Source organism: Leucobacter faecis (assembly GCF_054456635.2).
This window is the reverse complement of the sequence record NZ_JBTJEP020000002.1, coordinates 57,672-113,217: the sequence shown is the minus strand read 5'-3', so window position 1 is coordinate 113,217 and position 55,546 is coordinate 57,672. Positions and strand designations below refer to the sequence as shown.

57 protein-coding genes (2 of these 57 only partly in view) are annotated in these 55,546 nt (G+C 65.9%); 37 read left to right on the top strand and 20 right to left on the bottom strand.

What is annotated here, in order from left to right; translation table 11 throughout:
- From ACXR2T_RS02225 to ACXR2T_RS02210, 4 genes are all read left to right on the top strand, one after another.
- A protein-coding gene (locus tag ACXR2T_RS02225) for a glycoside hydrolase family 65 protein (RefSeq protein WP_458838273.1) crosses the window boundary here: on the top strand, positions 1–2,220 show its 3' portion. The gene continues 321 nt to the left of window position 1, outside the view; only the last 2,220 of its 2,541 coding nucleotides appear in the window; its start codon lies beyond the left edge, outside the window; it ends in the stop codon at positions 2,218–2,220.
- 78 nt (positions 2,221–2,298) lie between these two features.
- Complete coding sequence (fdxA, locus tag ACXR2T_RS02220) at positions 2,299–2,619, top strand: ferredoxin (RefSeq protein WP_458814891.1); 321 nt, start codon at positions 2,299–2,301, stop codon at positions 2,617–2,619.
- Between the two features lie 215 nt (positions 2,620–2,834).
- On the top strand, positions 2,835–4,133 hold the full coding sequence (locus tag ACXR2T_RS02215; RefSeq protein WP_458814889.1) for a citrate synthase: 1,299 nt from the start codon (positions 2,835–2,837) through the stop codon (positions 4,131–4,133).
- Positions 4,134–4,272: 139 nt separating this feature from the next.
- A complete protein-coding gene (locus tag ACXR2T_RS02210) occupies positions 4,273–4,443 on the top strand; it encodes a DUF3117 domain-containing protein (protein WP_083879225.1) in 171 nt (56 codons plus the stop codon).
- Positions 4,444–4,523: 80 nt separating this feature from the next.
- Here the strand turns inward: ACXR2T_RS02210 and ACXR2T_RS02205 are convergent, their stop codons facing one another.
- Positions 4,524–5,156 (bottom strand): O-methyltransferase, encoded by a 633-nt coding sequence (locus ACXR2T_RS02205; protein ID WP_458838274.1) that lies wholly within the window; start codon positions 5,154–5,156, stop codon positions 4,524–4,526.
- Positions 5,157–5,279: 123 nt separating this feature from the next.
- Between ACXR2T_RS02205 and ACXR2T_RS02200 the strand changes: the two genes are divergently transcribed.
- A complete protein-coding gene (locus tag ACXR2T_RS02200) occupies positions 5,280–5,645 on the top strand; it encodes a twin-arginine translocase TatA/TatE family subunit (RefSeq protein WP_458814952.1) in 366 nt (121 codons plus the stop codon).
- Positions 5,646–5,680: 35 nt separating this feature from the next.
- On the opposite strand, the gene ACXR2T_RS02195 is transcribed toward ACXR2T_RS02200, so the two are convergent.
- Genes ACXR2T_RS02195 through ACXR2T_RS02185 form a run of 3 tightly spaced genes read right to left on the bottom strand, consistent with a single transcriptional unit; the run spans position 5,681 to position 8,623 of the window.
- Positions 5,681–6,832: an Mrp/NBP35 family ATP-binding protein gene (locus ACXR2T_RS02195; protein WP_458814885.1), complete on the bottom strand. Its 1,152-nt coding sequence runs from the start codon at positions 6,830–6,832 to the stop codon at positions 5,681–5,683.
- A complete protein-coding gene (locus tag ACXR2T_RS02190) occupies positions 6,816–7,358 on the bottom strand; it encodes a DUF1003 domain-containing protein (RefSeq protein WP_458838276.1) in 543 nt (180 codons plus the stop codon). The genes ACXR2T_RS02195 and ACXR2T_RS02190 overlap by 17 nt, the downstream gene beginning before the upstream one ends.
- Positions 7,355–8,623, bottom strand: a complete 1,269-nt coding sequence (locus tag ACXR2T_RS02185) for a magnesium transporter MgtE N-terminal domain-containing protein (RefSeq protein WP_458814881.1) — start codon at positions 8,621–8,623, stop codon at positions 7,355–7,357. Before ACXR2T_RS02185 ends, ACXR2T_RS02190 begins: the two co-directional genes overlap by 4 nt.
- 109 nt (positions 8,624–8,732) lie before the next feature.
- Between ACXR2T_RS02185 and ACXR2T_RS02180 the strand changes: the two genes are divergently transcribed.
- Together ACXR2T_RS02180 and ACXR2T_RS02175 are read left to right on the top strand one after the other, a co-directional pair.
- Positions 8,733–9,884 carry a YncE family protein gene (locus ACXR2T_RS02180; RefSeq protein ID WP_458838277.1) on the top strand — a complete coding sequence of 384 codons (1,152 nt, stop codon included), beginning with the start codon at positions 8,733–8,735 and terminating at the stop codon, positions 9,882–9,884.
- Between the two features lie 51 nt (positions 9,885–9,935).
- Positions 9,936–10,451, top strand: a complete 516-nt coding sequence (locus ACXR2T_RS02175) for a YflT domain-containing protein (protein ID WP_458838278.1) — start codon at positions 9,936–9,938, stop codon at positions 10,449–10,451.
- Positions 10,452–10,571: 120 nt separating this feature from the next.
- Here the strand turns inward: ACXR2T_RS02175 and hrpA are convergent, their stop codons facing one another.
- Positions 10,572–14,543, bottom strand: a complete 3,972-nt coding sequence (hrpA, locus tag ACXR2T_RS02170; RefSeq protein ID WP_458838279.1) for an ATP-dependent RNA helicase HrpA — start codon at positions 14,541–14,543, stop codon at positions 10,572–10,574.
- 78 nt (positions 14,544–14,621) lie between these two features.
- On the opposite strand from hrpA, the gene ACXR2T_RS02165 reads away from it, so the two are divergent.
- Together ACXR2T_RS02165 and argG are read left to right on the top strand one after the other, a co-directional pair.
- The gene (locus ACXR2T_RS02165) at positions 14,622–15,458 is read left to right on the top strand and encodes an aldo/keto reductase (RefSeq protein WP_458838280.1); all 837 of its coding nucleotides are present in this window, start codon (positions 14,622–14,624) and stop codon (positions 15,456–15,458) included.
- Between the two features lie 93 nt (positions 15,459–15,551).
- Positions 15,552–16,973, top strand: coding sequence for an argininosuccinate synthase (gene argG, locus ACXR2T_RS02160; RefSeq protein ID WP_458815249.1), 1,422 nt, complete (start codon positions 15,552–15,554; stop codon positions 16,971–16,973).
- Positions 16,974–17,049: 76 nt separating this feature from the next.
- Here the strand turns inward: argG and ACXR2T_RS02155 are convergent, their stop codons facing one another.
- Positions 17,050–17,298, bottom strand: a complete 249-nt coding sequence (locus tag ACXR2T_RS02155; protein WP_026139613.1) for a WhiB family transcriptional regulator — start codon at positions 17,296–17,298, stop codon at positions 17,050–17,052.
- 192 nt (positions 17,299–17,490) lie between these two features.
- On the opposite strand from ACXR2T_RS02155, the gene ACXR2T_RS02150 reads away from it, so the two are divergent.
- Entirely contained in the window at positions 17,491–17,895 is a 405-nt protein-coding gene (locus tag ACXR2T_RS02150) for a hypothetical protein (RefSeq protein ID WP_458838281.1), read from the top strand.
- 70 nt (positions 17,896–17,965) lie between these two features.
- Here the strand turns inward: ACXR2T_RS02150 and bcp are convergent, their stop codons facing one another.
- The 3 genes from bcp to aroA are packed head-to-tail and all read right to left on the bottom strand — an operon-like array spanning position 17,966 to position 20,922.
- Positions 17,966–18,445 carry a thioredoxin-dependent thiol peroxidase gene (bcp, locus tag ACXR2T_RS02145; protein WP_458838282.1) on the bottom strand — a complete coding sequence of 160 codons (480 nt, stop codon included), beginning with the start codon at positions 18,443–18,445 and terminating at the stop codon, positions 17,966–17,968.
- A gap of 18 nt (positions 18,446–18,463) precedes the next feature.
- A complete protein-coding gene (gene rsgA, locus ACXR2T_RS02140) occupies positions 18,464–19,513 on the bottom strand; it encodes a ribosome small subunit-dependent GTPase A (protein WP_458815242.1) in 1,050 nt (349 codons plus the stop codon).
- Positions 19,510–20,922, bottom strand: coding sequence for a 3-phosphoshikimate 1-carboxyvinyltransferase (gene aroA / locus ACXR2T_RS02135; RefSeq protein ID WP_458838283.1), 1,413 nt, complete (start codon positions 20,920–20,922; stop codon positions 19,510–19,512). The genes rsgA and aroA overlap by 4 nt, the downstream gene beginning before the upstream one ends.
- A gap of 63 nt (positions 20,923–20,985) precedes the next feature.
- Here aroA and ACXR2T_RS02130 point away from each other — a divergent pair, with 63 nt between their 5' ends.
- Both ACXR2T_RS02130 and ACXR2T_RS02125 read left to right on the top strand, forming a co-directional pair.
- The gene (locus ACXR2T_RS02130) at positions 20,986–21,591 is read left to right on the top strand and encodes a sigma-70 family RNA polymerase sigma factor (RefSeq protein ID WP_458815238.1); all 606 of its coding nucleotides are present in this window, start codon (positions 20,986–20,988) and stop codon (positions 21,589–21,591) included.
- Positions 21,588–21,836 (top strand): anti-sigma factor family protein, encoded by a 249-nt coding sequence (locus ACXR2T_RS02125; RefSeq protein WP_458815236.1) that lies wholly within the window; start codon positions 21,588–21,590, stop codon positions 21,834–21,836. Before ACXR2T_RS02130 ends, ACXR2T_RS02125 begins: the two co-directional genes overlap by 4 nt.
- On the opposite strand, the gene ACXR2T_RS02120 is transcribed toward ACXR2T_RS02125, so the two are convergent.
- The 5 genes from ACXR2T_RS02120 to ACXR2T_RS02100 form a co-directional block, all read right to left on the bottom strand.
- A complete protein-coding gene (locus tag ACXR2T_RS02120) occupies positions 21,826–22,542 on the bottom strand; it encodes a tyrosine-protein phosphatase (RefSeq protein ID WP_458815234.1) in 717 nt (238 codons plus the stop codon). The two genes, ACXR2T_RS02125 and ACXR2T_RS02120, sit on opposite strands and share 11 nt — an antisense overlap.
- 66 nt (positions 22,543–22,608) lie before the next feature.
- Positions 22,609–23,610: an alpha/beta fold hydrolase gene (locus ACXR2T_RS02115; RefSeq protein WP_458838284.1), complete on the bottom strand. Its 1,002-nt coding sequence runs from the start codon at positions 23,608–23,610 to the stop codon at positions 22,609–22,611.
- Positions 23,611–23,641: 31 nt separating this feature from the next.
- On the bottom strand, positions 23,642–23,998 hold the full coding sequence (locus tag ACXR2T_RS02110; protein WP_458838285.1) for a Fe-S oxidoreductase: 357 nt from the start codon (positions 23,996–23,998) through the stop codon (positions 23,642–23,644).
- Positions 23,995–24,864 (bottom strand): arginase family protein, encoded by an 870-nt coding sequence (locus tag ACXR2T_RS02105; RefSeq protein ID WP_458838286.1) that lies wholly within the window; start codon positions 24,862–24,864, stop codon positions 23,995–23,997. The genes ACXR2T_RS02110 and ACXR2T_RS02105 overlap by 4 nt, the downstream gene beginning before the upstream one ends.
- 66 nt (positions 24,865–24,930) lie before the next feature.
- Positions 24,931–25,767 carry a DUF3097 family protein gene (locus ACXR2T_RS02100; RefSeq protein ID WP_458838287.1) on the bottom strand — a complete coding sequence of 279 codons (837 nt, stop codon included), beginning with the start codon at positions 25,765–25,767 and terminating at the stop codon, positions 24,931–24,933.
- 67 nt (positions 25,768–25,834) lie between these two features.
- Between ACXR2T_RS02100 and ACXR2T_RS02095 the strand changes: the two genes are divergently transcribed.
- The 3 genes from ACXR2T_RS02095 (at position 25,835) to ACXR2T_RS02085 (ending at position 29,512) form a co-directional block, all read left to right on the top strand.
- Positions 25,835–27,193 (top strand): MFS transporter, encoded by a 1,359-nt coding sequence (locus tag ACXR2T_RS02095; RefSeq protein ID WP_458838288.1) that lies wholly within the window; start codon positions 25,835–25,837, stop codon positions 27,191–27,193.
- Between the two features lie 83 nt (positions 27,194–27,276).
- Complete coding sequence (locus ACXR2T_RS02090) at positions 27,277–28,509, top strand: enoyl-CoA hydratase/isomerase family protein (RefSeq protein ID WP_458838289.1); 1,233 nt, start codon at positions 27,277–27,279, stop codon at positions 28,507–28,509.
- 211 nt (positions 28,510–28,720) lie between these two features.
- Complete coding sequence (locus tag ACXR2T_RS02085) at positions 28,721–29,512, top strand: DNA-methyltransferase (RefSeq protein ID WP_458815380.1); 792 nt, start codon at positions 28,721–28,723, stop codon at positions 29,510–29,512.
- A gap of 107 nt (positions 29,513–29,619) precedes the next feature.
- Here ACXR2T_RS02085 and pdxS read toward each other — a convergent pair whose 3' ends face one another.
- On the bottom strand, positions 29,620–30,537 hold the full coding sequence (pdxS, locus tag ACXR2T_RS02080; RefSeq protein WP_458838290.1) for a pyridoxal 5'-phosphate synthase lyase subunit PdxS: 918 nt from the start codon (positions 30,535–30,537) through the stop codon (positions 29,620–29,622).
- Positions 30,538–30,590: 53 nt separating this feature from the next.
- On the opposite strand from pdxS, the gene pdxR reads away from it, so the two are divergent.
- On the top strand, positions 30,591–32,042 hold the full coding sequence (gene pdxR, locus ACXR2T_RS02075; RefSeq protein ID WP_458838291.1) for a MocR-like pyridoxine biosynthesis transcription factor PdxR: 1,452 nt from the start codon (positions 30,591–30,593) through the stop codon (positions 32,040–32,042).
- Between the two features lie 15 nt (positions 32,043–32,057).
- On the opposite strand, the gene ACXR2T_RS02070 is transcribed toward pdxR, so the two are convergent.
- Positions 32,058–32,441 (bottom strand): DUF488 domain-containing protein, encoded by a 384-nt coding sequence (locus tag ACXR2T_RS02070; RefSeq protein ID WP_458838292.1) that lies wholly within the window; start codon positions 32,439–32,441, stop codon positions 32,058–32,060.
- A gap of 140 nt (positions 32,442–32,581) precedes the next feature.
- On the opposite strand from ACXR2T_RS02070, the gene ACXR2T_RS02065 reads away from it, so the two are divergent.
- From ACXR2T_RS02065 to ACXR2T_RS02025, 9 genes are read left to right on the top strand one after another with little or no spacing between them, the layout of a single operon-like run.
- Positions 32,582–33,763, top strand: coding sequence for an acyl-CoA dehydrogenase family protein (locus tag ACXR2T_RS02065; RefSeq protein ID WP_458815214.1), 1,182 nt, complete (start codon positions 32,582–32,584; stop codon positions 33,761–33,763).
- Positions 33,760–34,890: an acyl-CoA dehydrogenase family protein gene (locus ACXR2T_RS02060; protein WP_458815212.1), complete on the top strand. Its 1,131-nt coding sequence runs from the start codon at positions 33,760–33,762 to the stop codon at positions 34,888–34,890. The genes ACXR2T_RS02065 and ACXR2T_RS02060 overlap by 4 nt, the downstream gene beginning before the upstream one ends.
- Complete coding sequence (locus ACXR2T_RS02055) at positions 34,887–36,377, top strand: MFS transporter (RefSeq protein WP_458815210.1); 1,491 nt, start codon at positions 34,887–34,889, stop codon at positions 36,375–36,377. Before ACXR2T_RS02060 ends, ACXR2T_RS02055 begins: the two co-directional genes overlap by 4 nt.
- On the top strand, positions 36,374–38,056 hold the full coding sequence (locus ACXR2T_RS02050) for an AMP-binding protein (protein ID WP_458838293.1): 1,683 nt from the start codon (positions 36,374–36,376) through the stop codon (positions 38,054–38,056). Before ACXR2T_RS02055 ends, ACXR2T_RS02050 begins: the two co-directional genes overlap by 4 nt.
- Positions 38,053–38,574, top strand: coding sequence for an FAS1-like dehydratase domain-containing protein (locus ACXR2T_RS02045; protein WP_458838294.1), 522 nt, complete (start codon positions 38,053–38,055; stop codon positions 38,572–38,574). The genes ACXR2T_RS02050 and ACXR2T_RS02045 overlap by 4 nt, the downstream gene beginning before the upstream one ends.
- Positions 38,571–39,023, top strand: a complete 453-nt coding sequence (locus ACXR2T_RS02040) for a Zn-ribbon domain-containing OB-fold protein (protein WP_458815204.1) — start codon at positions 38,571–38,573, stop codon at positions 39,021–39,023. The genes ACXR2T_RS02045 and ACXR2T_RS02040 overlap by 4 nt, the downstream gene beginning before the upstream one ends.
- Positions 39,020–39,523, top strand: coding sequence for a hotdog family protein (locus tag ACXR2T_RS02035; RefSeq protein WP_458838295.1), 504 nt, complete (start codon positions 39,020–39,022; stop codon positions 39,521–39,523). Before ACXR2T_RS02040 ends, ACXR2T_RS02035 begins: the two co-directional genes overlap by 4 nt.
- On the top strand, positions 39,520–40,698 hold the full coding sequence (locus ACXR2T_RS02030; RefSeq protein WP_458815200.1) for a lipid-transfer protein: 1,179 nt from the start codon (positions 39,520–39,522) through the stop codon (positions 40,696–40,698). The genes ACXR2T_RS02035 and ACXR2T_RS02030 overlap by 4 nt, the downstream gene beginning before the upstream one ends.
- 18 nt (positions 40,699–40,716) lie before the next feature.
- Positions 40,717–41,289 carry a PaaI family thioesterase gene (locus ACXR2T_RS02025; protein ID WP_458815198.1) on the top strand — a complete coding sequence of 191 codons (573 nt, stop codon included), beginning with the start codon at positions 40,717–40,719 and terminating at the stop codon, positions 41,287–41,289.
- Positions 41,290–41,320: 31 nt separating this feature from the next.
- Here the strand turns inward: ACXR2T_RS02025 and ACXR2T_RS02020 are convergent, their stop codons facing one another.
- A complete protein-coding gene (locus ACXR2T_RS02020; RefSeq protein WP_458815196.1) occupies positions 41,321–41,893 on the bottom strand; it encodes a TetR/AcrR family transcriptional regulator in 573 nt (190 codons plus the stop codon).
- 98 nt (positions 41,894–41,991) lie between these two features.
- Here ACXR2T_RS02020 and ACXR2T_RS02015 point away from each other — a divergent pair, with 98 nt between their 5' ends.
- The 4 genes from ACXR2T_RS02015 to ACXR2T_RS02000 all read left to right on the top strand — a co-directional run bounded on the left by ACXR2T_RS02015 (position 41,992) and on the right by ACXR2T_RS02000 (position 45,916).
- Entirely contained in the window at positions 41,992–42,768 is a 777-nt protein-coding gene (locus tag ACXR2T_RS02015) for an electron transfer flavoprotein subunit beta/FixA family protein (RefSeq protein WP_458815194.1), read from the top strand.
- An 8-nt stretch (positions 42,769–42,776) separates the two neighbouring features.
- A complete protein-coding gene (locus ACXR2T_RS02010; RefSeq protein ID WP_458815192.1) occupies positions 42,777–43,757 on the top strand; it encodes an electron transfer flavoprotein subunit alpha/FixB family protein in 981 nt (326 codons plus the stop codon).
- A gap of 254 nt (positions 43,758–44,011) precedes the next feature.
- Positions 44,012–45,145, top strand: coding sequence for a cytochrome b/b6 domain-containing protein (locus tag ACXR2T_RS02005; RefSeq protein WP_458838296.1), 1,134 nt, complete (start codon positions 44,012–44,014; stop codon positions 45,143–45,145).
- A 96-nt stretch (positions 45,146–45,241) separates the two neighbouring features.
- A complete protein-coding gene (locus ACXR2T_RS02000; RefSeq protein ID WP_458815188.1) occupies positions 45,242–45,916 on the top strand; it encodes a metal-dependent transcriptional regulator in 675 nt (224 codons plus the stop codon).
- A 4-nt stretch (positions 45,917–45,920) separates the two neighbouring features.
- On the opposite strand, the gene ACXR2T_RS01995 is transcribed toward ACXR2T_RS02000, so the two are convergent.
- Both ACXR2T_RS01995 and ACXR2T_RS01990 read right to left on the bottom strand, forming a co-directional pair.
- Positions 45,921–46,304 (bottom strand): DMT family transporter, encoded by a 384-nt coding sequence (locus ACXR2T_RS01995; protein ID WP_458815186.1) that lies wholly within the window; start codon positions 46,302–46,304, stop codon positions 45,921–45,923.
- Positions 46,305–46,311: 7 nt separating this feature from the next.
- Positions 46,312–46,626, bottom strand: a complete 315-nt coding sequence (locus ACXR2T_RS01990; RefSeq protein WP_458838327.1) for a DMT family transporter — start codon at positions 46,624–46,626, stop codon at positions 46,312–46,314.
- A 181-nt stretch (positions 46,627–46,807) separates the two neighbouring features.
- Here ACXR2T_RS01990 and ACXR2T_RS01985 point away from each other — a divergent pair, with 181 nt between their 5' ends.
- On the top strand, positions 46,808–47,488 hold the full coding sequence (locus ACXR2T_RS01985) for an asparagine synthase (RefSeq protein ID WP_458838297.1): 681 nt from the start codon (positions 46,808–46,810) through the stop codon (positions 47,486–47,488).
- A gap of 27 nt (positions 47,489–47,515) precedes the next feature.
- Here the strand turns inward: ACXR2T_RS01985 and ACXR2T_RS01980 are convergent, their stop codons facing one another.
- Positions 47,516–47,839, bottom strand: a complete 324-nt coding sequence (locus tag ACXR2T_RS01980; RefSeq protein WP_458838298.1) for a GNAT family N-acetyltransferase — start codon at positions 47,837–47,839, stop codon at positions 47,516–47,518.
- 98 nt (positions 47,840–47,937) lie between these two features.
- Between ACXR2T_RS01980 and ACXR2T_RS01975 the strand changes: the two genes are divergently transcribed.
- The 7 genes from ACXR2T_RS01975 to ACXR2T_RS01945 all read left to right on the top strand — a co-directional run.
- A complete protein-coding gene (locus ACXR2T_RS01975; RefSeq protein WP_458838299.1) occupies positions 47,938–48,666 on the top strand; it encodes a hypothetical protein in 729 nt (242 codons plus the stop codon).
- Positions 48,663–50,387 (top strand): adenosylhomocysteinase, encoded by a 1,725-nt coding sequence (locus tag ACXR2T_RS01970; protein ID WP_458838300.1) that lies wholly within the window; start codon positions 48,663–48,665, stop codon positions 50,385–50,387. Before ACXR2T_RS01975 ends, ACXR2T_RS01970 begins: the two co-directional genes overlap by 4 nt.
- 9 nt (positions 50,388–50,396) lie before the next feature.
- The gene (locus ACXR2T_RS01965; RefSeq protein ID WP_458838301.1) at positions 50,397–51,710 is read left to right on the top strand and encodes an amidohydrolase family protein; all 1,314 of its coding nucleotides are present in this window, start codon (positions 50,397–50,399) and stop codon (positions 51,708–51,710) included.
- A 175-nt stretch (positions 51,711–51,885) separates the two neighbouring features.
- Positions 51,886–52,713 carry an ABC transporter substrate-binding protein gene (locus tag ACXR2T_RS01960; RefSeq protein ID WP_458838302.1) on the top strand — a complete coding sequence of 276 codons (828 nt, stop codon included), beginning with the start codon at positions 51,886–51,888 and terminating at the stop codon, positions 52,711–52,713.
- Positions 52,714–52,795: 82 nt separating this feature from the next.
- Positions 52,796–53,641, top strand: coding sequence for an amino acid ABC transporter permease (locus ACXR2T_RS01955; protein WP_458838303.1), 846 nt, complete (start codon positions 52,796–52,798; stop codon positions 53,639–53,641).
- Positions 53,638–54,429, top strand: a complete 792-nt coding sequence (locus tag ACXR2T_RS01950; protein ID WP_458815170.1) for an amino acid ABC transporter ATP-binding protein — start codon at positions 53,638–53,640, stop codon at positions 54,427–54,429. The genes ACXR2T_RS01955 and ACXR2T_RS01950 overlap by 4 nt, the downstream gene beginning before the upstream one ends.
- A 232-nt stretch (positions 54,430–54,661) precedes the next feature.
- Positions 54,662–55,546, top strand: partial view of a DHA2 family efflux MFS transporter permease subunit gene (locus ACXR2T_RS01945; protein WP_458838304.1) — the 5' portion only. It continues 570 nt past the right edge of the window; 885 of the gene's 1,455 nt are visible here — the first part of the coding sequence; it begins with the start codon at positions 54,662–54,664; its stop codon lies off the right edge, out of view.

The window sequence follows — 55,546 nt, the reverse complement described above, 5'->3', positions numbered from 1 at the left end:
GAACGGCTGAACCTGCGCTCAGCCGACATTTTGGACGTCACCCGCATCCTTGACCTGCAGGCCGGCACCCTGACCAGGTCGCTCTTGTGGCTCACGCCCACGGGCAAACGGGTGCGCGTCGAGACGCGGCGCATGGTGTCGTTTGCGTCGCGGCACCTCGTGACGACTGAGATGCGAGTGACCGTGCTTGACGCAGACGCCGACCTCACGGTTTCGAGCCTGCTATTGAACAGGCAGGATCTGGGGCGCGTGCGCACCGAGCAGCCCGAGACTGAAGACGGAATCGCTGACCCGCGCAAGACTGAGCAGCTGTCTGAGCGCATTTTGAACGCGGGTCCGGGGTTACACGAGGGCGACTGCAGCATCGTGAGTTACCGGGTGACCGGCTCAGGCATGGGGCTCGGCGTAGGCGTGGAACACGAGTTTGATGCGGGTGTGCCCGAGGAGGCCGGCGAGTGGCGTCGCAGCGTTGAGCGCGCTCCTGACCGGGTACGTCACGTGTTTCAGGGCGTGGCCCGCGCGGGGGTGACGGTCAAGCTTGTGAAGACGGTGGCGTATCACTCGTCATCGACGGCGGCCCTGTCTGAGCTTGTTGACCGATGCGCGCACACGCTCGCGCAGGCGCGGGCTGAAACCCCAGAGAAGCGCTGGGACACGCAGCGCGAGTTTCTCGACGCGTTTTGGAGCCGCAGTGACGTGCGCGTCGACGCCGAGCCAGGAGTGCAACAGGCCATTAGGTGGAATCTGTTTCAACTGGCGCAGTCGGCGGCCCGCGCAGACGGCCGCGGTATCGCCGCCAAGGGGCTTAGCGGATCGGGATACAGCGGGCACTACTTCTGGGACTCAGAAATCTATGTGCTGCCGTTTCTCACGTATACGACACCGCTGTGGGCCCGCAACGCGCTGCGGTCGCGCGAGAAAATGCTGCCGCAGGCGAGGCTGCGCGCGGCGAAGCTGAACGAGCGGGGCGCGCTGTTTCCGTGGCGCACGATCGGCGGTGAAGAGGCGAGCGCCTACTACGCGGCAGGCACGGCGCAGTATCACATCAACGCCGACGTGACCTTCGCGCTCGCGCGCTACGTTTCGGCGACCGGCGACCTGGAGTACCTCGTCACGGGTGCCTGCGATATCGCGATTGAAACGGCGCGGCTGTGGTATTCGCTCGGGTTCTGGCGCACCGACCCGGGCGGTGAAGAAGCGTTTCACATTCACGGGGTTACCGGGCCTGACGAGTACACCACCGTCGTGAATGACAACCTATTCACCAACACCATGGCGCGGTTTAACCTGCGTTTCGCGGCCGAAGTCGTGCGCAGGCTCGCGACTGAGCGTCCCGAAGCATACGCTGCGCTCGTCGCGCGGCTCGCGATCGAGCCAGACGAAGCGGTGGCGTGGGAGGAAGCTGCCGAGGCGATGGCGATTCCATACTCGAAAGAGCTCGGCATTCACCCGCAAGACGCGCACTTTCTCGAGCGGGAAGTGTGGGACCTGGCAGCGACGCCGGCAGACCAAAAACCGCTGCTATTGCACTTTCACCCGCTCGTCATTTACCGCTTTCAGGTACTCAAACAGGCAGACGTGGTGCTTGCGCTGCTGCTCGCGAGTGACGAGTTTGGCAGGGCCGAGAAGCAGCGCGACTTTGAATACTACGACGCCCTTACCACGGGTGATTCGACGCTTTCGGGGGTTGTGCAGTCAATTATCGCGGCCGAGGTGGGATACCCCGACCTCGCCTATCGCTACTTCGACCACGCGCTGCGGGTCGACCTTGACGACCTGCACCACAACTCGGCCGATGGTGTGCACGTCGCGTCTGCCGGTGGCGTGTGGATGATGCTCGTGCAGGGGTTTGCGGGCATGCGTGACGCGGGACGGAAACTGAGTTTTGACCCGCGGCTGCCCAGGCACTGGAACTCGCTGACGTTTTCGCTCGCGTGGCGGGGGGCCAGGCTAGGGGTCACACTGGCACGCGAACAAATGTCGTTCGAGATTCTTGAGGGGGACGCGGAGGTGACAGTCACGGTGCGCGGCGAATCGGTGCGCGTGACGCCGGGGCGGCATTCCACCGTCCCCCTCACTGATCAGGGACCCAACCTTGGCCCGTTCACGGGGCTCTCGGCTGGCATGCTGCCGCGCGAGGGTGACACGGGGGTCATCCCCACGCTCACGGCAGAGATCCCGGCGGTGACGACAGTGATTCCGACGCGCCACCCCGACTGAGAAACAGGGTGAGCCGCGAGAGTAGGATGGATGGGCGCGCGGGTGAGGTTCCGCGCATTTAAGTGAAAGGCGGGCGGCATGACCTATGTAATCGCTCTTCCGTGTGTCGACGTAAAAGATAGAGCTTGCGTTGACGAGTGCCCGGTCGACTGCATCTACGAGGGCGAACGTGCGCTGTACATTCACCCAGACGAGTGCGTTGACTGTGGCGCGTGCGAGCCGGTGTGCCCCGTAGAAGCGATCTACTACGAGGATGACCTGCCGAGCGAGTGGGCCGACTACTACAAAGCCAACGTCGAGTTCTTCGACGAGATCGGTTCGCCGGGTGGGGCCGCCAAGGTGGGCCCGTACTCCTTCGACCACCCGGTCGTCGCGGCTCTTCCGCCTCAGGGTGACTAATTTGAGTCAATAGTAGACATCAGGTGTTCTGGCGGCGCGCGTAAGCGCGCCGCCATCGTCATGAAATCGCATTTTGTTTGACGTCAAGATAACCTAGTGTGCGGACGTGCTGAAAATGGGCGCGTCCACGGGCTCCACCGAGAGCCGATAGTGTGTTAGCAAGGCCGCCGTCACACCCGACGGTAGACCAATATGAGACCTCACGAGGAGACGACGTGACTGAATCGACTCAGGGCCAGGGCTCGGCTGCAGCGAAGCTGACGTTTCCTGGCGGCTCGGCCGAGCTGCCGATTGTGCAAGCAGTGGACGGGCCATCGACGATCGATGTTTCGACGCTCACCAGACAGAGCGGCCTCACCGCCCTTGACTACGGGTTTGTGAACACCGCATCTACCAAGTCCAAGATCACCTACATTGATGGTGAGCAGGGGGTGCTGCGCTACCGCGGCTACCCGATCGAAGAGCTCGCGCGGCACTCCACGTTTCTTGAGGTGGCGTACCTGCTGATCTACGGCGAGCTGCCGGGCGAGGCAGAGCTCGAGGCGTTCAACACCGAGATTCGTCGCCACACGCTGCTGCACGAGGATATGCGCTACTACTTCGAGGCAGTGCCCCACACGGCACACCCGATGGCGGTGCTCTCGGGCGGCCTGCAGACCATGTCGACCTACTACGAGGACTCGCTCGACACGAACGTGCCCGAGTTCGTCGAGGTGAACACCATTCGACTGCTCGCGAAGCTGCCTGTGCTGGCCGCGTACGCGCACAAGAAGTCGGTCGGTCAGGCCTTCCTGTACCCCGACAACAACCTCAGCTTCGTTGAGAACTTCTTGCGCTTAAACTTCGGCAACATGGCCGAGGACTACGAGATGAACCCGGTGCTCGTCGACGCGCTCGACAAGCTGCTCATTTTGCACGCCGACCACGAGCAGAACGCGTCGACCTCAACAGTGCGACTCGTGGGCTCCACGGGGGCGAACATGTTCTCGTCAATTTCTGCCGGCATTAACGCGCTCTCGGGTCCGCTGCACGGCGGTGCCAACGAGGCCGTGCTCGATATGCTCGCGCAGATTCGCGACTCGGGCCAGAGCGTTGAAACGTTCGTCGAGAAGGTGAAGCGCAAAGAGGACGGTGTGAAGCTCATGGGCTTTGGGCACCGCGTCTATAAGAACTATGACCCCCGTGCGCGCATTGTGCGCGAGAGCGCAGGCAAGGTCCTCGAAGAGCTCGGTGTCAGCGACCCGCTGCTCGGGCTCGCGCAGGAACTTGAGCAGATCGCACTCGAAGACGACTACTTCAAGGAGCGCAAGCTCTACCCCAACGTCGACTTCTACACGGGGGTAATCTACAAAGCTATGGGCTTTCCGACGCGCATGTTTACCGTGCTGTTTGCGATCGGTCGACTGCCCGGCTGGATCGCGCAGTGGCGCGAGGCGAGCCTCGACCCGCAGACCAAGATTGGGCGGCCGCAGCAGCTGTACATCGGCTCGCCCGAGCGTCACCTCGGCCGCTAGCGCCCAGACGCGACGGTCCGCGACGCGACGGGCCGCGGTGCCGGGCGTAGTTTAGCGAAACAGACGCGCCGCCAGTTCGTCGATGCGCTGTTAGCCAGATAAACTGGTGAATGAACCACCAACAATGCGAGGAGGCGTCATGGCTGCAATGAAACCGAGGACCGGGGACGGACCCATGGAAGCGGTGCGTGAGAGCCGGCTGATTGTCGTGCGTGTACCGCTCGAGGGCGGCGGTCGCCTCGTGGTCTCGGTCAACAACGAAGAAGCGGCCGAGCTACGCGACGTACTCGCGGCGGTGCTTGACGGCTAGCACTGCTCGAAGCACTAACAAAGGGCCCGAAACTCGTGTGAGTTTCGGGCCCTTTGCGGTCCGCGCGGTGAGCGCGCCAGCTAGCCGTCGAGTCGCACGAGGGTGAGCAGCCCGTCGCCGGCGGGCGAGAGCGCGGGCGCGATCGCGGGGGAGTCGGCTACGATCGCGAGCAGATCGCGCATGGCCTGCGTGGCAGCGTCACGGGAGGCGGGATCCGGTACCCGACCGTGGGCGAAGGCGCTGGGGATCGCGATGAGACCGCCGGGCCGCACAACCCCGAGGGCGTATTCAAAGTGCTCAAGCATCTGGGTCGGGTTCGCGTCGATGAGCACCAGGTCGTAGGAGGCGAGATTGAGTCGCGGCATAACGTGACGCGCATCGCCTTCAATGAGGCGCAGCCGCGACGCCGCCACTCCCGCGCTCGCAAAGTTTGCACGCGCCTCGCGCAGGTGTTCCGGCTCGAGCTCGATCGAGGTGAGGGTGGCCTGGTGGGCGTGTCGCAGAAGCGATAGCCCGCTCACACCTACGCCGGTGCCGATCTCGCAAATCGCGGCCGCGCGCATCACGGTCGCGTAGCCGGCCAGGTGGGCTGCGACCGAGCGGCTCACAGGCTCGATGCCCAGCTCGAGCGACATGCGGCGCGCGGCGATCACGGCCTCGGTCTCTGCCGGGTACTGCTCGGCAAACTGCCAGTTGCGCTCGATCTTGCTCAATGGTCCTCCGGATCAGCTGCGCGCGGCCCACCCGGGCCGCGCGATACATTCGGTTCTAGCGTAGAGGTTTACGGGCGCGTGCGTGTGGGATTCTCGCTCGCGGGCGCGGCGCGCTACGATGGCATGGTGTTTGGGCTCTCGTTCGAAAAGGTATTGATCATTCTGGTGATCGCCGCGTTTGTGCTGGGCCCCGAGCGCATTCCGCTCTACGCCAAGAAGCTTGGCGAGCTGGTGCGGGGGCTGAAGCGCATGGCGGACGGCGCGAAAGACCGGCTGCGTGACGAGATGGGCCCCGAGTTCGACGAGGTCGACTGGCGTCAGCTCGACCCGCGGCAGTACGATCCGCGCCGGATCATTCGCGACGCGCTCGTTGAGGACGAACGCGAGGCGCGGGCAGCGGCACGCAAGGAGCGGGTGGCTGAGGCCCGCCGCGAGCGCGAGGCGCGGGCGGGCGATGGCACGCTGCGCTTTGACGACGAAGCTACCTAGACGTACCAGACTTGGTCTCCGCTACCGCACAGCCGCTACCGCACGCTGAGGCCGAGCTTGCGCCCGGCGAGGCCGCGCCCCGACACCGCGAGCTGCGCGGCGATCTCTCGTACAGCCTGCGCGGCGGGGTCATGTGCGAGCGTGAGCACCGCCGGATCGCCCGCATCGCCCGCCTCACGAAACGCGGGGCTGAGGGGCACGCTACCCAAGAGCGGCACCTCGGGGTGTTCATCGTCGCGCAGTCGTGAGCAGACCAACCTGCCGCCACCCGATCCAAATACGTCAATGACGCTGCCGTCGGGCTGCACCAGCCCCGCCATATTCTCGATCACGCCGATGACCTTTTGGCCCGTCTGACGGGCGACGAGGGCGCTGCGCACGGCGACGTCTGCCGCGGCCTCCTGCGGAGTGGTGATGACGAGCACCTCAGCCTGAGGCAGCAGCTGGCCCACACTGATTGCGATATCTCCCGTTCCCGGGGGCAGATCGAGCAGTAGAAGATCCAGGTCACCAAACCACACATCGCGCAAGAACTGCTCAATGGTGCGGTGCAACATGGGGCCGCGCCACGATACCGCCGTGGTGCGGGGATCGGCGTCCCCCAAGAACATGCCGATCGAGATCACTTTGACGCCGTGCGCCACGGGCGGCACGATCATGTCGTCGACCCGGCTCGGCTGCGCGACCTGCCCGTCGCGGCTGAGCCCCATAATGCCCGGGATCGAGAACCCAAACACGTCGGCGTCGACGAGCCCGACGCGCAGCCCCTGGGCCGCGAGCGCGACCGCGAGTCCCGCGGTGAGCGAGGACTTACCCACCCCGCCCTTGCCGCTCGTGACCGCGATCACGCGGGTGAGGGAGTCGGGGCCAAACTGCTGGGGCCGCGTGGCCCGGTCACCGCGCACCAGCTCGACGAAGGCGCGTCGCTCTGCGGGGGTCATCACCCCCACGTCGATGGTGGCCGCCGTCACTCCGGGGGTGCCCGTGACCGCGGCGGTGACGTCGTCTTCGATGCGGCGGGCGGCGGGGCAGCCCGCAATGGTCAGGCTTATCGCGACGCGGGCGCGACCGTCGTCATCGACCGTGATCTCACCGACCATGCCGAGCTCAGTGATCGGGCGCAGAATCTCGGGATCCTGCACGCGCGCGAGCGACGCGAGAATATCGGCCTTAGTGGGGTGTGACATCGGTTCCTTTTTCGGGGGTCGTGGTTGGTTCATCGGCGAGCTCGGCGAGCAGCGCCCGCAGCTCGGCGCGCACAAACTCTCGATCCGGCAGGTCTTTCAGCGCGAGACGCAGCGCGACGACCTCGCGCGCGAGAAATTCGGTGTCGGCGAGGTTGCGTTCGGCGCGCTGCCGATCCTGCTCGATCTGCACGCGCTCGCGGTCATCTTGCCGGTTTTGTGCGAGCAGGATCATGGGGGCCGCGTACGAAGCCTGCAGCGAGAGGATCAGGGTGAGGGCCGTGAACCCGAGCGCGGCGGAGTCAAAGCGAAACTCTTCGGGGCCGACCGTGTTCCAGGTGAGCCAGGCCACGCACACGAGCGTGAGCACGAGCAAGAACCAGGGCGTGCCCATGCCACGTGCGATTCCCTCGGTCCAGCGGCCGAAGCGCTCGTTATTGCCGTGACCCGTGCCGCCCGTGGAGCGCGTGCTGCGGCCGCGCGACGTGAGCGGCGAGTCGAGCGGGCCGCTGCGTTTGAAAAGCCTCATGGCGTGACCCCCTGCGGTTCGTCGTCGGCGTGCCGCCAGTCGTCAGGCAACAGGTGATCGAGCACGTCGTCAACGGTCACAACGCCCACGAGACGGCCCTGGTCGTCGATGACGGGCATCGCGACGAGGTCATAGCTCGCGAGCCTGCGCGACACCTCGGCGGCGCTCGCGTGCACCGAGACCGCCTCGATCTCGGTGTCGATGAGTGAAGCGAGACGTTCGTGGGGTGGAAATCGCAGCATGCGCTGAAAATGCGCCATGCCGAGGTATTCACCCGTGGGGGTTTCGTAGGGCGGGTGCGTCACATACACCGCCGAGGCCATGGCGGGGGCGATCTCTGCGCGGCGAATCATGGCGAGCCCCTCGGCGACGCTAGATTCCCCCGACAGCACGATAGGTGACGGGCTCATCAGGCCGCCCGCGGTGTCGGCGTCGTACTCGAGCAGGCGCCGTACATCTTCGGCCTCCTCTGGCTCCATCAGGTCGAGCAGCTCCTCGCCCTTGGCGGCGGGCAGCGCCGCAATCAGGTCGGCGGCGTCGTCGGGCTCCATGTGGTCGAGAATGTCGGCGGTGCGGTCTTGTGGCAGCAGCGCGAGCAGGGCGAGCTGGTCTTGTTCGCCCATTTCTTCGAGCGCGTCGGCGACGCGGTCGTCGGCGAGTTCGCCGATCACCTCGACCATGCGAGGCTGCTGTAGCTCGAGCAACGCCTCGGCAAGGTCGACGGGTTTTAGATCAACCAGGGTTTGAATGAGCAGCTCGGCCGAACGGGTACCGGGCGTTGCGCTCGGCAAGCGCGCCTCACTCCACTTCACGATGCGCGACTCGGCGCGTGCGAACGGGGCGGTAGATCGGTGCAGCTTCACAAACAGCTCGGTGACGAGCCACTCGCCGGTGCGCCCACGCTCGATCGCGGCGTCTTCGATGCGCGCCCGCTGGGTAGGTCCCCCCGCGTGCGCCGGGCCCAGATGCACCTCGCGCCCGATGAGCTCGGCGATCATGCGGGTTTCTCCGCCGCGCTGTTCGAACCTGCGCACGTTAATGAGACCGGTCGCGATCACCTGGCCTGAGCCGATTGAAGTGACGCGGCTAATGGGCACGAACACCCTGCGTTTACCGGGAATCTCGACGATGAGACCGACGACGCGGGGCGCGCCAGCGGCGCGAAACACCACCAGCACGTCTCTCACCTTGCCGATCCGGTCACCCGCCGGATCAAAGACGCCCCGGCCTGCGAGACGCCCGACAAACACCCTCGAAGTAGTCACCCCTCTAAGTTACCGCGCCGCGCGTGCGTTAGCGCCCCCAGCGATAGTACGGCTGCAGATGTTTTCGAATCAACAGCGGTCGCGCAGGCGTGCGCGTCAGAATGACGGCATGCCAACTCTTAGGTTTATGCGCCGTAGCTTGCTCGCATTACCGCTTCTCGCGGGTCTCGCGCTCGCAGGCTGCGCGGCCGAGCCGACCCCCACCTCGCCGTCAGCGCCGGTGGCGAAACCCCAGGCCGACCCGACGCCTAACGCTCACGCCGACGCTGAAGCATCCGAAGAGCTGCTCGCCGTCACCCTCGCGCGCGGCGACGAGATCGCACTCGTTGATCCGGCACGTGAAGGGGCCGTGGAGACGGTCACCGTGGGGGCCGCGCCGTGGGGCGTGAGCGTGCACGGTGACACCGCGTACGTCACCACGGCCGAGGGGCTCGCCGTGGTCGACCTTGAACGACGCGAGCGCGTAGCGCTTGTGCCGTACCTGCACCCGACGGCCGAGCGGTCGACGGGGGAGTACCGGCCGGGCGGGCTGGGGGTCGCGGCCGCCCCCGATGGCAAGCGGGTCTACGCGGCCGTGACCGCCGGCGACGGTGCGTTCTATCTCGAGGCGTATGACACGGGCACGGGGCAGTTTGTGGGGTCGGTGCCGGTGGGGCTGCGCCCCTTCGACGTGCTCGTCGCTCCCGACAACTCGTGGGCGGCGACGGTCGACCACGACGGCTTCACGGTGAATGTTGTCAACGCCCAGACTCTCACAACGAGAGCGTACGAGGTAGCACCGTTTGGCACCGAGGGCGGCTTGGCCTCGTGGGAGAAACCACACTACGGGGCGGTTGACGCTGCAGGCCAGATCCTGTTGCCGTACCAGGGCGAGGTGGTCGTGACGCTCGACCCCGCGACGGGCAAGATGACTGAGCAGGCGAGCGCCGCAAACTCGCACGCTCACGGCACCGCGCTCGCGGGCCGCCGCCTGCTCACCGTCGGCACCGGATCATTTGGTAGTGCGACGGGGCAGTCGAACCTGTCGATTCTCGACCTTGACACCGGCGACGAGCAGCTCGTGACGCTCGACGTGCCGCACGAGACCGTAGCGGTGTGGAAAGACACCAGCGGCCGCGAATTTGCTGCCGTCGCGGGCGGTAACACCCGTGATGCGGGGTGGGACGGAGTGACGCTCGTGGCGCTTGACGATCTGAGCGTGCGCGAGATCCCGCTGCCGGGGTACCCGCAGGCGGTGGCCGGTTACACACCTCAAGCTTGAGACATGCGGTGTCACAGACCAATTTCGTAACCGCTGTGGAAGAATCAAAACATGAGTAACCCAGTGACACCTTCTTCCCGTCGCCAGCAGATGATGATGCCCGAGCTGCCGACGGGTGAGGTCGTCTCAACCTACGACCGCTACGAAGACGCGAAGCACGCGGTCGACGTGCTTGCGCGCTCGGGGTTTCCGGTGCAGCAGGTGAGCATTCTGGGTAACGACCTGCGCAGCGTTGAGCGTGTCACCGGCCGCCTCACCTACGGCCGTGTCGCCCTGATGGGGGCGCTCTCGGGTGCCTACCTGGGCCTCTTTCTCGGGTTGCTGCTGTTCATCTTTCAGCCCGACAACACCGCGATTGTGGGCGTGTTTCTCGCGGCCGTCGTGATTGGTGCAGGCTTTGGCATGCTGTTTGGGGTGCTGTCGTACGCGATGAACCGTAACCGCCGCGACTTCTCGTCGGTGATGCAGATGGTGGCGACTCGCTACGACCTCTTGACCGAGCCTGAGCTGCTGCACGACGCGCGGCGCATTCTCTCGGGCGGTGCTGACGAAGCAGACACCGAGTAGGTTACTCGAACAGCGGCGGTGGGGCGAGGGGGCTGGGGCCGCCGCTCTCCGGTCGCGCAGGCGCAGCCGCCGCTTCTGCCAGGCCCAACCAATCGGCGGCCCCAGTCCCTCACCCCACCGCTATCCCTCGCGCAGCAGCTTCTGAATACGCTGTGCTGAGACCGGCTCGGCGGTGCGCAGTTGTTGCGCGAAGAGGCTCACGCGCAGTTCTTCGATGAGCCAGCGCGCGTGCACCAGCTTCGCGGGGGTGCCGCTAGGCAAGGGGATCTTGCCGCCCGCATCAGAGAACAGGACCAGCATACGGTCGACCTCGTTTTGCCAGGCGCGGTCGCGGCCCGGGTTCTCGGTGAGGCCGCGCATGCGTAGACACAGCGCCTCGAGGTAGACGGGCAGACGCGTGAGCTGCGCAAGCCCCGTGTGCGACACGAAGCCGTCGTACACAAGCCCCTCGACCTGTTTTGCCGCGTCGGCGACCTGGCCAAGCACCTGAATCGACTTCGCCTGATCAATGGCTTTGCGGGCGAGACGCACCCCGTCGAGCGTCTTCGCGGTCAGCGCGATCGCCCCGTACACCGCGTCGATGAGCGACCGCGCATACTCGTTCGCGATGCGCTCAAACTCTTCTTCTGACCAGATGAGCCCGTCGGGTGCGTGTTTACGAATCGCGGCGTCTGCGACCGCGAGCGAAACGTCGGCAATCGCGGCGTCGAGGCTGCGGTACGGGCCCGCCCCGAGCAGCAGCTTCTCTTGGTTTGAAAGGTGTTCACGAATGTAGCTCGCGGGCGAGGGCGAGCTGAGCACGAGCAGCCGGCGTATGCCTCGCCGCGACACACGCTCCTGCTCTGCCTGGTCGGCAACGAGCACCAGATCGACGCTCGTGCGCCGGTCCACGATCGCCGGGTACGCGCGCACGACGCCCGCCCCCGGCCCCCGGCCCTTTGCGTACGCCGTGTCGACGTGCTTGGGCAGCGTGCCGAACGTCCAAGTCGTGACGTTCTTGCGTTCAAGCTCGCTCTTGGGCAGCGCTGCAGCCGCCACCTTGGCGACGCCCTGCGTCGCCTGCTGCTTGTGCGCAGCCTTCAGGTCGCCCAGGTTCTTGCCGGTGCCGATCGTCTTGCCGCGGCCGTCCACGACCCTGAAGGTGGGGGTGAGGTGCGCAGGCAACCGATCCGGATCAAAATCATCTGCGCTCACCGGCACGCTCGTGCGGCGCCGGATCTCTGTCGCGAGGAGCGCAGTGAGCGCGGGCGTGTCAGTGCCCTGTGCGGCCTGCGCGCCGCCTTCAAGCTGGGGCTCGATCGCGGCGAGCAGCGTGCGCGCCCAGTCGGCCGCGGGCACGACGTGCTTGCGAATCTGCTTGGGCAGCGTCTTGATGAGCGCCGTGACGAGGTCTTGGCGAAGGCCAGGGACAAGCTTCTCGAAGTCGGCCTCGTCGAGGCGGGGCAAGAGCGGCAGCGGCACGTTGACGGTGACCCCGTCGTCTTCCGCGGTGGGGTCAAACCGATACTTGAGGCGAAGTCGCTGGTCGCCGTGCTGCCACTCGCGTGGAAACTCCTGCTCGTCGACCGCCTCGGCCTCGTCTTCGAGGAGGTCCTCGCGCTTCAAGTGTAAGAACTGCGGGTCGGTGAGCCGTTTCTTCTTCCACCAGCCTTCGAAGCTGCGGGTCGAAACGATGTCTTGGGGGATGCGCTGATCGTAGAACTCGAAGATCGATTCGTCGTCGCTCACAATGTCGCGGCGGCGGGTGCGCTCCTCGAGCTGCTCGAGTTCGCGGCGCAGCTGCCTGTTTGCGCGATCGAAGGCCTGCGGAGAATCCCAGTCGCCGTCAACGAGCGCGTGACGAATGAACAGTTCGCGCGCGTGCGGCTGATCGAAGCGGGCGAGTTGCACGCGGCGACGCTCGACTATCGCGACGCCGTAGAGCGTGACGCGTTCGTACGCGACCGCGGCGCCCTGGGTCTTTTCCCAGTGCGGCTCAGAGTACTGCCGTTTCGCGAGCGGGCCCGCGAGCTCCTCGGCCCAGGCCGGGTCGACGACGGCGTTACCGCGGGCGAACAGCCTGGACGTCTCGACGAGCTCGACGCTCATCACTACCTCTGGTGGTTTCTTTGCGAGCACCGAGCCGGGGTAGAGCACAAACCGTGTGCCGCGCGAGCCCACGAACTCCTGCGCGGGCTTACGTTTGGTGGCACCACCGACCGCGCTGCGGCCCGCCGGCTGCCTGCGATCTTGCTTGTCGTCGCGCACGCCCAGCTGCGACAGCAGGCCCGCGAGAATGGAACGGTGGATCGCGTCGCTTGCACCGCCCGACTGGGCGTCGGCCGCAGCGCTAGCGCTCACATCGGGGGAATTTACGGCAGGGCGGTCAGCATCGCGCCCCACGCCCGCGATGCGCGAGATCTGACGGTAGAGGTCCATCCACTCACGCACACGCAAGAAGTTTAAGTACTCGGCCTTGCACATGCGCCGAAACGCGCTCGACGACCGCTCCCGCTGCTGCTCTTGCAGGTAGTTCCAGAGGTTGAGCAGCGACGATAGGTCGCCGTGCGGGTCGCTAAACCGGGCATGCATCTCGTCAGCTCGGCCGCGCTCGGCCTGCGGCCGCTCGCGCACATCTTGAATGGTGAGGCCCGCCACGATGGCGAGCACCTGGGGCACGACTCCCTGCTTGCGCGCCTCAACCACCATGCGCGCAAACCGCGGCTCGATGGGTAGCCGCGACAGTTCGCGGCCGATTTTCGTGATGCGGTGGGTGGCTCCCGATGCCGGGCGCTTACCGCGAGCCGCCTCTACCGCCCCGAGCTCTGCGAGCAGCCCCAGCCCGTCGGCGATGCCGCGCTGGTCAGGAGGGGTGAGAAACGGAAACGCTGCGACGTCGCCGAGCCCGAGCGACAGCATCTGCAAGATCACCGACGCGAGCCCGGTGCGACGCACCTCCGGCTCGGTGAACTCGGGGCGCGAGAGATAGTCTTCTTCGCTGTACAGACGCAGAGCGATACCGGGGCTCGTGCGCCCCGAGCGGCCCGAGCGCTGGTTGGCGCTCGCCTGCGAGACCGCCTCGATGGGCAGCCGCTGCACCTTGCTCTTCGCGCTATAGCGCGAGATGCGGGCCGTGCCAGCATCGATCACGTAGCGAATACCGGGCACGGTGAGTGACGTCTCGGCCACGTTCGTGGCGAGCACGATCCGGCGCACGCCCTGTGTGCCGCGCTCGAAGACGCGGTGCTGCTCAGCCGCGCTCAGCCGGCCATACAGCGGCAGTACTTCGGTGCGCGCGCCGCGCGCGGTGCGACGCAGGTGGCCCGAGAGAGCATCGGCGGCGTCGCGAATCTCGGCCTCGCCCGAGAGGAACACGAGCACATCGCCGGGAGCCTCGCGGCCAAGCTCATCGACGCCCTGACAGATCGCGTCGAAAAGGTCCCGCTCTTCAGCGCGCGTCTTAGGGGCCCCACCGCGCGGATCCGGCACCTCGATCTGTTCGATCAGCGGCCGATAGCGCACCTCGACCGGAAAGGTGCGCCCCGAAACCTCGATGATGGGCGCGGGCTCGCCCGTTTTGACGTCGGCAAAATGCTGCGCAAACGACTCGGGGTCGATCGTTGCCGAGGTGATGATCACCTTGAGATCGGGGCGCCGGGGCAGCAGCGTCTTCAGGTAGCCGAGCAGAAAGTCGATGTTGAGCGAGCGCTCGTGCGCCTCATCGATGATGATCGTATCGTAGCCTGTGAGGTCGCGGTCGCGGTGGATCGCATTCAAGAGGATGCCGTCGGTCATGAGCCGCACGCGGGTGTCGGCCGACACCTTGTCGGTAAACCGCACCTGGTAGCCGACGAGCCCGCCGAGCTCGCTGCCGAGCTCTTCGGCGATGCGCTCGGCGATCGTGCGCGCCGCGATGCGCCGGGGCTGGGTGTGCGCGATGCGTTCGCGGCCGAGCTCGAGTGCGATCTTGGGCAGCTGGGTCGTCTTGCCCGAGCCGGTCTCACCGGCCACAATAACGACCTGGTGATGCTTGATGGCGTCGCGAATCTCGTCGCGCATTTGCGAAACGGGAAGCTCTTCGGGGAACGAGATGTGGGGCAGATGCAGTGACATGTCGTCTCTAGTATCCCAGCGATTGCGCGCTCACACGCGACGTAGACTAAAAGCCGTACCGAATTCAAAGGAGACCGGGTGGCCAAGCTACAGATTCCCAACATCACACTCTTGAATGGAAGCAAGATTCCGCAGCTGGGGGTGGGCACGTACAAGCTTGATCCCGCCCAAACGCAAGAGCTGGTGGAAGACGCGCTCGAGCTCGGGTACCGGCACATCGACACCGCGATGCTGTATCACAATGAGGCAGGGGTGGGTGCTGCGATTGCCGCCAGCGGTGTGCCGCGTGAAGAGCTGTTTGTCACCACCAAACTGTGGAACAGTGACCAGACCAGAGCAAGAGCGGCGTTCGAAGAAAGTCTTGAACGACTCGGGCTCGATCGGGTTGACCTGTACCTCATACACTGGCCGCAGCCCATGTACGGTGAGGCGCTGGGCGCGTGGAAAGACCTGATCAAGATCGCCGGCTCCGGTCGCGCCACCGCGATCGGTGTGTCCAACTTCGAGGTGTCAGACCTGCAAGAGCTGCTGAATGAAACAGGGGTCGTGCCAGCGGTGAATCAGATCGAATTGCATCCCATGCACCAGCGACACGAACTGCGCGAGTTTTGCGCCCGCTATGACATCGCCATTGAAGCCTGGAGCCCGCTGGCGCGCGGCCTCGAAGAATTGTTTGCCCACCCGGTGATTCAAGGAGCGGCCGAGGCGCTTCAGCGCACACCCGCGCAGGTGATCTTGCGCTGGCACCTGCAGCACAGAAACATTATTTTTCCCAAGACCACGCGTCGTGAGCGGCTCGCAGAGAATGCCAGCCTGTTCGACTTCGAGCTGTCTGAAACGCAGATGAAGGCCATTGACGCGCTAGAAGCTGGCAGGAATACGGGATCTGACCCGCGCACCTTTGATAAACGATGATGTCTGGCCAGCATGCCCAAACGCGAAACTGGAGTTTGGATTGTGACCGGGCCGCGTTCGGCGCGAAGCTGATCGCGCCCTAGGATAGGAAGCATGTCCAAGGTTCTTTCTTCTCTTCCCGTGGGCGAGCGCGTCGGCATCGCCTTCTCTGGTGGTCTCGACACCTCGTGTGCGGTGGCCTGGATGCGCGAAAACGGCGCCATCCCCTGCACCTACACGGCCGATCTCGGCCAGTACGACGAGCCCGACCTCGATGGCGTTGCAGACCGCGCCAAAGAGTATGGCGCCGAGCTTGCTCGCCACATCGACGCCAAGCGCGCGCTGGTCGAGGAGGGCTTCGTCGCCCTGCAGACCGGTGCGTTCAACGTGCGCTCGGGCGGCAAGACGTACTTCAACACGACCCCCATCGGTCGCGCGGTCACGGGCACGCTGCTCGTGCGCGCGATGAAGGAAGACGGCGTCGACATTTGGGGCGACGGTTCCACCTACAAGGGCAACGACATCGAGCGGTTCTACCGGTACGGTCTGCTCGCTAACCCGAGCCTGCGCATCTACAAGCCGTGGCTCGACAGCCAGTTCGTTGAAGAGCTCGGCGGCCGCCACGAGATGAGCGAGTGGCTCGTCGCACACGGCTACCCCTACCGCGACTCAACCGAGAAGGCGTACTCGACCGACGCCAACATCTGGGGTGCGAGCCACGAGGCCAAGGACCTGGAGTTCTTGAATGCCGGTCTCGATATCGTCGAACCGATCATGGGTGTTGCCGCGTGGCGCGAAGACGTTGAGGTGCTCACCGAAGAGGTGTCGGTGCGCTTCGAGGCGGGCCGCCCCGTCGCCATCAACGGTGAGGTGTTTGACGACCCGGTAGCGCTCGTCTACAAGGCCAACGAGATCGGTGGCCGCCACGGCCTGGGCATCTCTGACCAGATCGAGAACCGCATCATCGAGGCGAAGTCGCGCGGCATCTACGAGGCGCCCGGCATGGCACTGCTGCACATCACGTATGAGCGCCTCGTCAACGCGATTCACAACGAGAACACGCTGGCTTCGTACCACAACGACGGCCGCAAGCTCGGTCGCCTGATGTACGAGGGCCGCTGGCTCGACCCCGAGTCGCTGATGATGCGTGAGGCGCTGCAGCGCTGGGTCGGCTCGGCTGTGACGGGCGAGGTCACCCTGCGCCTGCGCCGCGGCGACGACTACACGATCCTCAACACCGAGGGCCCCAACTTGAGCTACCACCCCGAGAAGCTCTCGATGGAGCGCACCGTGGGGGCGGCGTTTGGTCCCGAGGATCGCATCGGTCAGCTGACCATGCGCAACCTCGACATCGCCGATTCGCGTGCTCGTCTCGAGCAGTACGCTTCGATCGGTCTCGTGGGCGGCCCGGTTGCCGAGCTCGTCGGCAAGCTCGAAGCGGGCGGCGCGGCCGAGATTGCAGACGCGGTCTCGGGCATCAGCGCTGATGGCGATGAGCTCGGCCTTGCGGCCGCGTTCGACGCAGGCACTGACTAGCGAGAACACAACAAGAGCCCCGGATCAATGATCCGGGGCTCTTGTTATACGCAGCTGGTGCGTGTGCAGCGTGCGCTTAGGAGGCGCGGCGTGCGCGCGCGGCGCGACGCTTCAGCGCACGACGCTCATCTTCGCTGAGGCCGCCCCAGACGCCCGAGTCCTGCCCGGTGTCCATCGCGTACTGCAGGCACATCTCGGTGACGGTGCAGCGTGCACAGACCGACTTTGCTCGCTCGATCTGCTCAACCGCCGGGCCGGTGTTTCCCACGGGGAAAAACAGCTCGGGGTCTACCGTGAGACACGCAGCCTCTTCGCGCCAATCCATCTTGATGATCTCCTCTTTTATGCACGCGCACGAGAGAGTTAGGCTAGGTAGCCTAGTACTCGCGCCGTAATTACCTGATACGTGGCTGAGAATGCTCACGTCGGTGTGCGCGAAACTCGACGAAATATATAGTTTCACGGAACCACGCGCAAATCAATAGGTAACTTGTAATTCATGAGAAAGAGAGCCGAAATGGTTTCGTCACCCGATGGACACCCGCGTTCGATCCTGGCGTGGATGGTGCTGAAAACGCTGCTCGCGATCGAAACCCTGGGGCTCGTGGCCGTCGTGGGCTTCACGATCGTGCATTCGATCACCGACGCTGGCGACACCGCGCAGAAAGTGAGCCTGGTGCTCATGAGCGCCGTATCGCTTGCCTGGGTTGCACTGACCTTGGTGGGAGCGGTGCGGGGCCGCGCGAGCTGGGTACGCAGCAGCGCGGTGGCGATTCACGTGCTCACCTTTGCGGGCGGCACGGGGTGCCTGCAGCTCGGCATCGGGCCGTGGTGGCTGGGCCTGGGCATCGTGGCGATCGCGCTGGTCGGGTTTGCCGCGGCGGTAATCGCACGGCCGGCGGTCGTGCACTTCGAAGAGTAGCGGCTGGCGGTCCGCCTACGTGGTGCCCGGGTTACTCGCCTGGCACCACGTAGAGACAAGTATGGTCAGGTTAGGCGTCGAGCCCAAGTAGCTTGCGCACGCGCGCCACGTGGCCTGTCGCCTTCACGTTGTAGAGGGCGTGCGCCACGTTGCCGTCGGCGTCGATGACGAACGTCGAGCGGATCACGCCCTCGATGATGCGGCCGTAGCTGTTCTTCGTTCCGAACGCGCCGTAGGCACGGTGCACGTCGAGCTCGACGTCGCTCAGCAGCGGGTAACCGAGCTCATCGCGGTCGGCAAACTTGCGCTGCTTCTCGATCTTGTCTCGCGAGATGCCGAGCACGCGCACGCCGGCGGCCTGCAGAGCGGCTTCAGCGTCACGAAAATCGCACGCCTCTTTCGTGCAGCCGGGCGTCATGGCGGCCGGGTAAAAGAACAGCACCACGGTCTCGCCGAGGTAGTCTGACAGGCTGCGCGTCACGCCGTCTTGGTCGGGGAGCGCAAACTCCGGGGCGGGCTGACCGGCTTCGAGAATCACACGTTCACTCATGCGGCCAGCCTATCGGCGTTACTTGAGCAGCCGGCGCAGCGACTCCACTCGTGCGGCCCCCGTCGCGTCGAGGTCACCACCTGCAATGGCGATGTTGAGTTCGCAGTCGGGGGCGTCCTCCTGGTGACTGCAACCGCGCGGGCACGCGTCGATAAGCTCTGAGAGGTCGGTGAAGCCGCGCAAGATCGCGTCGCCTGTGACATGGCCGAGGCCAAACGAGCGCACGCCCGGGGTGTCGATCACCCAGCCGTGTTCGCCCGCCGCAGCACCGGGGGTGCCTGCCCGGAGCGCCACCGACGACGATGACGTGTGGCGGCCGCGCCCGGTGACCACGTTGACGTGGCCGATCGCGCGTTCGGCCTCGGGCACGAGCGCGTTGATCAGGGTCGATTTGCCGACGCCCGAGTGCCCCACGAACACGGTCGTCTTGCCCGCGAGCACCTCGCGAATCTCGTCGAGTGGCCACTCATCGAGGGCCGAACGAAACACCGGCACTTCGAGGGCCGCGAAGTGAGCAAGAAAGGGATCCGGATCAGCCAGATCGGTTTTCGTGATGCAGATGAGCGGCTGGATTCCGGCGTCATACGCGGCCACGAGATACCGATCGACGAGGCGCACGCGGGGTTCGGGGTTCGCCGCTGCGACGACAATGAGCATCTGGTCGGCGTTTGCGACCATGACGCGCTCGACGCGGTCGGAGTCGTCGGCGCTGCGGCGCAACAGCGTCGCACGCTCGTCGACGCGCACGATGCGTGCGAGGGATCCCTCGGCGCCCGACGTGTCACCCACGATCTGAACGCGGTCACCGATCACGATGGGGGTGCGGTGCAGCTCGCGAGCGCGTGCCGCCGTCACCTCGCGTTCGCTGGGGTTTGCCTGGTCGCTGCCCGCACGCACGAGCACCGCGTAACGCCCGCGATCGACGCCGGTCACCATTGCGGTGACCGACTCGGCGTGCTCGGGGCGGCGCTTAGTGCGCGGCTTGTTGGCCTTCGGGTTGGGGCGTACACGCACCCGGTCGGCATAGTCCTCGTAGGGGTCTACGCCGTCCTCGGGCAACCAGCTCATGCGGTGAAGCCCTGCAGAAACGGGTGCGGGTTGCCGGTGTTGAGGCCGAGCATGGCGTGCCATAGCTCAGGGAACTGGGGCAGCGTTTTCGAGGTGCACGCAATATCTTCGACCTCAATGCCGTCTACGACGAGACCGATAAGGGCGCCGGTGGTGGCAATGCGGTGATCGGCGTAGCTGTGCCAGACCCCACCGTGCAGGGTCGCGGGGCGCACCTCAATGCCGTCCTCGAGTTCTTCGGCGTCACCGCCGAGCGCGCGAATCTCTTTCACGAGCGCTTCGAGTCGGTTGGTCTCGTGGTGGCGCGTGTGGCCAATACCGGTGATGCGGCTGGTGTGGCCGTGCTGCGCCGCGAGCGCGGCGAGGCCCACGAATGTGGGTGAGAGTTCGCCGGCTTCAGGGATGTGTAGGGTCGCGCCGGTGAGCTCGCCCGTGCGACTCACGGTGAGGGCGCCGTCTGCTGAAAGCTCGACGGTCGCCCCAAACGACGTGAGGAGCGTGCGCAGCTGGTCGCCCACCTGAGTAGTTGCGGCTGGCCAGTCGGTGATCGTGACGCTGCCGCCTGCCGCCACTGCCGCAGACAGAAACGGGGCCGCGTTCGACAGGTCTGGCTCGAGACGCAGGTCACGCGCCGAGATTGGGCCGGGCTCCACACGCCACTCGCCGGTGGCCGGAGAAGAAGCCTGCACGCCGCGGGCGCGCAGCGCCTCGAGCGTCATCTCGATGTGCGGCACGCTCGGCAGGCGCTCGCCCGTGTGCACCACGTGCACGCCATTGGTGAACCGGGGGGCCACGAGCAGCAGCGCTGAGACGAACTGGCTCGAGAGCGAAGCGTCGACCTCGACGCGGCCACCCTCAAGCCCGCCCGCACCGTGCACGGTAAAGGGGAGTGCGCCGCGGCCCTCGTCGGAAATATCTGTGCCGAGCGCGCGCAGCGCGTCGAGCAGGGGCCGCATGGGCCGTTTGCGTGCGTAAGGGTCGCCGTCGAACGCGACGGGCCCGAGCGCGAGGGCTGCCACAGGGGGCACAAACCGCATAACGGTGCCGGCAAGCCCACACTCGATCGTGGTGGAGCCGGTGAGCTCGGTCGCCGGTGTGATGCGCAGGTCAGCGCCGAAAGCGCCTGTGCCCGGCACCTCATCGATGCGTGCGCCCAGCGCGCGCATCGCTTCGACCATGAGATCGGTGTCGCGTGAGTGCAGCGGTGCGTGAAGTGTGCCGGGTGCGTCAGCGAGCGCCGAGAGAATAAGTTCGCGGCCGGTGAGGGACTTTGATGCTGGCAACTGCAGCCTGCCCGAAATGGGCGCGCTCGCGCGCGGCGCGACCCAGTGGGCTACTTCGCCCGCAAGGCTCTCACCTGACCCGACCTCGTCGCCGTCTTTACCCTGATTCATCTTTGCGATCAACATCACGCCCCAGTCTAGCCCGGCCGGGCTGAGCATGCCCGGCGGCGCTCGGGATAGGATCGCCGTGTGACCCAATCGACCACGCCCAACGAGCTGGAGCGTCGCTTCACGCAAGAGGCATTGCCCCTGCTCGATCAGCTGTACGGTGCCGCGATGAAGATGACGCGAAACCCGCAAGACGCGCAAGACCTGGTGCAAGAGACCTACCTGAAAGCGTTTGCGGCGTTCGAATCGTTCACTGAAGGAACGAACCTGAAAGCGTGGCTGTACCGAATTCTCACGAACAGCTACATCAACACGTACCGTAAGAAGCAGCGCGAACCGTACCTTGGGGTGGTCGAAGAACTCGAGGACTGGCAGCTTGGCGGGGCCGAATCAACGACGGCTATGTCAGCTCGTTCGGCCGAAGCTGAGGCGATCGATCGGGCCCCCGACTCGGTTGTCACGACGGCGCTCAACGCGCTGCCCGAAGACTTTCGCATTGCCGTCTATCTTGCAGACGTTGAGGGTTTTAGCTACCAAGAGATCGCCGACATTGCAGGGGTGCCCATCGGTACGGTGATGAGCCGCCTACACCGGGGCCGCGCGCGGCTGCGCAAAGCGCTGGGGGAATACGCTGCAGAACAGGGCGTTGGTATTGATAGAGACGCGAAGAAAGGAAATACGCGATGAGTGACTGCGACGGCGCCCAGGGAAAGCTCTATGAGCTGCTGCGCGGTGAGCTGTGCGCTGAAGAGTCAGCGCCGATTCGCGAGCACCTCGCGGGCTGCGATGACTGCCGGGGCGAGGAGCACGTGTGTCGCCAACTGACTGACGTTGTGAAGCGCGCCTGCATCGAAGAACGCGACAGCAACTGCCCGCCGAGTGAACTACGCGACGCGATTCTCGCGAATCTGAAGGGCCTCGCTACTTCGTAAAGCGCTGCTCGAGTGCTGCCAGGGTGCGATCGGTCACACCGGCCGTGCGCAAGTAATCGAGCACGCCTCCCCGTGCCTCGACCACCTGTGTGAGGGCGCGGTCAAGGGCGGCGGCGGGCGAAGCGCCCACGAGCCCCGCGATCGTGGGCGTCACGTCAACTCCGTAGCCGCGCAGCGCCTCGAGGTGGCTATCGAGCCACTCGCCGCTCAAGCGCGCCTGTGACTCCTCATAGTTCGTGAGCACGTCGTCGCGGTCAACACCGAGCGCGAGCAGAGTGAGGGCTGCGATCGCGCCGGTGCGGTCTTTGCCCGCGGTGCAGTGAAACACCGTGGGGCCGCCCTCGGTGAGCATCGTGATGCCCGACGCGAGCGTGTCGGCGTGCTCCTCGTAGATCAGCTCGGTGAGCGAGTAGATGTCGAGCTTGCGCGTCACATGCGCTGCCGCGCTCGGAAAAATCGGATGCGCAACAAACTCGACACCCTGGGGCAGCGCGTCGGGCTGCGACTGTCGTTCAAGATCGTCACGCAGGTCGATGACGCGCGTCACGCCCAGTTCGGTGAGTTGCGCCCTACCTGTGTCGGTGAGGCGAGTGAGCGAGTCCGAACGAAAGAGCAACCCCACATCGGTGTGCTTGTCACCCGCTCGTAACCCGCCCAGATCACGAAAGTTGTAGGTGCCCTCGATTGTAAGAACGTCGCTGTGCATAGCTCCCATTCTGGCAGACAGATGTGTCTCGGTGTGGGAGGCTGGCGGCCGGCGGCGGCCGCGCGACTACGCGAGCAGCTCGCGCACGGCCAGGGCGAGTTCGACGGGGCATGCCTCGTGCAGGTTGTGCGGGCCGGCAAGGCTCACGACGCGGCTGTCGGGTAGGCGTGTGCGCCACTCGGATTCGAGTTCGCCGGTGACGAGCCCAGAGTCGGCCCGCACGAGCGACACGGGCACAGGCAGCTCCTTGAGCACGTCCCACAGGGGCGCGAACGCGTCATCATCGGGCGACTTCGTGAGACCCGTGAGGTGCGCAAAGTGGTGCGTCCACTCGAGCCTGCCGTCGGGCCTGTGGCGCGTATTCAGCGATACTCCGCGGGTGAGGGCGGCACGGTCCGACCCGATACCAAACGCGATTGCGCGCTCTACCATCTCATCCACGCTCGCAAACGACCGCTGCCCCTGAATGAACTCGGTGACACTGCCCGCATCGCGGCCCGGGCGCACTCCGGGCGTCATGTCGACCAGGATCAGCTGGGTGACGCGATCCGGAGCTGCCGCGGCGAGCATCACGGCCGCAAGCGCGCCGAGCGAGTGCCCGAGAAGCACGTGGGGCCCCGGTGCGAGCTGGGTGAGCGCCGGGGCAAGGTCGGTCGCGAGCGTCGCCGGGCCGTAGTCGGCGTCTTCGCGCCACGAGCTGCGACCGTGGCCGGGCAGGTCGACCGCGAGGGCGGGCTCGCCGAGCGCGATGAGCATGGGGTCGAAGCTGTGCGCGTTCAGCCCCGCGCCGTGCAGTGCGACGAGGCGAGGCGCGCGATCCGGCGCGAGGTTTGGTGTGAACTTGATCGCCGCGATGCTGCGGCCGTCGAGCGATGGCGCACAGACGCGCAGCGCCCGGGGCGCCGAACCGCTGAGATCACCGCCAAGCTGGGCGACGCGCGCCGCGTCGGCCGCGAGAAACCGAAACTCATCTTCGAGCGCTGGGTCGTGAGTCAGATCGAGCGCCGGGTCGTGAGTCGGGCCGTGAGCCGGGTCGTGAGCCGCGTCGGGGGTGTCGCTGGTAGCCATTGTGGCAGCTTAGTGGCAGTTTAGTGGCCGTTTAGCGGCGCACGTAGCCGCCGTCTTCGAGGCCCGCTTCGATCTCGAAGCGGTTGCGCAGCGGGTTGCGGCCCGCGAGCGCGTAGAGCAGGGGGAGCGCGAGGCCGTAGTGGCGCCACTGAGCAACATGCACGCGCTCGTGCCGCAGCACCGCCGCAGACACGTTGTGACGCGTGAGATAGCAGGCGCCCACGCACGTGCCGCCGCGGCGAAACGCCCACTTGGGCATACCGCGAAACACCCACAGTCCGTCGATGCGCTCGATCTTGCCGGTGCTGAGCAGCGCGCCCCACACAAACCCGACGCAGGTGGCGTAGGCGAAGCCGAGTCGGGCAAGCGGCAGCGGGCGCGCGTTCACAGTATGTGACCCGAGGTGAGGGCCGCGAGAATGCGCAGCACAGTGGGCAGGTCGTCGCCCGCGGTCTCGGCGTTCGTGGGGGCGAACTCGCAGATCGAGGCGCCCGCGAGGGGCAGCGTGCCGAGCACGTCGCGTAGCACGCTCGTGAGAGCGGTGACCCGCAACCCAAACGGTACGGGCGCGTGCACCGACCCAAACTCAGACGGGTCGAGCACGTCGAGGTCAATGTGCACGTACACGTGGCTCGCGCCGGTGAGAGCATCAGAGAGTGCCGCCGCGAGCGCCTCGGCGCGCGCACCCTCGCGCAGCGCTTCGAGCGCCTGCACGCCCACGGGCGAGATGCCCAACCGGGCGAGCTCGTCGGCCTCTTCGGGGTCGTGGTCGCGGGTGCCCAGCAGCACGAGTCGATCGGTGCTGATCGGGTGACTTGAGCGCAGATCTTCGGCGCCGTCACCGAGTGCGTGCCGCAGCGTCATGCCCGACGCTGCGCCCGACGGCGAGGTGCTCGGATGCTGCAGATCTGGGTGCGCGTCAAACCACAGCACGGCAAGGTTCTCGCTGCCGTGCCGCCTCACAGCAGCTTCGAGCCCTGGTAGTGAGGTCGCGCAGTCACCGCCCAAAATAATGGGGGTGCCGGTGGCCTGGGCGAGCAGCTCACGCGCCGCATCGCGGGCGTGCATGAGGCTCGACAGCCTGGCTACGGGCGTTCCGAGGGCGTCGCCAGCCTCGAGCGGCACCGGCACATCAACGCGCGACTTACTGGGTAGGTCTTCGCGCAGCAGCTGCGCGCCCTCGGCCAGCCGCATCGCACGCGATGAGGCCGACCCTTGCCACTCTGGCATCACGAAAAAGACGGGCCTTGACATGAGCTACCTCGCTACGTTCGTTTGCTTGAAGCCGATACCTTTCATGCTACGCCTGAATCGCGCGTCTCAGGGTGCGGTCACGAAATCGATGAGCTGCTCGACACGGCCCACGAGCACCGGCTCGAGGTCACGAAAGTTGCGTACGCGGCCGCGAATGCGCGCCCACGCCTCGGCGATGTCGGCCGGCTCCTCTCCAGGCCAGCCGAGCGCCCGGCAGATGCCCGTCTTCCACTCGACTTCGCGCGGAATCGTGGGCCACGCTTCGAGGCCCACCCGCGCGGGCTTCACCGCCTGCCAGATATCGACGTAGGGGTGCCCCACGATCGACACGAAGCCACCGTGCGGCCCGCGCGCGATCGCGTCGGCGATGCGCGTCTCTTTGCTGCCCCGCACGAGGTGGTCAAGCAGCACACCGGCCTTGCGCCCCGGGCCCGGGCCAAAGTCGGCGAGCACCTCTTCGAGGTTGTCGGCGCCCTGCAACAGCTCGACGACGACGCCCTCGACACGCAGGTCGGCGCCCCACACCTGCTCGACAAGCTGGGCGTCGTGTTTACCCTCCACGAAAATGCGGCTGGGCATCGCGACACGGGCGCGGTCTTGCTTCACCGCGAACGAGCCAGACGCCGTGCGAGCGCGACCCTGCGGCGCCCGCTTCGGCATCACGAGGGTGACGGGCTCCCCGTCGATCAAAAACCCGTCGGTGAGAGCGAACGCGCGCACCTTGCCCCGGTAATCCTCGAGCTGCACGAGACCCTCGCGTACGCCCGTCACGGCCCCGCACCACTCGCTCTCGGTGTGCTCCACCACGAGCCCGCGAGCGAGCGTCACACTGCGCCGCTGCACGGGCCCGCGGCGGGGCTGCATACGGGCGACGGGATCGTGGGCGTAGCGATCATCAAACACGTTTAAAGAGCCTAGATCATGCCGAGGCGACGGGCGACCTGGCCGAGCCCTGCGATAACGTGCTGTGGTGACAGATGAAGAAGCACCCGAAGAAACACCCGCGCGACCACACCGCCTGCGCGCCCTGAAAGGGCTGCTTGCCGACACCACCCCGCTGAAGCGCAGCCCCGAGTTTGCGCGGTTGTGGGCGGGCACCTCGGTCGCACAGATCGGGTCGCAGCTCACGATCGTGACGGTCGGGCTGCACGTCTACCATCTCACCGGGTCAACGCTCGCTGTCTCACTCGTCGCCCTGTGGGCGATTGGCCCCATGATTCTTGCAGGCTTTATTGGAGGGGCGCTGGCCGACGCGTTCGACCGCCGCAGGGTCGCGCTTTTCACTGCCTGCACGGCCTGGCTGAGTATCGCGACAATGACCACGATCGCGTTTACCGGCGTCACCGCCACCTGGCCGTACTACGCGCTCGCCGCCGTCAACGCGGCCTCTGCCACGATTATGGGCGCCACCCGCGGCGCGATCGTGCCACAGCTGCTGCCCACGCAGCTGCTGCCCGCCGCCGCGGCGCTCACCGGCATCTCGATGGGGCTCGCCGTCACCGTCGGCCCCGCCGCCGCGGGCGTGCTTGTCGCGATGCTCGGATACCCGTGGACCTACCTCGTCGACGCGGTGCTCTACACCGGCGCGTTTCTGGGCATCGCGAGCTTGCCGCCCATGCGCCCGGCTGGGCTGGCCGCGGGAGAAAAGCGTCACAGGGCAGGCCCCGGATCGGTGCTTGCGAGCCTCAAATTCTTGCAGACCGCCCCCAACGTGCGGGCCACGTTCGTGTGGGATTTCGTGGCCACCACCCTGGGCAACCCGAAAGTGGTGTTCCCCGCCGCGGGCGCGCTCGTGCTCGGCGGCGGGGCGGTCACCGTCGGCGCGCTCACCGCGGCTTTTGCCGTCGGCGCGCTCACGAGCAGCCTGCTCTCTGGCCCGCTCGGCAGGGTGCGCCGGCAGGGCCGTGCCATCACGTACGCGATCGCCGTGTTTGGTGTGTGCAACGCCCTGTTTGGGCTCGTGCTGCTGATCACCTCGCGCGTCTCGCCGGGTCACAGCGCCACCGACCCGCTGCTGCCCGCGATTGCGCTGGCCGCGCTTGCCCTCGCGGGCGCGGGAGCCGCCGACAACGTCAGCTCGGTGTTTCGCTCCACCATTTTGCAGACCGCGGTACCTGACGAAGTGCGCGGTCGTATGCAGGGCCTCTACTACGTCGTTGTTGCGGGCGGGCCACGCGTGGGCGACCTCTTCGCTGGCACGGTGGCCACCGCGGTGGCACTGTGGGCGCCCGCGATGCTCGGCGGCCTGGTCGTGCTGGGGGTGATGCTCGTGCTCGCACGTACCGCACACGGCTTCATGAACTACGACGCGCACGCGCCCACGCCGTAGCGTCGGGCTTCGTCACTCGAGGCGCTGTGAACCGGGGCTTCGTCACTCGAGGCGCTGTCACTGGTGCCTGCTACGGTGCTGACATGAGCAACGCAACGACGCAGCCCACGACGCAGCCCACCTCACACATCACTCCCACACAGCCCGCCGCGCCACTTGTGCTCGTGCGCCGCGAGGGCGCCATCACGCGCATCACACTCAACAGGCCGCGCGCGCTCAACGCCCTCACCCGCGACATGTTTGAACTGATCCGTGACGGCATCGATGCGGCCCAGCAAGACGGCTCACAGGCCATCGTGCTTGACGGCGCCGGTGACCGCGGCTTCTGCGGCGGCGGCGACATCAAACAACTCTCTGGCCCAGACGGCCACGAGATTCTTGCCCTCGAGTACCGCGTCGACTACGCCATTGCCACCTCCCGCGTGCCCGTCGTCGGGTTCATGGACGGTATTACGATGGGCGGCGGCATCGGGCTCACCGGCCACGCCCACCACCGCATCGTCACCGAGCGGTCACGGCTCGCCATGCCTGAGGCGCGCATCGGAATCGCCCCCGACGTCGGCGGCCATCGCCTCCTCGCCCACGCGCCCCACCTGCTCGGCGAATACCTCGCTGTTACCGCCGCCGAAATGGGGCCGCTCGACGCCATCGCGCTCGGCTTCGCCGACCTCCTCGTGCCGGCTGCTTCGCTCGATGCACTGCGCGAGGCGCTCGCCGCAGGCGAGGATCCGGCGGCAGCGTGCGCAAAATTTGCCGACGCTGGGATTGCCGGCACCGGGGCGCGAGACCGGGTGGCCGAGGCGCCGCTTCTCGCGACCGGGGTCTGGTGGGGCCCGCTCGCGCAAGAGGCGCTCGGTGACGACTGGCGCGCAACATTTGCCGAGCCTCGCGAGGCCGCGCTGCGCCTGCTCGCGGCGCTCGACGAGGCGGCCGCGGCAGAGCCAGTCGCGGCGCAGGGCGACGCGGTCGAACTGACCGGATCAACACCGGCAGATACCCATCGCGCGAAGGCGGCGGGCGAGGCAGCCCGTCAGATTCGGGAGATGTGCCCCACGTCGGTGGCAGTGACGCTCGCGCAGATCGCGCGCACCCGGGCGTTCGACTTCTCGCTCTCAGAAGTGCTGGTCGACGACCTGCGGGTGCTCGGCAGAGTCGCGCCCCGCCCCGACTTTGCCGAGGGAGTGCGCGCGCAGGTGATCGACAAAGACCGAAACCCCGCGTGGTGGCCGGCCACGATTGAACAGCTTGACGACGCCGAGCTCGCGCGCATCCTTGATACGCGCCTGCAGCCCGGCGAATCGCCGCTCGCGCTGTAGCGCCGCTCGCGCTCTGCAGTCGGCATGCCGCACGCCGCACGCCGCATGCCGCATGCCGCATGCCGCACGCCGCACGCCGCACGCCGCACGCCGCACGCCGTGGGCCTTGTGCCCAGCCCGAGCCCACTACGATTGACGGGTGACTGATCGCTGGGATTCTTTGGGGCCAAACCAGGTATACGCGGGCGACAACCTGCCAATTTTGAGGTCGATGCCCTCGGAGTCGTTTCAGCTGATCTATCTGGATCCGCCGTTTAATACCGGGCGTGAGCGGCACACCGAGCGGGTGCGCGGCGTGCGCGCTGACGTCGAAGACGGCGGCCGGCTCGGCTTTCGCGGCCAGGGGTACGCGGTGACCCGTGAGCGCACCATCTCGTTTGACGACCGGTTTCGCGACTACTGGAACTTTCTCGAGCCGCGCATCGAGGAGGCCTGGCGCTTGCTCGCGCAAGACGGCACGCTCTACCTGCACCTCGACTATCGCGAGGTGCACTACGCCAAGGTGATTCTCGACGCCATGTTTGGCCCCGAGTGCTTCATCAACGAAATCATCTGGGCATACGACTACGGTGGCCGCACCAAGAAGCGCTGGCCCACGAAGCACGACAACATTCTGGTCTATGCCAAAGATCCGGATCGCTATTTCTTTAACGCCGAAGCGGTCGACCGCGAGCCCTACATGGCGCCGGGGCTTGTGACGCCCGAGAAGGCGGCGCTCGGTAAGTTGCCGACTGACGTGTGGTGGCACACGATCGTCTCGCCCACGGGCAAGGAGCGCACGGGGTACCCGACGCAGAAGCCGGTGGGCATTATGCGCCGCATCATTCAGGCGTCCAGCCGCCCGGGGGATTGGGTACTTGACCCGTTTGCGGGCAGCGGTACTACGGGGGCGGCGGCCGAGGAACTGCATCGCCGGTTCGTGTTGATGGACGATAACCCCGAGGCGGCGAAGGTCATGCTGCGACGCTTCACCGACCCCGAGATGCACTTCATCGTGAAGTAGTCGAGCGCGGCGCTGCTCGTCAAGAATATGCGCGACAAGTTCCGTCTTAGAGGGTGTCTAAGACGGAACTTGTCGCGCATATTTCAGCTGCCAGCGTGGCGCTGCAGTTACCAGCCGCGCTCGGCGAGGCGGTGCGGGGCCGGCAGGTCTGAAACGTTAATGCCGACCATCGCCTCGCCGAGGCCGCGCGACGCGTCGGCGATGGTGCTGGGGTTCGTGAAATCGGCGGTGGCGCGCACGACCGCGGCGGCGCGTTTGGCGGGGCTGCCCGACTTGAAAATACCCGAGCCCACAAACACGCCATCGGCGCCCAGCTGCATCATCATCGCTGCGTCTGCAGGGGTCGCCACACCGCCCGCGGTAAACAGCGGTACGGGGAGGCGCCCCTCGCGGGCCACCCGCTCGACGAGGTCGAGCGGTGCCTGCAGTTCCTTCGCTGCGAGCGGCAGCTCGTCGGCGTCCTTTGCGACCAGCTGTGCGATCTCACCGCGAATCGTGCGCAGATGCTTGGTGGCCTCTGACACGTCGCCCGTGCCGGCTTCACCCTTCGAACGAATCATGGCGGCCCCCTCGGCGATGCGCCGTAGCGCTTCGCCCAGGTTGGTGGCACCGCACACGAACGGCGTCTTGAACTGACGCTTATCGATGTGGTGCGTGTAGTCAGCGGGTGAGAGTACCTCGGACTCGTCGATGAAGTCGACGCCGAGCGCCTCGAGCACCTGCGCTTCGACGAAGTGGCCGATGCGAGCCTTCGCCATCACCGGAATCTGCACGGCGGCGCGAATGCCCTCGATGAGGTCGGGGTCGCTCATGCGGGCCACGCCGCCCTGTGCGCGAATGTCGGCGGGCACCCGCTCGAGCGCCATGACGGCGATGGCGCCAGCATCGGCTGCGATGCGGGCCTGGTCGGGGGTGACGACGTCCATGATGACGCCGCCGCCCAGGGCGTGTGCGAGGGCGAGGCCCGCTGCGGCCGACTCGGTCGTGCCAGTGGAGGGAATATTGGTTCGTGTGTTGTTGCTCATGCATCGAGCTTTTCGCACCTCATGGTTTACTTCAAGATCCAAAAAGTTGTAATGTGAATGGACCAGTGGTTTCTGATTTTGGGGGAGTTGCAATGGGCATGGCGGGCGAGTTTCCGATCACACTGGAGCGCGGCGGCAGCGTGACGTTGCCCGCGCAGGTCGCGGCGGCCCTGCGCGACGCGATCGATCGCGACACGCTGCGCCCCGGCGAACCGTTGCCCTCGACGCGTGACCTTGCAGCCCGCGTGGGGGTGGCGCGCGGCGTGATCGTGGCCGCATACGAGCAGTTGGTCGCCGAGGGATACCTGCTCGCCGGCCACGGGCGCGGCACGGTCGTGCACCCGCGGCTCGACCGTGCGCGCACGGCGTCGCAGGGCCCTGATCCGGATCAAGCGAGACCCGAAGCGGCCCAGGTCGCGGGGCCGCTCGCGCCGGGCACACCGCTCGCCGACGCCGTAGATCGGCCCGCGTGGCGATCGGCGTGGCGGCACGCGGCGACGCTCGCGCAGCTGGCCGCACCCGAGCTGGGCGACCCGCGGCTGCGCGAGGAGATCGCCGATCACCTGCGACAGATGCGTGGCACCCGGCGGGGCGCCGCCGACGTGATTGTGACGGCGGGGGCGCGCGACGGGCTCTCGTTGCTGCTCACCGCGCTCGGCACGACGCGCGGGCGGGCGCTTGTCGTGGGGGTCGAAGACCCGGGCTACCCGTCGCTGCGGCAGGTGGCGGCCCGGCACGGTGCGCGCATCGTTGCGCTGCCGGTGGACGCCGATGGGCTCGTGACAGGGGCGCTGCCCGCTGGGGTGCTCGACGCGGTGATTGTCACGCCGAGCCACCAGTATCCGCTGGGCGGCTCGCTGCCGCTTGCCAGGCGGCGAGAGCTGCTCGAATGGGCGAACCGCACGGGGGTGGTGATCGTTGAAGACGATTACGACTCTGAACTGCGGCACGTGGGTAGCCCCTTGCCCACACTCGCGGCGCTGGACGACCCCGAGAGTGGTTCAGTCGTGCTGCTGGGCACCTTCTCGAAGACGCTGTCGCCCGCCTTGGCGGCGGGGTTCTTGCTGGCGCCAGCGGGGCTGAGGCGACTCATCGAACCGGTGCGGCACGACCTGGGCGGCCCGGTCTCGGCGGTGGTGCAGGCGGCGCTCGCGGGGTATCTGGCAGAAGGCGAACTGCGGCGACACATTGCGCGGATGCGCAGGCGGTATGCGCGCCGGCGTGACCTGCTGTCGGAGCGACTCGCGGGGCACGCCGGGTGGCGCGTGCGGCCCATGAGTGGCGGACTGCACGCCGTCATTGAGCTCTTGCCCGCGAGCGTTGAGCGAGAGCGCCGCGTGCTCGCTCACACCCGTGCCGAAGGGTTGGGGGCGGTGGGTCTGAGCAGCTATTGGGAGACGGGCAGTGCCGCGGGGTCTGCGGGGCTCGTGATTGGCATGGGCGGGCCCGACGATGAAGAGTTTGACTGGGCGCTCACGCGGCTGCGTGCCGCGCTCAGGGCATGAGCGTGTTGTGTGCTCCTAGTGAGACTTCGCGCGCTCGGTGAGTGCTTCGAGTAGTACGACCGCGTGGTTTACGTGCTCGTCTTTTGCGCCGTACACGAGCGTCAACGATTCGTGCTCCTGTGCGAGTGTGACGAGCTCATCGAGCGCATCTGAGGCTGGCCCGCTCGCGAGCTCTCTGCGGTAGTCGCTTGCAAACGCGGCGAAGCGTGCGGGGGTGTGCGCGTTGGGGTCACCGTGCCACTCGCGCCGAAGCGTTGGGGTAGGTGCAACCTCTTTGTCCCACAGATCGACGCGGGCATGCTCTTTGCTGAGTCCGCGCGGCCAGAGCCTGTCGATGAGCACTCGATAACCATCGCTCTTGCTGGGAGCGTCGTACACGCGCTTGATCTTGACGTCCATGATTCCAGTGTGCTCCTGAAGTGGGCAATGCGCCAGTGCGTAAACTTTTCCGAAACACTTGCCTACCGGTCGGCAGGTAGATAGTCTGATCACGCTCCCTCCAGGAGCTGCTGTCAACGACGACACTAGGCAAGGAACTCATGTATCTTCAGGTATCTGAGGAGATGAGAGAGCTACGCGAAGAGCTACGGCGCTACTTCGCGAATCTCCTCACTCCAGAAATTCGGGCCCAGCTGCGGGCCGAGGGTGAACGAGGCGGCCCCGCACACGATCGCGTGCGCAGGCAGATCGGCTCCGATGGTTGGTTGGGTATAGGGTGGCCCGCCGAGTACGGGGGGCAAGACCGTGGCCCCGCGGCGCAGTTCATCTTCTTCGATGAGGCGTACCGGGCAGAAGCGCCGATTCCCATGATCACGCTCACCACTGTGGGCCCCACCCTCATGGACCACGGCACACCCGAGCAGAAAGCCTATTTTCTGCCGAAGATTCTAGCGGGCGAGCTCGTCGTCTCTATCGGGTATACCGAGCCCTCCTCTGGCACAGACCTCGCATCGCTCAGCACACGTGCGGTGCGTGACGGCGATGACTACGTCATTAACGGTTCAAAGGTCTTCACCTCGGGCGGAGACGGGGCCGACTGGATTTGGCTCGCGGCACGCACTGATCCGGACGCGCCAAAGCACCGCGGCATATCGCTCATCCTCGTGCCCACGAGCGACCCGGGCTTCTCGGCTACACCGATCAAGGCCCTGGGCGGCGTGACCACGACGGCCACCTACTACGACGACGTGCGCGTGCCCGTAACCAACCTTGTGGGCGAAGAAAACAATGGGTGGCGCATGATCACCACCCAGCTCAACCATGAGCGTGTGGGGCTCGCCGCGTACTCGGGTATCTGCGAGGGGCTGCTAGATGAAGTGCGCTCGTGGGCTTGCGGCCAAGAACTTACGACAGGGGAGCGGCTCGTCGACCAGGGATGGGTGCGCACGCTGCTCGCCGAAGCCACCGCGCGATTGCGAGCAATGCGACTGATGAACTGGCGGCTCGTCGAGTCGACGGCAAACGCCGAAGTGCACCCGGGCGACGCCTCAGCAGCGAAGGTGTTTGCGACTGAAACGGTGGTCGACGTCTACCGGCAACTGCTGCAGATCGTCGGAGCGCGCGGCATGCGAGTGACGGGGGCGCCCTGGGCACACGATACTGGCCGGCTCGCGCTGATGAACCTATCAGCGCAAATCAACACATTCGGCGGCGGAGTCGCCGAGATTCAACGAGAAATCGTCGCCTGGACACGTCTAGGCATGGCAAGGAGTGCACGATGAACATGACAACTGGTACGGCAACGGCGCCGTGCATGCAGTTTCGTCTATCCGAAGATCAAGAAGGAATCGTTGAAGCGGCCCAGGGGGTCTTTCAAGAACTCAGCTCTGACGACAGGGTGGTAGCCGGCGAAGAAGCCGTGGACACCTACGATGAGCGGCTCTGGAAAGAAATCGTGCAGAGCGGCCTGATCGAGGCACTGCTGCCAGAATCAGCGGGCGGCGCGGAACTCGGTATGGGTGGGCTCAGCCTGATGCTGCGCGAACAGGGGGCACACCTCGGCCGCATCCCCCTCGCCACGACGGCTGTCACCGCCCTCGCGATCGCCACGCTCGGCGGCCCGGCAGACGTGCTCACCGCCATTACCTCAGGCGCGGCACGTGTAAGCGCCCTCATGCCCGAGTACCTCGATGGTGTCACCGCCAGTAGCGTCGGCGAGAGCTTCGTGCTCACCGGCACGGTGCAGCTCGCATATCTCGCGCCTGCCGCAACCCACTACCTAGTCGTGTTTACGGCCGAAGAACGGCGGCACGTCGCCGTGATTCCCGCCGACCGCGCAGGGGTCAGCGCCGAGGCGTGGGACGGTATGAGTAATCAGCAGCACGCCACGGTGCAGCTCACGGGAGTGTCGGTCGATGAGGGCGAACTCGTGGGCCGCGACACTGACAGCGCGAACTGGGTGCGTGAGCGCCTGCTCGTAGCACTCGGCGCACTGCAGGTGGGTGTGTGCCACGAAGCCGTACGCCGCACCGCCGCCTACACGTCAGAGCGTGAACAGTTTGGCAGGCCGCTCTCTACAAACCAGGGCGTCGCGCTGCGCGCGGCCGATGCGTCGATTGACACCGAAGCGATCGCACTGAGCGTGTACGACGCAGCGTGGCAGCTTGACCACGGGCAGGACGCACGCGAGGTGAGCGAAGCGGTTCTGAGCGCAGCATGGTGGGCCAAGGACGCCGGGTTTCGGGTGGTGCACGCGACGCAGCACCTACACGGCGGCATGGGCGCAGACCTCGACAACCACATTCACCGGTTTTTCCTGTGGGCGCGTGAACTCGATATTTTGTGGGGTTCGGCAGAGCAGCTGCGTGAAGAACTTGGCGCGGTCGTTGTCGCAGGGGCATGCTCATGAGCCTCTCAACGACAAAGAATGCGCTGAAGTACGGCGTGCCCGCCACGCTGTTCGTGCTTGTCATCGCCGAGGTTGTTGCAGCGTTTGAAACGACGATGGCGCTGCAGCTGCTCTACACCCCGGGGGAGTTCTTTACCAAAGACCTAGCCGCGCTGTCGTGGATCGTGACCTCTTACTCGCTCTGTGCGGCACTCGCGACGAGCTTCGTGGGGCGCTTGGGAGACCAGTTTGGGCGGCGCAACATTCTGCTGCTGGTGCTGGCAATCTCACTCGTCGGCTCGGCGATCAGCGCGATGGCCCCCACATTCGGTGTGCTAATTGCGGGGCGTGCCCTCCAGGGTGTGAGCGGGGCCGTGCTGCCGCTGTGCATCGGTATCGTGCGTGCCAGCTTCCCCCAGGGCAAAGTCGCCCTGGGTGTGGCCGTAGTGAGCACCTCGGCGCTGATTGCGGGTGCGGGTGGGTCGCTCGTAGGCGGCGTGATGCTTGACTTCGCAACGTGGCCGTGGATCTTCTGGTCGGCCGTGATTCTCGCGGGCGTCACGATCGTGCTCGTGCGGTTGATGATCAATGCCGACCCTGTGAGCACTCTCTCGGGAGCGCAGAAGATTGACTGGCTCGGAGGCATCCTGTTTGGTGGCGGCATCGCGGCGGCGCTCTTCGGGTTTACCAAGGCGAAAGATCTGGGCTGGGGCGACCCGCAGGTGGCGCTTCCACTCGCAGGCGCGCTGCTCGCGCTCATCGGCTGGTTCTTCTGGGAACGCCGAGTACCCGAACCAATGCTCGACCTTAACCTGTTCAAGAACAAAAAGTTCTCGCTCGGCATGGCCGCCACCGCCCTCATCGCGGTGGGACCCATCGGCATGACGAACATTTTGAGTATCACGCTCTACCGCACGCCGAACAGCATCCCCGGGCCCGACGGCACCATGATTGACCTGCCAGTGGGACTCGGTATGAGCGCCACCATGGCCGGCGTGCTGGCGTGCGTGACCGCCGCCGCATCGTTCGCCACGGCTCCGCTCATCGGCAAAGTGAGCGCCAAGGCCGGCGCACGTATGGCCCTCATGATCGGGGCGATACTCACCATCGTGGGGCTCGGCATCGTGTGCATCGCACCCGCCACCTTCTGGGTCGCCTTCCCCGGCCTCGTCGTGGGCGTGCTGGGCACAGGCTTTTTGTACTCGGGCATGCCGACCGTGCTCGTTGAGTGCGTAGGCGCCTCAGATACCTCGACCGCTACGGGAATGGGCGTCGTGCTGCGCACCACGTTCCAGGCCGTCGCGGCATCGGTCGTCACCGTATTTCTGGTCACCGCTCCCGTCGTTGTGGGCGGCACGACCTTCACCTCAACAACGGGGCTCTACCTCGTTGCGGGCGCTTGTGCGCTCACCTGCGTCTTGACGATCTTCATCGTCGCGCGCATCCCCGCCCCGTCAGTAACCACCCAGCAGCAGGACACCGGAGTCCTGGTTAAGGAAAATTCATGATTGGCAATTTGACCACCCGCGACACCCTCGACCGCCGTGCAGGCGACACCCACCCCGGGCTGATCTTCGAAGATCAGACGTGGAGCTGGGGCGAGGTCGTCGATAACTGCCGCAACCGCGCCAACATGTTGCTCGGGCTTCGCGACGAAGCACAGCCCTTTCACGTTGGCGTGATGCTCGAAAACGACCCCGAGTACCTGTTCATGATCGGAGCGGCAGCATACGCCGCCGCGACCGTGGTGGGTATCAACCTCACCCATCGTGGTGAACAGCTTGCCCGCGCCATTGACCAGGCCGACGTGCAGATTCTCGTTACGACGCGCGCGCTGCTCGAACAGCTCGACGGTGTCGAGAGCGGAATCGACCCGAGTCGGGTGCTGCTCATCGACGAAGCACCCTATGCCCAGCTCGCAGCCCAGTACCCGGCGACCCGACCCGAAATTGCCGCTGCGGGCGACCGCGCGACGACACTGCTACTGCTGTTCACCTCGGGCTCGACGGGCGACCCGAAGGCCGTGATCTGCTCGACAGGCCGTATGGCAGACATCGTGGTGCTTGCTCACATGGACATTCAGCGCGAAGACGTCGCTTACAACTCCATGCCGCTATTTCACGGCAATGCCGTGTTCGCGTGCTGGGCGCCCGCGCTCAATGCTGGCGCAACCTTTGTGCTCGCACGCAAGTTCTCGGCGTCGAGGTTTGTACCCGACCTCCTCCAACACGGGGTGACGTACTTCAACTACGTGGGCCGCGCACTCTCGTACGTGCTCGCCCAGCCCGAGCACGGTTGCGAGAAGGTCACCCGCATCAAGAGCTGCTTCGGCACCGAAGCGAGCGACATCGACCGGCGCGAGTTTCACCGCCGCTTTGGGGTGTGGCCCTCAGAGTCATACGGCGCGAGCGAGGGCGGCCTCACGATCCGCCGCACCGAAGACACGCCCCCCGGCTCGCTGGGGCTGCCCCCCGAGGGACTCGCCGCGGCCGTGGTCAACCCAGACACCCTCGAGGAATGCCCGCCCGCCCACTTCGACGAGCTCGGCCGCATCATAAACTCCGATGAAGCCGTAGGCGAACTGGTAAACCTCAAGGGCGCGGCCTCGTTTGAGGGCTACTACAAGCACCCCCAAGCGACCGCCGAGCGCATTCGTGGCGACGTGTTCTTCACGGGAGACCTCGGGTACCGCGACGCGGCCGGGTTCTTCTACTTCGCGGGCCGAGGCAGCGACAGGCTGCGCGTCGACAGTGAAAACTTCTCCGCCGCCCCCGTCGAACGCATCCTCGAACGCTACGACGGTGTCGCCGTCGCAATCGTTTACCCCGTGCCAGATGAGCGCACGGGCGATCAGGTGATGGCAACACTGCAAATCAACGACCCCGACGGTTTTGATCCCGCACGATTTAGTGAGTTCCTGACACAGCAACCAGACCTTGGCACCAAGTGGGCGCCGCGATACCTGCGCATCGTCGCCGATGCCCCCGTAACAGCCACAGGCAAGGTCAACAAACCGGTGTTGCGCGCCGAAGGGTGGGACGTGGCAGGCCAGGTGTATTACCGGCCCACCGCCAGCATTAGCTACGAGCCGCTCGACGCCAGCACTCGTGACGAGATTGCACAACGATTCACCGACAACCTCCGCGCACATCTGATGCCGGTGGGCCAAGTAAAGGAGACAGCATGAGCGCCGACCCCACAGCGACCATCGCCGCGATCATCGACCGTCAACACGAACGCGTCACCGTCGCGCGTGACCCAATCAACAGACCGATGATTCACCACCTGGCCGACGTGATGGGCGACACTAACCTGCTCTACCTCGACCCCGAAGCCGCCCGCGCCGCAGGGCACCCCGACGTGATCGCGCCAGCATCATCGTTGCAGGTATGGAACATGACGAACCCGTCCGACCCCAAACTCGACAGTGACGTCGACGCAGCCTACGCCGAAATGGCGAAGGCAGGCTACCCCAAAGTGGTCGCCGTCAACTGTGACCAAGAGTACGACCGCCCGCTCTACCCGGGTGACGTCCTAACCGCGGCAGAACGCGTCGAAACGCTCACCGGGCCCAAACAGACCGGGCTTGGCGAAGGCTACTTCTTGACCACTCTCACCACCTACACCGACCAGGCTGGCGAACGCGTCGGCACGATGCGCTTTCGCACACTTTGGTACGACCCCAGCAAAAGGAGCAACTCATGACACAGGCACTGCGGCCCCGCCCGCCCCGCAACCGCGACAACGACTTCTACTTCGAGGCGCTCGAAGACGGAAACCTCGCGATTCAACAGTGTGATGGCTGCCACGAACTGCGCCACCCACCCGTACCAATGTGCCCCACGTGTCACAGCCTCGAATGGCACCCCGAGCACATGTCAGGTAGGGGCACAGTCTTCAGCTTTGTTGTGCTCCACCACCCGGTCGTGCCACCGTTTGAACCGGGCTACATCGTGGCCGTGATCGAGCTCGACGAGGGGCCGCGCGTGGTCATGAACCTCGAAGACATCGCCAAAGAAGACGTCGAAATCGGCATGCCCGTCGAAATCACCCCCGAGCGCATGGACGAGGGCCTCGTGCTCCCGGTCGCTCGTGCGCTCGTACCGGCGCTCGCCTTCGCACACGCTTCACCACAGCAGGAGGAGGCACTGTGACTCAGACAATCACCCCGACTCAGACAATCACCCCGACTCAGACAATCACCCCGACTCAGACAATCACCCCGCCCCGCACCGCAGTGCGCGCGGTAGGTACCCAGATTGCACCGCTCGAGGTGCCCATCACCGCGACTCTGGTCGCGGCGGGCGCGATCGCAACGCGTGACTTCTCGCTCGTGCACCACGACCAAACGGTCGCGCTCGCCGCGGGGGCGAAAGACATTTTCATGAACATTCTCACCACAAACGCGCTCGTGAACAGGTTTGTGGGGGAATGGGCGGGGCCGAACGCGCGCATCACCCGCATCAATATTCGTCTCGGCGCCACCAACTTTCCCGGTGACGTGATGACGCTCAAGGGTGAGGTGACCGAGAGCGAGGGCGAGCGGGTAACCGTCGCCGTGACGGGCACAAACTCCATCGGCTCCCATGTCACGGGCACCGTCTCACTCGAATTCAACGACTTCAACGACACGACCGCACAGGAGCAGCAGTGAACTTCATTACCGACCAGGCCGCCATCGTCGGCATTGGTGCCACCGAGTTTTCTAAAGAGTCGGGCCGGTCAGAGCTGCAGCTCGCGCTCGAAGCGAGTCTCGCCGCCTGCAAGGATGCGGGTGTAGACCCTAAATCGATCGACGGCATGGTGACCTATTCAATGGACACTTCACCCGCCATCGATATTGCGCGCGGACTGGGGTGCGAAAAGCTCGACTTCTTTAGCCTCGTCGACTTTGGCGGCGGCGCGGCGGCCGGCACCATCGCCCACGCCGCTATGGCGGTGGCGACAGGGCAGGCAACGACTGTGCTGTGCTACCGCGCTTTCAACGAGCGATCGGGTAACCGATTCGGTCAGGCTATGAGCGTTGACGGCTGGGGTGTCGACGCGCGAGCCGCGAACTACGCCTGGTACTTGCCGCACGGGCTGATGACACCGGCGTCGTGGGTCGCGATGTTCGCACAGCGCTACGCCCACGTTTCGGGCGCCACGAGTGAAGACTTCGGCCGCGTAGCGGTGGCGTCGCGCAAGCACGCCGCTACCAACCCCAAAGCGTGGTTCTATGAGCGGCCGATCACGCTCGAGGAGCACCAGGCTTCGCGGTGGATCGCTGAGCCGTTGCACCTGCTCGACTGCTGCCAGGAGTCTGATGGCGGGCAGGCGTTCATCGTGACAACGCGCGAGCGCGCACGCGATCTCGCCGGTGACTCGGTTGTCGTGCGTGCGGCCACGCAGGGCGTAGCGTACGACCAGCACTCGATGACCAGCTTCTACCGCAAAGACGGTAACCGTGCGCTGCCTGAAATGGGTAATGTCGCCGATCGGCTGTGGGAGCGCACCGGGCTCAAGACCCACGACATTGACATGGCGGTGCTCTACGACCACTTCACGCCGTTCGTGCTCGCCCAGCTTGAGGAGTTTGGTTTTTGCGAGCGGGGCGAGGCGAAGGAGTTCATTAAGAACGGTAACATCGAGCTTGGTGGATCGCTGCCGATCAACACGCACGGTGGGCAACTGGGCGAGGCGTACATTCACGGGATGAATGGCATCGCCGAGGGCGTACGCCAGGTTCGCGGCACCGCCATTAACCAGGTCAATAACGCCCAAAACGTGCTCGTGACGGCTGGCACAGGCGTGCCCACGAGTGCGCTTATCTTGGGCGCCGAAGATTAAGAGAGCACCGCACCCCTCATGAACACCCCTCTGGTCCAAGCTGCTGCGCACGCGCGCGAACTCATCGATGTGCTCGTGCGCCTCGACGAACAAACGCCGATCGCGGCGGAGCTTGCCGCTCGGCTCGAAGCGCTCGTGCAGGAGGCCCGACCGCACGCGGCGGCGGGCGAAGAAATCGTGCTCGCCGCGGGGCACGATCGCAGCGGGTTCTTGGACCGGTCACCCGTGACGGGGGCCCTGAACCCGCAGGCGCCCCCGCTCACGACAGTCACGGGAGAGGGCCGTGCTTCGGCGAAGGTGACCCTCGGGCTCGCGTACCAGGGACCTCCCGGCCGAGTGCACGGCGGCTGGGTCGCGACGCTGCTCGATCATCTCATGGGCACGGCCGCTGGCACGGTCGCAACTTCGTGGATCTTCACGCGCTCGCTCACGGTCGACTACGACCACGGCACACCGCTGTTCACCGAACTCGATGTGCAGGCGTGGGTGGCTGAGAACGACGGCCGCAAAATGTGGGTCGAGGGCAGCATCGCCGCAGAGGGCAAGATCGTGGTGCGTGCGCGCGGACTCTGGTTGGGGCCCCGTGAATAGCGCGATCCGGATCAGGGAGCTGGGCCCGGTTCTATGCCGGGCTCAGGTCCCCCTGGATCAGGGACCTTGCCACGTCGAGCGCGATCTCTTGGCGGTTGGCGATCGGAATATCGCCGAGCAGCGGGCGTTCGGTCTCGAACATGATCAGCTCGCGGTGGATCAGGTCCATGCCAAGCAGCGCACGGACGCGCTGCGCATCGCTCGCTGCCGGGGGAGTCGCCAGTTCGATCGTGCGGTCGCGATGGTACAGCACGCGGTCGTGCACGCTCGAGCTGTCGGCTGCCCACGGCCGCCTGCTGAGCGCTGCGACTCCGCGTGGATCGGCGCGCAACACATCGATGTACCGCAGCATGAACTGCCACCGCGCGGTGGCGTCGTCAAACTGCGGCGGCGTCTGTGCAAGCAGCGCATCGACCTCGTCGAGCAGCGGGTTCACGAGCGCCTCCATGATGCTTTCCTTGCTCGGAAAGTGGTAGTAGAGGGACGCCTTGGTGATGCCCACCTCGTGGGCAATCGCACTCAGCGGGGCGGCGGCGTAGCCGCGCTCGGTAAACAGCTTGGCGGCGACGTCGAGGATCGAGTCGCGCGTGCTCAGTTCGTTCACAGTTCAGAAGCTCATTTCCTCACTCGTCCATCGAGTGTGATGCTTCCATGCTAGTCGGGTGACTCGCACCCATTTTTGAAGCCGAGATCGGAGAAACAATGAAGTTAATCGTTCTAGTCAAAGAAGTGCCTGACACCTTTGGTGATCGCAAACTCGACCTGGAAACGGGTTTGGCTGACCGGGCGGCGTCAGAGAAGGTACTCGACGAGATCTCAGAGCGCGCGCTCGAAGTGGCGCTGCGCTATGCCGATGAGCACCCGGGCACCGAGATCACAGCGCTAGCGCTCGCACCGGCTGACGCGACGACGACCGTACGCAAGGCACTCGCGATGGGCGCGGATCGGGCCATTCACGTGGTCGACGACGAGCTCAGCGGCGCAGATATCACCCTCACCGCCGAGACGCTGGCGGCCGCGATCCGGCGAGAAGAGTTTGATGTGGTGATCGCAGGTAGCGCTTCGACAGACGGTGCGAGCGGCATGTTGCCCTCAGCGTTGGCCGAATACCTGGGCGTGGCGTGCCTGTCGGGGTTGTCTGCTGTTGAGGTTGATGAAGACAGCGTGCGTGGCACCCGCATCGTCGACACGGGGGTGCAGCAGGTGAGCGCGGCCCTGCCCGCGGTGATCACGATCACCGAGGCGCTACCAGACCCGCGGTTTCCGAACTTTAAGGGGATCATGGCAGCGAAGAAGAAGCCGCTTGACGTCGTAGGGCTCGGTGATTTGCAGGTCGAGGCGCTGCGGCCTGACGCCGCTCGCTCGATCATGCTGAACATCGCCGAGCGCCCGCCGCGTAGTGCGGGCATCAAGATATCTGACGAGGGCAACGCTGGGTCACAGCTAGCGCAGTACCTCATTGAGAACCGACTGGTGTAGGAGAAATCATGTCTGAGTTTGCACACAACTCTGTATTGGTCGTCGCCGAAACAACGCCGGCGGGCGCGCTCACCAGCAGCGCGGCTGAACTGCTGGGAGCAGCGAGTCTCGTGGGAGAGCCGGTAGCGCTGCTGCTCGGCCACGCGACTCTGGCTGCTAGCCTCGCTCAGTTGGGAGCGGCGCGCGTGCTCATCGCTGAAGAGGCTGCGCCGGTAGCGGGTGCTGCGCTGAACGCGGCGGCCATCGACGCCGTGTCGGCAGCGGCTGAGCTCGTTGCCCCCGACGCGATTCTTATCGCCCACTCGCGCGACGGCGCCGATATTGCCGGGGCAGTCGCTGTGCGCACGCGACGCGCGATCTCAGCAGATGTCGTCGGTGTTGAACGCGATGAGCTCGGCGTCGTGGGCGTGCACTCCGTGTACGGCGGCGCCTACAACCTGGTCTCGACCGCCACCATCGGAGCCCCGATCATTACGGTGCGAGAGGGGGCGGTTGACGCGCGCGCCACGGCTGCGCCGCTGCACGAGGTGCCACTGACACTCGCCAGTTCTGATCGCCCCGCTGGAGTGATCGACGAATTTGTACCCGGGGCACAAGCGTCCTCGCGGCCCGAGCTGCGCAGCGCCGCACGAGTGGTGTCAGGTGGGCGCGGGCTCGGGTCGAAAGAGAAATTTACGCTCGTTGAAGAGCTCGCTGACCTGCTTGACGCCGGGATCGGCGCGTCTCGCGCTGCCGTCGACGCGGGTTACGTGGCGGCTAACCACCAGGTGGGGCAAACGGGGGTCACCGTGTCACCGCAGCTGTATGTGGCGCTGGGCATTTCAGGGGCGATTCAACACCGAGCCGGCATGCAGACCGCGAAATCGATTGTGGCGATCAACAAAGACGGTGATGCACCAATTTTCGATGTCGCAGACTTTGGCATTGTGGGCGACGTGTTCGAGGTTGTGCCGCAGCTGATGAGCGCCCTCGAAGAACGAAAGGGATAGCCATGGCGACATTTACCGCCGTGCCACGCCAGGGGCTGCCGCGCACACCGGGTGGGGCACCGTGGCCCGAGTACCTGGCTGGTGAGCATGTACCTGTTGAACATGTGCCTGTTGAACATGCGCCTGTCGAGCACGTGCTTATAGAATGCGTTGCTGAGACGAGCGTGATCGAACCGCACACAGTGATCCGCCCGCGCCAGGGGCTTCCGCGTGTGGCAGGAGGGGCACCCTGGCCTCCTGTCCAGCAAGAAGCTGTGGCATCCGAAGAGACGATCAGTGCACCGCCCGAGAGCGCGATCCTGACAGAGCCGGAGCCGGTTGTGCCGGAGCCGGTTGCGCCGGAGCCCGCAGATCCGGAGCTCACAGATCCGGAGCCCGCAGATCCGGTGCTGCCGGAGCCAACACAGGCAGCCGTGGCGCCTAAAACAGTGGCGCCTAAGACAGCGGCGCCCGCTGTGGCGGCGCCTGTTCCTCCGGCACCGAAAGCGCCCGCGGGGCAGTACAAGCCGAGCGGTCGAGCGCGGCAGGTCGTGCTGTGGGCGTTGGGGCTCATCGCAGCGGCGGGCGTGTTCGTGCTCGCCGCGCGCGGGGTCACAACGCTGCCGGGCGTGCCCGAGTGGCTTGCCAGGTACCCGGGCGAATATGCTCCGGCGGTTGAGGCCACGCCGGGCTTCCCCGCGTGGGCGCGCTGGAGCCACTTTTTGAACTTCTTCTTTATGGCTCTGATCGTGCGCTCGGGGTTGCTCGTGCGTACCCAACAAAAACCGCCAGCGTTTTGGACTCCCCGTGCGGGCGGCAAGAAGGTGAGCATTTACCTGTGGCTGCACACATCGCTCGACGTGCTGTGGGTGGTCAACGGGCTCGCGTTTGTGGTGCTTTTGTTTGTGTCGGGGCACTGGGCCCGCATCGTGCCGACGAGCTGGGAAGTGATTCCAAATGCGGCGTCGGCCGCCCTGCAGTACGCGACGCTCGACTGGCCGACAGATGACGGCTGGGTCAACTACAACAGCCTGCAGCAGCTGATGTATTTTGCCGTCGTGTTTATCGCGGCGCCGCTCGCGGTCATAAGTGGGGTGCGCATGAGTGAGTGGTGGTCTGACAAGTGGGAACGAATCAACCGAGCCTACCCGGCGCCTGTTGCGCGCGCCGTGCACTTTCCGGTGATGCTGTTCTTTGTGCTGTTTGTGATTGTGCACGTCACACTCGTGCTTGCGACGGGTGCTCTGCGCAACCTCAACCACATGTTTGCCGGCAGCGATGCCATCAACTGGGTTGGCTTCACCTGGTTTGTGATCGGGGTGCTCGTTACGGCGGGGGCTGTCGCCGCAGCGCGCCCACTCGTGCTCGCACCGATTGCGGGGCTCTTCGGGCGGGTGAGTAACCGCTAACCGGCGGGGTGCGTATGCCGCAGCACACGGCGGGCAGTGGTCGGGCCCGCCGTGTCAGGGCATGCAGAGCAGGGCACACCCCGATAACCTTGAGTCGTGAGCGTCGACAACATCTCCCCGAGCATGCAGAACTACCTGAAGGTGATTTGGGGGCTGCAGGAGTGGTCTGATGCACCCGTATCGAACTCGGCGATTGCCGAGGCCGCGGGCGTGCGACTTTCAACAGTGTCTGATGCGTTGCGCAAGCTTTCTGATCTCGAGTTCATTGGGCACGCGCGCTACGGCAGCGTTACGCTCACCGAAGAGGGGCGGCAGCACGCGGTGTCGATGATTCGTCGCCACCGTCTGCTCGAAACATTTTTGGTGGAGACGCTCGGGTACGAGTGGGACGAGGTGCACGATGAAGCTGACCGCCTCGAGCACGCCGTGTCAGATCAGCTCATCGACCGGGTAGATCGGGCGCTGGGTTACCCCACGCGCGACCCGCACGGTGACCCCATTCCAAGCGCCGCAGGGCGCGTGCACCGGCCCGACGCTGTGCAGCTGACAGGTGCGCAGGCGCCGTGCCGGGTGCGGGTCGAGCGCATCTCTGACTCAGACAATGAGATGCTGCAGTACTTCGCGAGCCGCGCACTGGTCGTCGACACCGAACTGGCGGTGCTGCCGGGTGAGCCCTACTCTGAAACCGTCACGGTGCAGGTCGACGGCGCAGAGCCGGTGCGGCTTGGCGCGGCGGCGGCGGCGGCGATCTGGGTCTCGCGCATCGACTAGCGGGCTACCCGGCCGCCTTGGTGCGCTCTGGGTCGCGCGTGAATTTGAGTCCGATCACGCAACCGATGATGCCCGCGAGAAACAGCAGCTTGAGCACCGACGGTGACTCGCTGCCGGTGAGCATTGACACGAATACGGTGAGCGCCGCGCCCGCCCCCGTCCAGATCGCGTATGCCACGCTCACCGGCAGACCGCGCATGGCGTAGCCGAGCCCTACCAGGCTCAGCGGGTTCGCAATCAAGAAGACGACGGTTGGTGCGAGCACAGTGAACCCCGCCGAAGCGTCGAGCGCGAGCGCCCAGACCGCTTCGAGAACCGAGCTCGCCAACAACACGAGCCAATGCCTCGTGCGCGGCACCTTCGCAGCCGGTGAAATCTTTGCAGCCACAGGCACCTCAGCTCACCACTTTCAAGCCAGCGACGCATGCCACAAGCCCCGCGAGCAGCAGTACGCGTGCGACTGTGACGCGGTCGGCTCCCGTCGCGAACGCCCACACCGTGGTGAGCACCGCGCCGATCCCCACCCACACGGCATATGCGGTGCCCACGGGAATCTGGTGCAGCGCGAACGAGAGCCCCACCATACTCGCGACCATCGACGTGACGAACATTACGGTCGGCCACAGCCTACGAAACCCCTGTGACGCATCGAGCGCGGTGGCCCACACCGCCTCAAGCATGCCGCTCAGAATAAGAACAACCCAAGCCAAAGCCACGGCTACTTCTTTCTGGCAGTCGTCAGTGTGCGGGTACTGCTCCCTCGTCCGCACCCCAGCCGTGGGGTCAGAGCCAGTCTGACACATTTCGGTTGTTCCCTGCGCGCGTTTGCGCGAATCTCGGCGGCATCAGAGATAATGGAGGGGTGCGCCAGCGGCGCGAGAAGGGAGCGCGGTGTTCGGTAAATGGAAGAAGCGCGAACGTAGTACCTCACGGGGGCTACGCAGGCTTCCCAAACGCGTGCTCGCTCCCGTCGAGGAGATCGTCGAACAGGGCCTACTCGTGGCCGACGTGGCCGTGCGCATGCAGGTCAAAAACGACATCATTATGAACGCGCTCAAGCGGCAGGTCGACTACGACGCCGGGCAGATTCGCGAGATGGTGCGAAGCGCGTGCGAAGATCTTGCCGTCGAGCGCGAGAAAGATGCGCGCCATATTTCACGCATGCGTAATGAGATTCGAGACACGGGCCGCAGCTCGTGGAGTGAGTCTGACTACGGCAATGATGACAATCGCACGCTGCGACACCGTCAAGAGGTGTACGAACAGGTCGCCCAAGAACTGCACAAGCGTGCGGCAGACCCCGAGTACCTAGAGTCCACGGCAGAGCGTGCGCGCCTGGCGGCCTGGCACGAAATTGGCGACTCACTGGCCGACCGTGCGACACACCCCTACTACAGCGGCGGCGACAACGACGAGTATCGCAGCGAGCGCGACAGCCGCATTCAGCAGCTCATCGCGAAAGACTTGACGTCGCTGATTCGCGAACAGACCGCCAAGAACGAAGCGGGCGGAGGCGGCGACGCGTCAGACGCCCCCAAGAAGCGCATCTTTAAGCGCAAGGAGCGCAGCTAGCGCGATCGTGGCTAGCACTGAGCGCAGCTAGCGCGAACGCAGTTCGGGGTGCTTGTCGAGGAAGCCTGCGATAAACCAGCACGAGGCTGCGATGCGTTTGCCGACCGTCACATCACCGGTCAGTGCGTGCCGGGCGAGCAGCCCTGCGAGCCCAGTGCCGCGCAGGGCAGGGCTCACCACCGTGTGATCGAAGTCGATCGTCTCACTGCCCACGAGTGTGTAGTGCGCTTCGCCCACCAGCTCGCGCGCACCGTCCTCGCCCCGGTACACCGCATACCGTGAGGCAGCTGGCTCGTGCACGATGTGAAAACCATCGGCCGCTGCTTGTGCTTCATCGATATATCTAGCCATACCCACACCCTACGCGTGCACGCACCACCTGCATACCCCTGCACCTGGCGCTCAGCTGTCGTCGGCAAAGCCCGCTCACCGCGACTATCCTCGAACGTGTGGTTATAAAGTTTCGATCAGGCGCCCTCGTCGGTAAAGCCGGCGCGGTGGGCGTAACAGTCGTCGCGGCCGCGCTGCTTCTCACGGGTTGCAGCGGCGGTGCAGGCAACGCAGGCGGCGGGCCCGCAGCGGCCCCCGAGCCCGAGGTGCTCTCGGCCACGGAAGCTGGCGGTATTTACCTCGACGCGGTGTGCCCGGTGAACGCGGCGTGGGACGACGTCGACGTCGAACTCGAACGACTGCGACTCACCGTCTCGCGCGGTGAAGATGACACGAGACGCTTCGCGGCTGCAATGGAGAAGGTCGCCCAGCAGAGCAAGGCCGCGGCGCGTGCGCTCGACCCACGGGTGCTCGATAAGGGTGGGCATGCCTGGCCCGACTCCGCCCTCGACGAGATCGAGGCGGTGCAAGAGACCCTCGAGGCCGATGAGAAACAGGCCACGAAGGTATCAAAACTCGATGCCGCCGAGATTCTGGCATACGCCTGGCAGGGCAGCACCGAGCTCGGCACCGCCGCGAGCGAGGCACGCTCCGTGCTCAGCCTGCCCGCTGACGGCGAGAGCGCGTGCGCGCAGTGGGCAGAGCAGGCCGCGGCTGAGGCGGCGGCGAAGAAAGCTGCCGCAGAAGAAGCGGCTCAGCAGGCTGAGGAAGACGCGAGGAAACAAGCAGGCTCCGATAAGCCAGCAGACTCCGATACGCCCGCTGAGAAACCGAAGGCGAAACCGTGACACACGAACTGCTCAACAACTCACCCGCGCCCGCAGACGGCGCGCGTGCAACGGCGCTCGCGGTCGAACGCGCGGTGCGTGCGGCGGCGCGGGCGGGCAACAGGCTGCTGGCCGCGGGCACTGCCCGCGTGCTCGTCGAGCACGACGCCTCGAGACGCGCGCTGCTTAGCACCCTCGCGCGCATGGGGGTACGCGAGGCTCGCTCCGGATCCCCGGTAGATTTCATCTTTGTCGATGGCGGGGCCACCACGTTCGACGCGGCCGAAACGGTACCGGCAGCGGGCGTTCGACCCGAGGCTCAGGCCCGGCTACCCGCCGTTGTCGTGGGGCTCGATGGCTCAGTCGCCTCACCGCGCGGGGCGAGCCCGGCAGCGCGCATCGACTGGGCCGAGCGCGGCATGCCCGCCACCGCCGTGCTCGCGCAAGAGCTCTCCCGCGGCGTGGGCGCGGGCGTGGGCGTGGGCACAGGCCTGGTCGCAAGCGATCGGGGAGCCGCGAGCACCGCGCCCAAAGTCGCGGTGAGTTTGGTACTCGAACCCAAAACGGCCGCGTTTACGCGCACACTCGTCGCGGCGGGGTGCGAGGTGGCAGTGTTTAGCGCGGTGTCTGAGACTGACCCCGAGATCGCGCGTGAGCTTGCGGGCGGCGGCCAGGTGACCGTGTTCGCCCCGCAAACACACACCCCAGAAGACGCCGTACGCGATGTCGACGCCCGCCACGCTGCGGGCATACTGGATTGGGCACCCGACTACCTGATCGATGACGGCGCGCACCTGATTCGGCTCGCGCACACCGAACGCCCCGGCGCGCTCGCGGGGTTGCGGGGCGCGGCCGAAGAGACGACGAGCGGGGTACGGCCGCTGAGGGAAATGGCGGCGGCGGGCGCGCTGCGGATTCCCGTGATCGCGGTGAACGATGCGCGCACAAAAACCGGGTTTGACAACCTGATTGGTACGGGCCAGTCGTGCGTGTTTGCGATCTGTGACCTGCTTGACGACAACCGAGCAAACATGCCCTACACCGGAGCCTTCGGCACCCACTGGGTCGTCGTGGGCTACGGACCCGTGGGCGTGGGGGCCGCCCGGTTCGCGGCGGCGCTCGGCGCGCGGGTGACGGTCGTCGAACATGACTCTGTACGTGCGCTTGCCGCGCTGCACGACGGGTTCGAAGCGTGCGGCATGGAAGATGCGATCAGTGATGCCGATGTGGTCGTGAGCGCGACGGGGGTGTGGCACACGATCACCGCGGCTCACTTCGCGGCGATGCGCCCCGGCGTCGCCGTCGCTGTGGCGGGCGGCATTGACGATGAGCTCGCGCTCGACGAGCTGCGGGCCCGCGGCTGGGCCGAGACCGTGGTGAGTCCTGGCACGTCTGTGCATAGCCTGGCCGAGTGGCGTGCACCAGGCGCCGCGCGGGGGCCGATCGTGCTCGCGGGCGGCGGCGGCATCAATTACACGGCCGCTGAGGGCAACCCGATCGAGGTGATGGACCTGTCGTTTGCCACGCAGGTGGCAGCGCTCATTCGGCTCATGCGTGAGCGCACGCCGCCCGGTGTGCACGCGCTGTCGGCGGCCGAAGAAACGCGGGTCGCGCGCGCGGCGCTCGCCGCGCGCGGCGGTGGGGCTGATCCGGCGCCAGAAGTGATGCGTGCCGGGGGAGCCGCGCAGCCGTGGCCGGTGCACCGGTACCGTACCCAGGCTGGGGCGGGCGAGACGGCCTAGACTCGTCTGGTGAGTTCCCAGCAAGAAATCGTCGTTTACAGCGCCGCCCTCGTCTTTCCCGTCACCAGCCCGCGCATCGCAGACGGTGCGGTCGCGGTGCAAGGCGACCGCATCTTGCACGTGGGTGACCGCCGCTGGGTGCTCGAGGCGCTCGCCGATCGCGGCGCTCGCTACCGCGAAGAGCGGTGGGACGGCGTGCTCGCGCCGGGCCTCGTGAACGCGCACACGCACCTGCAGTACACGCACATGGCAGAGGTGGCGACGCGCAGCTACAACGGATTCGATGACTGGGGTGACGCCTTCGACGTCGTATACGACCGGGTGGGACACGACTGGGCGACCGCCGCGGCAGACGGCGCCGCGATGAGCCTTGCGGCGGGCGTGACCGCCGCCGCAGACGTCGTGACCGACCGCGAAGCGCTGTCGGCGCTGCACGACGCCGGCATGCACGGCATCGCCTACTGGGAGGTGTACGGCGCAAACAACGCCGGCTGGACCCCCGAAGCAAAAGACGCTGTGCGCGAGCAGATTCGGCAGATCCCAGCGCCCCCCGGGGCGGGCGTCTCGCCGCACGCGCCCTACTCGCTCGACGTGCAGCCGCTGCTTGAGCTGCCCGACATTGTGCGCGAAGAGGGGCTCCGACTACACATTCACCTCGCCGAGGCGCACATGGAGCGCGAGTTCGACGGCATCGACGGGTATGCGGGCCCGGGCGGTCACGGCTCGTGGCCGGAGCTTGGCGCCGACAGCTTCAGGGCGCTGCGCTCGCACGGCATCGGTGTCTCGTCGACCCAGTTCGTCGACCACCTGGGCGTGCTCGGCCCCGACTGCCACATTGCGCACGGCGTGTACGTCAGCGCCGAAGACCGCGCGCTGCTGCGTGCCCGGGGCACGAGCGTGGCGCTGTGCCCCCGCTCCAACGAGGTCATTGGGCTCGACATGCCGCCCGTCGCCGCGTACCTGCGCGAGGGCAACCAGATCGCGGTGGGTACCGACTCGCTGTCATCGTCGCCGTCGCTCGACCTGCTCGCCGACGTCGCGAAACTCTATCGCGTGGCCCGCGACCAGGGATACCGCGGCGACGACCTGCACCAGCGGCTCTTTGGGGCGGCGACGCTCGGCGGGGCCGAGGCGCTCGGGCTGCACGTCGGCAAGAACCGGATCGGGCAGCTCGGCGTGGGGGCGATGGCCGACCTTGCGTTCTTCAGCGTGCCCACGCACAACCCCGACGTCGCGCTCGCAGAGCTCGTTGAAGCGGGCGCAGGCCGCGCCCGGCGCACCATCGTGGCGGGCGTCGAGAAGTTCAACGCCTCGACCCAGTAGCGGTCTGTGCCAGCCACTCGCCCCAATTCGTACTAGTCGTAACCGGAGTGTTACGCGCAAAGGTCAGACGTCGCCGCGCGGTCTCGTAGACTAGCTGATGGTCTTCGACGCCGTAGCCCCGCGCACGCGTTCACAGGTTTCGCACTACCTCGTTCACCTATCTAGGAGTACTCGTATGTCTCGCACGTCACGTGCCCTCGCCACCGTTGCTGCCGGTGCCGCCGCCCTGCTTACCCTCGCCGCCTGCTCGTCTGGCGCTGCCGATACCGCGACCGGTGTGGGCCCGGTCACCGAGGGCAAGCTCACGATCGCGACGGGCGAGCCCGCGTACGCACCCTGGGTGATCGACAACAACCCCGAGTCGGGCGAGGGATTTGAGTCGGCCGTGGCCTACGCTGTAGCAGACGAGATGGGTTACGCTCACGATGACGTCGTGTGGGTGCGCACCCCCTTTGAAGCGGCCATTGCGCCGGGCCCCAAAGACTTCGACATGAACACTCAGCAGTTCTCGGCCACCCCCGAGCGCGAGAACGCGGTCGACTTCTCGAGCCCGTACTACGTCACCACCCAGGCAATCGTCGCGACCGAGGGCACGAAGGCCGCGACGGCGAAGTCGCTGAAGGATCTCGACGGCACCGTGTTTGGTGTTGCTTCGGGCAGCACGTCGTTCACGGTCGCTGAGAAGGTGTTTGGTGACAGCGCAGAGGTGCGGGTGTTCAATAACCTTGACGATGTCGTCGCTGCGCTCAAGAGCGGCACGATCGACGCGCTCGTGACCGACCTGCCGGGCGCTTTCTTTGTGCGCGATGCGCAGCTCGACAACGGTGTGATCGTCGGCCAGCTCGCCGACGAGGCCGGCGACGAGTTCGCCTTCCTGCTGCCCAAGGGGTCAGACCTCACGGCAGACGTTTCGAAGGCCGTCGATGCGCTGCGTGACAACGGCACGCTCGACAAGCTTGCGGCCGAGTGGATCGCCGACCAGGGCGCCCCGGTTCTCAAGTAGCGTTTCGCTCAAGTAGCGTCTCGCGTTTGCGGCTCCTCAGGCCTCGCGTAGCCGCCCTCCACCCAACGACAGGATCCCCAAGTTGACCCACACCGTCAGCGCTATCGAGCTTGACCGCCGCGCGTACCGTCGCGCGCGCGGTCGCCGCTCGGTGTTCGTGAGTCTCGCGAGCACGCTCGTGTTCGCCGCCGTCTTAGTCATCGGGCTGATGTCGAGCCCGGGCTGGGCGCGCGTGCAAGAGACCTTCTTCGACTGGGATGTCGCGGTGCAGTCATTTCCGCGCATCATCGAGGGACTGTGGCTCAACATTCAGGTGCTCGCCATTGCGGGCGTAGGCGTCGCCGTCTTGGGCACGCTACTCGCGGTGGCGCGCACACTTAAGGGCGCGGTGTTCACGCCGATCCGGCTGCTGGCGGCGGGCTACACCGACCTCTTTCGCGGTATTCCGGTGCTGCTCGTGCTGTACCTCGTCGGGTATGGAATCCCGGGGCTTCAGCTCACGGCCAAAATGCCCCCGCAGTTCTGGGGCACGATCGCGCTGATCCTGTGCTACTCGGCCTATGTCGCCGAGGTGCTGCGCGCCGGCATCGACGCGGTGCACCCGTCGCAGCGTCTCGCGGCGCGCTCACTGGGATTAAGCCACGGCAAGACGCTGCGCATTGTGGTGCTGCCGCAGGCGGTGCGCAAGGTGACGCCCGCGCTCATGAATGACTTCGTGTCGATGCAGAAAGACGTGGGCCTCATCTCGGTGCTCGGCGCCATCGACGCGGTTCGTGCCGCACAGATCGAGACCGCGATGGCCTACAACTTCACGCCCTATGTGGTCGCGGGGTTGCTGTTCGTACTGCTGTCGCTGCCGTTCATTCGCATCACAGACATGCTGACGACTCGCGCCCAGAAGCGCGAACAGATCGGAGGTGTCGTGTGAGCGACGCAACGCAGGCTGGCGAGACTCAGGCAGCCAAGACCAGCACCCCCGTGCTCGATGTGCGGGGCGTCTACAAGAAGTTTGGCGACCGGCCGGTGCTGCAGGGCATCGACCTCGCCGTCGAAGCGCACGAGGTCGTCGTGCTCATCGGCGCGTCTGGCTCGGGCAAATCGACGCTGCTCAAGACGATCAACCTGCTCGAGCAGATCGACGACGGCCAGATCATGCTCGGCGACACCGACATCTCTGACCCGGCGGTCAACACCGACAGGGTGCGCGCCCGCATCGGCGTCGTGTTTCAGCACTACAACCTGTTTCCACACCTAAACGTGCTCGATAACGTGACGCTCGCGGCGCGCAAGGTGTTTGGCACCCCGCGCGCGAAGGCCGAGGCGCGCGGCCACGAGCTGCTCACGCGCATTGGGCTCGGGGACAAGGCAAAGGAATTTCCGGATCGCCTCTCGGGCGGCCAGCAGCAGCGCGTCGCGATCGCCCGTGCGATCGCGACCGATCCGGAGCTGCTCTTGCTTGATGAGATCACGAGCGCGCTCGACCCGCAGCTGGTGGGCGAGGTGCTCGACCTCGTGAAGGAACTCAAGGCGGCGGGCTCCACGATCGTGATGGCGACGCACGAGATGTCCTTTGCGCGCCGCGTGGCCGACCGCGTGGTGTACCTGAAGGACGGTGTGCTCATCGAATCGGGCACCCCCGAGCAAATCTTTGAGCACCCCGAGCGTGAAGAGACGCGCGAGTTTCTGGCGCGCCTGCGCGACCCCTTCGAGCAGTAACCCGTCAGCGGGCTCACCCGCCAGCGGGCATTCTGCGCGACGGCCTCTCCACGTCGTTCTGCGCGACGGCCTCTCCACGTCGTTCTGCGCGACTGTTTCACCACGTCATTCTGCGCGACGGCCTCTCCACGTCATTCTGCGCGACGGCCTCTCCACGTCATTCTGCGCGACGCAGGAGTCGCAGAATCCACCGACCGCGCAGACAGCAAGCTTCAGGTAAGATGGGTCTCTTATGTCTGAAACCGCTAACCGCCCGTTTGGGCCGACCGAGCAGCTCGCTATTTGGGTGCTGCTGATCTCAACGTTCGTCGTCATCTTGAACGAGACGGTGATGGGTGTCGCCCTGCCTAAACTCATGACCGACCTTGAGGTTTCGGCCGTCGCGGGGCAGTGGCTTACCACCGCGTTTCTGCTCACCATGAGCGTCGTGATTCCTATTACTGGCATGCTGATTCAGCGGGTGAAGACCCGCACGCTGTTTATGGTCGCGATGGCGCTGTTCACCGCGGGCACGCTGATTGCGGCGACAGCACCCGGCTTCGAAGTGTTGCTCGTCGGCCGCGTCGTGCAGGCCGGCGGCACCGCGATCATGATGCCGCTACTCATGACGACGGTCGTGACGCTGGTGCCAGAAGGCCAGCGCGGCAGGCTCATGGGCCGCATCGCGATCGTGATTTCGGTGGCTCCCGCACTGGGGCCGACGCTCTCGGGGCTCATCTTGCAGACGCTTAGCTGGCGGTGGCTCTTCATCATGATGCTGCCGTTCGCGCTGGCGGCGCTCGCATTTGGTATTGCTCGCATGCCTAATGTGGGGGAGCGCAGCCATGCACCGATTGATGCCGTGTCGGTGGTGCTGTCGGTGCTCGCCTTTGGCGGGCTTGTGTACGGCCTCAGCCTGGTGGGCGACGCGGCTAACGGCGCTGCTGTCATGCCGCCGTGGGTGCCTGTTGCGGTGGGCGTGGTGACGCTCGCGCTGTTTGTGTGGCGCCAGCTGGTGCTGCAGCGCGGGGATCGCGCGCTGCTCGACCTGCGCACGTTCAAGTCGCACCCCTTCACACTGTCGGTGATCCTGTTCGTGTTCAGCTCGATCGCGCTGTTTGGGTCGCTCATCTTGCTG

What these genes read in the sequence shown, in the direction of transcription:
- fdxA (WP_458814891.1), top strand. Translation starts at nt 2,299, where the DNA reads ATGACCTATGTAATCGCTCTTCCGTGTGTCGACGTAAAAGATAGAGCT.
- ACXR2T_RS02210 (WP_083879225.1), top strand. Translation starts at nt 4,273, where the DNA reads ATGGCTGCAATGAAACCGAGGACCGGGGACGGACCCATGGAAGCGGTG.
- ACXR2T_RS02200 (WP_458814952.1), top strand. Translation starts at nt 5,280, where the DNA reads ATGGTGTTTGGGCTCTCGTTCGAAAAGGTATTGATCATTCTGGTGATC.
- ACXR2T_RS02195 (WP_458814885.1), bottom strand. Translation starts at nt 6,832, where the DNA reads ATGTCACACCCCACTAAGGCCGATATTCTCGCGTCGCTCGCGCGCGTG.
- ACXR2T_RS02190 (WP_458838276.1), bottom strand. Translation starts at nt 7,358, where the DNA reads ATGAGGCTTTTCAAACGCAGCGGCCCGCTCGACTCGCCGCTCACGTCG.
- ACXR2T_RS02180 (WP_458838277.1), top strand. Translation starts at nt 8,733, where the DNA reads ATGCCAACTCTTAGGTTTATGCGCCGTAGCTTGCTCGCATTACCGCTT.
- ACXR2T_RS02175 (WP_458838278.1), top strand. Translation starts at nt 9,936, where the DNA reads ATGAGTAACCCAGTGACACCTTCTTCCCGTCGCCAGCAGATGATGATG.
- hrpA (WP_458838279.1), bottom strand. Translation starts at nt 14,543, where the DNA reads ATGTCACTGCATCTGCCCCACATCTCGTTCCCCGAAGAGCTTCCCGTT.
- argG (WP_458815249.1), top strand. Translation starts at nt 15,552, where the DNA reads ATGTCCAAGGTTCTTTCTTCTCTTCCCGTGGGCGAGCGCGTCGGCATC.
- ACXR2T_RS02155 (WP_026139613.1), bottom strand. Translation starts at nt 17,298, where the DNA reads ATGGATTGGCGCGAAGAGGCTGCGTGTCTCACGGTAGACCCCGAGCTG.
- ACXR2T_RS02150 (WP_458838281.1), top strand. Translation starts at nt 17,491, where the DNA reads ATGGTTTCGTCACCCGATGGACACCCGCGTTCGATCCTGGCGTGGATG.
- bcp (WP_458838282.1), bottom strand. Translation starts at nt 18,445, where the DNA reads ATGAGTGAACGTGTGATTCTCGAAGCCGGTCAGCCCGCCCCGGAGTTT.
- rsgA (WP_458815242.1), bottom strand. Translation starts at nt 19,513, where the DNA reads ATGAGCTGGTTGCCCGAGGACGGCGTAGACCCCTACGAGGACTATGCC.
- aroA (WP_458838283.1), bottom strand. Translation starts at nt 20,922, where the DNA reads ATGTTGATCGCAAAGATGAATCAGGGTAAAGACGGCGACGAGGTCGGG.
- ACXR2T_RS02125 (WP_458815236.1), top strand. Translation starts at nt 21,588, where the DNA reads ATGAGTGACTGCGACGGCGCCCAGGGAAAGCTCTATGAGCTGCTGCGC.
- ACXR2T_RS02120 (WP_458815234.1), bottom strand. Translation starts at nt 22,542, where the DNA reads ATGCACAGCGACGTTCTTACAATCGAGGGCACCTACAACTTTCGTGAT.
- ACXR2T_RS02115 (WP_458838284.1), bottom strand. Translation starts at nt 23,610, where the DNA reads ATGGCTACCAGCGACACCCCCGACGCGGCTCACGACCCGGCTCACGGC.
- ACXR2T_RS02105 (WP_458838286.1), bottom strand. Translation starts at nt 24,864, where the DNA reads ATGTCAAGGCCCGTCTTTTTCGTGATGCCAGAGTGGCAAGGGTCGGCC.
- ACXR2T_RS02090 (WP_458838289.1), top strand. Translation starts at nt 27,277, where the DNA reads ATGAGCAACGCAACGACGCAGCCCACGACGCAGCCCACCTCACACATC.
- ACXR2T_RS02085 (WP_458815380.1), top strand. Translation starts at nt 28,721, where the DNA reads ATGCCCTCGGAGTCGTTTCAGCTGATCTATCTGGATCCGCCGTTTAAT.
- pdxS (WP_458838290.1), bottom strand. Translation starts at nt 30,537, where the DNA reads ATGAGCAACAACACACGAACCAATATTCCCTCCACTGGCACGACCGAG.
- ACXR2T_RS02070 (WP_458838292.1), bottom strand. Translation starts at nt 32,441, where the DNA reads ATGGACGTCAAGATCAAGCGCGTGTACGACGCTCCCAGCAAGAGCGAT.
- ACXR2T_RS02065 (WP_458815214.1), top strand. Translation starts at nt 32,582, where the DNA reads ATGTATCTTCAGGTATCTGAGGAGATGAGAGAGCTACGCGAAGAGCTA.
- ACXR2T_RS02060 (WP_458815212.1), top strand. Translation starts at nt 33,760, where the DNA reads ATGAACATGACAACTGGTACGGCAACGGCGCCGTGCATGCAGTTTCGT.
- ACXR2T_RS02055 (WP_458815210.1), top strand. Translation starts at nt 34,887, where the DNA reads ATGAGCCTCTCAACGACAAAGAATGCGCTGAAGTACGGCGTGCCCGCC.
- ACXR2T_RS02050 (WP_458838293.1), top strand. Translation starts at nt 36,374, where the DNA reads ATGATTGGCAATTTGACCACCCGCGACACCCTCGACCGCCGTGCAGGC.
- ACXR2T_RS02045 (WP_458838294.1), top strand. Translation starts at nt 38,053, where the DNA reads ATGAGCGCCGACCCCACAGCGACCATCGCCGCGATCATCGACCGTCAA.
- ACXR2T_RS02040 (WP_458815204.1), top strand. Translation starts at nt 38,571, where the DNA reads ATGACACAGGCACTGCGGCCCCGCCCGCCCCGCAACCGCGACAACGAC.
- ACXR2T_RS02025 (WP_458815198.1), top strand. Translation starts at nt 40,717, where the DNA reads ATGAACACCCCTCTGGTCCAAGCTGCTGCGCACGCGCGCGAACTCATC.
- ACXR2T_RS02015 (WP_458815194.1), top strand. Translation starts at nt 41,992, where the DNA reads ATGAAGTTAATCGTTCTAGTCAAAGAAGTGCCTGACACCTTTGGTGAT.
- ACXR2T_RS02010 (WP_458815192.1), top strand. Translation starts at nt 42,777, where the DNA reads ATGTCTGAGTTTGCACACAACTCTGTATTGGTCGTCGCCGAAACAACG.
- ACXR2T_RS01980 (WP_458838298.1), bottom strand. Translation starts at nt 47,839, where the DNA reads ATGGCTAGATATATCGATGAAGCACAAGCAGCGGCCGATGGTTTTCAC.
- ACXR2T_RS01960 (WP_458838302.1), top strand. Translation starts at nt 51,886, where the DNA reads ATGTCTCGCACGTCACGTGCCCTCGCCACCGTTGCTGCCGGTGCCGCC.